The 57671-nt window shown below is 39.8% G+C and carries 32 protein-coding genes, 6 tRNA genes, 3 rRNA genes and 11 pseudogenes (2 of these 52 running past the window's edge); 38 read left to right on the top strand and 14 right to left on the bottom strand.

The window, feature by feature from the left end; translation table 11 throughout:
* The 3 genes from rplS to tyrA all read left to right on the top strand — a co-directional run.
* Nucleotides 1-255: the 3' portion of a 50S ribosomal protein L19 gene (gene rplS, locus AC01GB_RS08235; RefSeq protein ID WP_032115480.1), read on the top strand. Its footprint begins 99 nt before the window's first position; 255 of the gene's 354 nt are visible here — the last part of the coding sequence; its start codon lies beyond the left edge, outside the window; it ends in the stop codon at nt 253-255.
* Nucleotides 256-667: 412 nt separating this feature from the next.
* Nucleotides 668-1762, top strand: a complete 1095-nt coding sequence (locus AC01GB_RS08240) for a 3-deoxy-7-phosphoheptulonate synthase (RefSeq protein WP_474451423.1) — start codon at nt 668-670, stop codon at nt 1760-1762.
* Nucleotides 1763-1776: 14 nt separating this feature from the next.
* Nucleotides 1777-2895, top strand: coding sequence for a bifunctional chorismate mutase/prephenate dehydrogenase (tyrA, locus tag AC01GB_RS08245; RefSeq protein ID WP_474451424.1), 1119 nt, complete (start codon nt 1777-1779; stop codon nt 2893-2895).
* Nucleotides 2896-2943: 48 nt separating this feature from the next.
* Here tyrA and AC01GB_RS08250 read toward each other — a convergent pair.
* The 3 genes and pseudogenes from AC01GB_RS08250 to bamD all read right to left on the bottom strand — a co-directional run bounded on the left by AC01GB_RS08250 (nt 2944) and on the right by bamD (nt 5222).
* A pseudogene (locus AC01GB_RS08250) lies at nt 2944-3607 on the bottom strand (chorismate mutase).
* Nucleotides 3608-3853: 246 nt separating this feature from the next.
* On the bottom strand, nt 3854-4183 hold the full coding sequence (hpf, locus tag AC01GB_RS08255) for a ribosome hibernation-promoting factor, HPF/YfiA family (RefSeq protein WP_474451425.1): 330 nt from the start codon (nt 4181-4183) through the stop codon (nt 3854-3856).
* 307 nt (nt 4184-4490) lie between these two features.
* Entirely contained in the window at nt 4491-5222 is a 732-nt protein-coding gene (bamD, locus tag AC01GB_RS08260) for an outer membrane protein assembly factor BamD (protein WP_474452357.1), read from the bottom strand.
* Between the two features lie 133 nt (nt 5223-5355).
* On the opposite strand from bamD, the gene rluD reads away from it, so the two are divergent.
* The 8 genes from rluD (at nt 5356) to AC01GB_RS08300 (ending at nt 15650) form a co-directional block, all read left to right on the top strand.
* Nucleotides 5356-6333, top strand: coding sequence for a 23S rRNA pseudouridine(1911/1915/1917) synthase RluD (gene rluD, locus AC01GB_RS08265; protein ID WP_474451427.1), 978 nt, complete (start codon nt 5356-5358; stop codon nt 6331-6333).
* On the top strand, nt 6334-7068 hold the full coding sequence (gene yfiH / locus AC01GB_RS08270; protein WP_474451428.1) for a purine nucleoside phosphorylase YfiH: 735 nt from the start codon (nt 6334-6336) through the stop codon (nt 7066-7068).
* Between the two features lie 127 nt (nt 7069-7195).
* A complete protein-coding gene (gene clpB, locus AC01GB_RS08275; RefSeq protein WP_474451429.1) occupies nt 7196-9769 on the top strand; it encodes an ATP-dependent chaperone ClpB in 2574 nt (857 codons plus the stop codon).
* A gap of 521 nt (nt 9770-10290) precedes the next feature.
* Nucleotides 10291-11834, top strand: a 16S ribosomal RNA gene (locus AC01GB_RS08280).
* A gap of 479 nt (nt 11835-12313) precedes the next feature.
* Nucleotides 12314-15217: ribosomal RNA gene (locus AC01GB_RS08285) — 23S ribosomal RNA — on the top strand.
* Nucleotides 15218-15327: 110 nt separating this feature from the next.
* Nucleotides 15328-15443, top strand: a 5S ribosomal RNA gene (gene rrf, locus AC01GB_RS08290).
* Together the 16S, 23S and 5S rRNA genes with 2 tRNA genes alongside form the textbook arrangement of a ribosomal RNA operon.
* 48 nt (nt 15444-15491) lie before the next feature.
* Nucleotides 15492-15568: transfer RNA gene (locus AC01GB_RS08295), tRNA-Asp, on the top strand.
* A gap of 6 nt (nt 15569-15574) precedes the next feature.
* Nucleotides 15575-15650 (top strand) — tRNA-Trp (locus AC01GB_RS08300).
* A gap of 251 nt (nt 15651-15901) precedes the next feature.
* Here AC01GB_RS08300 and hdfR read toward each other — a convergent pair.
* Nucleotides 15902-16720, bottom strand: a complete 819-nt coding sequence (gene hdfR / locus AC01GB_RS08305) for an HTH-type transcriptional regulator HdfR (RefSeq protein WP_474451430.1) — start codon at nt 16718-16720, stop codon at nt 15902-15904.
* 118 nt (nt 16721-16838) lie between these two features.
* On the opposite strand from hdfR, the gene AC01GB_RS08310 reads away from it, so the two are divergent.
* Nucleotides 16839-17177, top strand: a complete 339-nt coding sequence (locus AC01GB_RS08310) for a MaoP family protein (RefSeq protein WP_032114311.1) — start codon at nt 16839-16841, stop codon at nt 17175-17177.
* Between the two features lie 41 nt (nt 17178-17218).
* Here the strand turns inward: AC01GB_RS08310 and AC01GB_RS08315 are convergent.
* Nucleotides 17219-18183, bottom strand: a pseudogene (locus AC01GB_RS08315) (YifB family Mg chelatase-like AAA ATPase); the annotation flags it as partial.
* Here AC01GB_RS08315 and AC01GB_RS08320 point away from each other — a divergent pair.
* Nucleotides 18133-19014 (top strand): annotated as a pseudogene (locus AC01GB_RS08320) (thiamine pyrophosphate-dependent enzyme); the annotation flags it as partial. The pseudogenes AC01GB_RS08315 and AC01GB_RS08320 sit on opposite strands and share 51 nt — an antisense overlap.
* Nucleotides 19015-19101: 87 nt before the next feature.
* Here AC01GB_RS08320 and AC01GB_RS08325 read toward each other — a convergent pair.
* Together AC01GB_RS08325 and AC01GB_RS08330 are read right to left on the bottom strand one after the other, a co-directional pair.
* A pseudogene (locus AC01GB_RS08325) lies at nt 19102-19227 on the bottom strand (branched chain amino acid aminotransferase); the annotation flags it as partial.
* Between the two features lie 9 nt (nt 19228-19236).
* Nucleotides 19237-19392 (bottom strand): ACT domain-containing protein, encoded by a 156-nt coding sequence (locus AC01GB_RS08330; RefSeq protein WP_474451431.1) that lies wholly within the window; start codon nt 19390-19392, stop codon nt 19237-19239.
* Nucleotides 19393-19434: 42 nt separating this feature from the next.
* Between AC01GB_RS08330 and ilvE the strand changes: the two are divergent.
* The 5 genes and pseudogenes from ilvE to rep all read left to right on the top strand — a co-directional run.
* A pseudogene (gene ilvE, locus AC01GB_RS08335) lies at nt 19435-20229 on the top strand (branched-chain-amino-acid transaminase); the annotation flags it as partial.
* Nucleotides 20230-20292: 63 nt separating this feature from the next.
* Nucleotides 20293-22055 (top strand): annotated as a pseudogene (ilvD, locus tag AC01GB_RS08340) (dihydroxy-acid dehydratase); the annotation flags it as partial.
* Nucleotides 22049-23089 (top strand): annotated as a pseudogene (ilvC, locus tag AC01GB_RS08345) (ketol-acid reductoisomerase); the annotation flags it as partial. The pseudogenes ilvD and ilvC, both read left to right, overlap by 7 nt.
* A 224-nt stretch (nt 23090-23313) precedes the next feature.
* A pseudogene (locus AC01GB_RS08350) lies at nt 23314-25246 on the top strand (RHS repeat-associated core domain-containing protein); the annotation flags it as partial.
* 1310 nt (nt 25247-26556) lie between these two features.
* A complete protein-coding gene (gene rep / locus AC01GB_RS08355; RefSeq protein WP_474451433.1) occupies nt 26557-28575 on the top strand; it encodes a DNA helicase Rep in 2019 nt (672 codons plus the stop codon).
* A 26-nt stretch (nt 28576-28601) separates the two neighbouring features.
* Here rep and gppA read toward each other — a convergent pair whose 3' ends face one another.
* Both gppA and rhlB read right to left on the bottom strand, forming a co-directional pair.
* The gene (gppA, locus tag AC01GB_RS08360; protein ID WP_474451434.1) at nt 28602-30107 is read right to left on the bottom strand and encodes a guanosine-5'-triphosphate,3'-diphosphate diphosphatase; all 1506 of its coding nucleotides are present in this window, start codon (nt 30105-30107) and stop codon (nt 28602-28604) included.
* A gap of 8 nt (nt 30108-30115) precedes the next feature.
* A complete protein-coding gene (rhlB, locus tag AC01GB_RS08365; RefSeq protein WP_474451435.1) occupies nt 30116-31402 on the bottom strand; it encodes an ATP-dependent RNA helicase RhlB in 1287 nt (428 codons plus the stop codon).
* Between the two features lie 121 nt (nt 31403-31523).
* Between rhlB and trxA the strand changes: the two genes are divergently transcribed.
* The 19 genes and pseudogenes from trxA to AC01GB_RS08460 all read left to right on the top strand — a co-directional run bounded on the left by trxA (nt 31524) and on the right by AC01GB_RS08460 (nt 49089).
* Nucleotides 31524-31850, top strand: a complete 327-nt coding sequence (gene trxA / locus AC01GB_RS08370; protein ID WP_474451437.1) for a thioredoxin TrxA — start codon at nt 31524-31526, stop codon at nt 31848-31850.
* A gap of 579 nt (nt 31851-32429) precedes the next feature.
* Nucleotides 32430-33689, top strand: coding sequence for a transcription termination factor Rho (gene rho / locus AC01GB_RS08375; protein ID WP_026822640.1), 1260 nt, complete (start codon nt 32430-32432; stop codon nt 33687-33689).
* A gap of 241 nt (nt 33690-33930) precedes the next feature.
* Complete coding sequence (wecA, locus tag AC01GB_RS08380) at nt 33931-35013, top strand: UDP-N-acetylglucosamine--undecaprenyl-phosphate N-acetylglucosaminephosphotransferase (RefSeq protein WP_474451439.1); 1083 nt, start codon at nt 33931-33933, stop codon at nt 35011-35013.
* Nucleotides 35014-35044: 31 nt separating this feature from the next.
* Entirely contained in the window at nt 35045-36103 is a 1059-nt protein-coding gene (wzzE, locus tag AC01GB_RS08385; RefSeq protein ID WP_474451440.1) for an ECA polysaccharide chain length modulation protein, read from the top strand.
* Nucleotides 36104-36222: 119 nt separating this feature from the next.
* Nucleotides 36223-37354, top strand: a pseudogene (gene wecB, locus AC01GB_RS08390) (non-hydrolyzing UDP-N-acetylglucosamine 2-epimerase).
* Nucleotides 37351-38612, top strand: a pseudogene (gene wecC, locus AC01GB_RS08395) (UDP-N-acetyl-D-mannosamine dehydrogenase). The pseudogenes wecB and wecC overlap by 4 nt, the downstream one beginning before the upstream one ends.
* Entirely contained in the window at nt 38609-39679 is a 1071-nt protein-coding gene (rfbB, locus tag AC01GB_RS08400; RefSeq protein WP_474451442.1) for a dTDP-glucose 4,6-dehydratase, read from the top strand. Before wecC ends, rfbB begins: the two are co-directional and overlap by 4 nt.
* Before the next feature lie 16 nt (nt 39680-39695).
* Nucleotides 39696-40571, top strand: coding sequence for a glucose-1-phosphate thymidylyltransferase RfbA (gene rfbA, locus AC01GB_RS08405; protein ID WP_474451443.1), 876 nt, complete (start codon nt 39696-39698; stop codon nt 40569-40571).
* On the top strand, nt 40555-41277 hold the full coding sequence (rffC, locus tag AC01GB_RS08410; RefSeq protein WP_474451444.1) for a dTDP-4-amino-4,6-dideoxy-D-galactose acyltransferase: 723 nt from the start codon (nt 40555-40557) through the stop codon (nt 41275-41277). The genes rfbA and rffC overlap by 17 nt, the downstream gene beginning before the upstream one ends.
* Nucleotides 41264-42394: a dTDP-4-amino-4,6-dideoxygalactose transaminase gene (gene rffA, locus AC01GB_RS08415; RefSeq protein WP_474452358.1), complete on the top strand. Its 1131-nt coding sequence runs from the start codon at nt 41264-41266 to the stop codon at nt 42392-42394. The genes rffC and rffA overlap by 14 nt, the downstream gene beginning before the upstream one ends.
* A gap of 1 nt (nt 42395) precedes the next feature.
* Entirely contained in the window at nt 42396-43646 is a 1251-nt protein-coding gene (gene wzxE / locus AC01GB_RS08420) for a lipid III flippase WzxE (protein ID WP_474451445.1), read from the top strand.
* Nucleotides 43643-44725 (top strand): TDP-N-acetylfucosamine:lipid II N-acetylfucosaminyltransferase, encoded by a 1083-nt coding sequence (locus tag AC01GB_RS08425; protein WP_474451447.1) that lies wholly within the window; start codon nt 43643-43645, stop codon nt 44723-44725. Before wzxE ends, AC01GB_RS08425 begins: the two co-directional genes overlap by 4 nt.
* Nucleotides 44725-46062, top strand: a complete 1338-nt coding sequence (wzyE, locus tag AC01GB_RS08430) for an ECA oligosaccharide polymerase (RefSeq protein WP_474451448.1) — start codon at nt 44725-44727, stop codon at nt 46060-46062. The genes AC01GB_RS08425 and wzyE overlap by 1 nt, the downstream gene beginning before the upstream one ends.
* Nucleotides 46063-46090: 28 nt before the next feature.
* Nucleotides 46091-46828, top strand: a complete 738-nt coding sequence (wecG, locus tag AC01GB_RS08435; protein ID WP_474451449.1) for a lipopolysaccharide N-acetylmannosaminouronosyltransferase — start codon at nt 46091-46093, stop codon at nt 46826-46828.
* Nucleotides 46829-47094: 266 nt separating this feature from the next.
* Nucleotides 47095-48471: a bifunctional threonine/serine APC transporter ThrP gene (gene thrP, locus AC01GB_RS08440; RefSeq protein WP_474451451.1), complete on the top strand. Its 1377-nt coding sequence runs from the start codon at nt 47095-47097 to the stop codon at nt 48469-48471.
* A 153-nt stretch (nt 48472-48624) separates the two neighbouring features.
* Nucleotides 48625-48701 (top strand) — tRNA-Arg (locus AC01GB_RS08445).
* A gap of 73 nt (nt 48702-48774) precedes the next feature.
* A tRNA-His gene (locus tag AC01GB_RS08450) sits at nt 48775-48850 on the top strand.
* A gap of 19 nt (nt 48851-48869) precedes the next feature.
* A tRNA-Leu gene (locus AC01GB_RS08455) sits at nt 48870-48955 on the top strand.
* A gap of 57 nt (nt 48956-49012) precedes the next feature.
* Nucleotides 49013-49089: transfer RNA gene (locus tag AC01GB_RS08460), tRNA-Pro, on the top strand.
* 1187 nt (nt 49090-50276) lie between these two features.
* Here AC01GB_RS08460 and hemY read toward each other — a convergent pair.
* The 4 genes from hemY to hemC are packed head-to-tail and all read right to left on the bottom strand — an operon-like array spanning nt 50277 to nt 54408.
* Nucleotides 50277-51470, bottom strand: coding sequence for a protoheme IX biogenesis protein HemY (gene hemY / locus AC01GB_RS08465; RefSeq protein WP_474451452.1), 1194 nt, complete (start codon nt 51468-51470; stop codon nt 50277-50279).
* Nucleotides 51467-52711: a uroporphyrinogen-III C-methyltransferase gene (gene hemX / locus AC01GB_RS08470; RefSeq protein ID WP_474451453.1), complete on the bottom strand. Its 1245-nt coding sequence runs from the start codon at nt 52709-52711 to the stop codon at nt 51467-51469. Before hemX ends, hemY begins: the two co-directional genes overlap by 4 nt.
* A gap of 21 nt (nt 52712-52732) precedes the next feature.
* A complete protein-coding gene (hemD, locus tag AC01GB_RS08475) occupies nt 52733-53470 on the bottom strand; it encodes a uroporphyrinogen-III synthase (protein ID WP_474451455.1) in 738 nt (245 codons plus the stop codon).
* Nucleotides 53467-54408 carry a hydroxymethylbilane synthase gene (gene hemC, locus AC01GB_RS08480; RefSeq protein WP_474451457.1) on the bottom strand — a complete coding sequence of 314 codons (942 nt, stop codon included), beginning with the start codon at nt 54406-54408 and terminating at the stop codon, nt 53467-53469. Before hemC ends, hemD begins: the two co-directional genes overlap by 4 nt.
* A gap of 555 nt (nt 54409-54963) precedes the next feature.
* Between hemC and AC01GB_RS08485 the strand changes: the two are divergent.
* A pseudogene (locus tag AC01GB_RS08485) lies at nt 54964-57532 on the top strand (class I adenylate cyclase).
* Nucleotides 57533-57562: 30 nt separating this feature from the next.
* On the opposite strand, the gene cyaY reads toward AC01GB_RS08485, so the two are convergent.
* Nucleotides 57563-57671 carry the 3' portion of an iron donor protein CyaY gene (gene cyaY, locus AC01GB_RS08490; protein ID WP_474451459.1) on the bottom strand. 215 nt of this gene lie beyond the right edge of the window, so 109 of the gene's 324 nt are visible here — the last part of the coding sequence; its start codon lies off the right edge, out of view; it ends in the stop codon at nt 57563-57565.

A 57671-nucleotide genomic window follows, 5' to 3' on the forward strand; every position in this document is an offset into this window, starting at 1 on the left:
GAAGGTTCTAAAAGACGTTTGCAGGCATTCGAGGGCGTGGTTATCGCTATTCGTAACCGCGGTTTGCATTCAGCATTTACTGTTCGTAAAATTTCTAATGGTGAGGGTGTTGAGCGTGTATTCCAGACACATTCACCAGTTATCGACAGTATCACAGTTAAACGTTGTGGTGCTGTTCGCAGAGCTAAATTGTACTACCTGCGAGAGCGTTCTGGTAAAGCAGCTCGTATTAAAGAGCGCTTGAACACTAAATAATTCGCTTTTCGCTTCATCCTAAAAATCTAAAAATCTAAAAATCTAAAAATCTAAAAATCTAAAAATCTAAAAATCTAAAAATCTAAAAATCTAAAAATCTAAAAAGCTCGCAATTTTTGCGAGTTTTTTTATTAGCTATTTTCAGCTTATTGCATTATTCGTTTTTATTTTTATTAGATCTTTTGTGTAATTTTTTATAAACGAAAAAATATTTTTCTTTATTTGAGGTGTAAATTTTTTTGTTTATTTTCATTCGATTATGTGTTTTTTTTCTGTTTTATTTTGTTAGTAAAGTAAATGTTACTATGTGTCGGCGCCATTGGATTGTATTATTTACAGTTCGTGTTATGGTATAGCCGAATTTCAAATCGGTGTAATGCAATGTAGGAAAAAAGTTAAACAGGTAAAAATAATGATCATGCAAAAAGATGAGCTTAATAATGTTAATATTTCTGATGAACAAATTTTAATTACACCGAAAGAGCTTAAAAAATATTATCCATTGGATCATAATAACCAGCAAATAATTAGTCAATCTCGCCGAATTATTGCTGATATTATTCAGCATCGTGATCCACGGTTGTTAGTCATTTGTGGCCCCTGTTCTATCCATGATGTGGATGTAGCGCTGGAATATGCTCATCGCTTAAAGCAGTTAGCAATCGAACTGAGTGATAGTTTATATATTGTCATGCGGGTTTATTTTGAAAAACCACGCACCACTACGGGCTGGAAAGGTCTGATTAGCGATCCGATGATGGATGGTTCTTTTGATATGGAAAAAGGACTACATATCGCACGTAAACTACTATTATCGCTTGTCGATATGGAATTGCCATTAGCGACAGAAGCACTTGATCCAAATAGCCCACAATATTTAGGTGATTTATTTAGTTGGTCCGCTGTAGGTGCTAGAACAACTGAATCGCAAACACATCGTGAAATGGCTTCAGGACTCTCCATGCCGGTTGGTTTTAAAAATGGTACTGATGGTAATTTAGTTACAGCAATTAATGCAATGAAAGCTGCTGCAATGCCACATCGGTTTGTGGGTATCAATCAATCAGGTCAGGTTTGTTTATTACAAACGCAAGGTAACCCTGATGGTCATATCATTTTAAGAGGAGGAGAAAAGCCAAATTACAGTGTGCAAGATATTGCAAATTGTGAAATACAGATGCGCAATGCTAATTTATCACCCTCTTTAATGATTGATTGTAGCCATGGTAATTCCCAAAAAGATTTTCGCCGTCAACCGCAGGTTGTTGAATCTATTATTGAACAAATTACAAATGGTAATCGGTCAATTACCGGTATGATGCTGGAAAGCCATATTAATGAAGGAGGTCAATCTTCAGAGCAATTACGTTCTAAAATGAAATATGGTGTTTCTGTCACTGATGCTTGTATTAGTTGGGAAACAACAGAGGCAGTATTAAGAAAATTACATACTAAAATTCGTTTACTACTTAAAGAGCGTATTAAGGCCCTAGAAAGAGCAAGTTAATTCAAGGTAAATTGATGTCAGCAGAATTATTACAATTACGTCAACAAATTGATGAAATCGATAAATCATTACTAGCTTTATTAGCAAAAAGAATGCAATTAGTGACGGCAGTTGGTGAAGTAAAAAGCCAACAAGGGTTACCTATCTATGTGTCAGAGCGTGAGGCTTCAATGTTGGAGGCGCGTCGCAAAGAAGCGGAAAAAATAGGTATTGCTCCTGATCTGATTGAAGATATCTTACGCCGCATTATGAGAGAATCTTACCTACATGAAAATAATCAAGGATTTAAAAAATTAAATGCTGATCTAGGGCCGATTATCATTGTAGGCGGCCAAGGTCGGATGGGAAAATTATTTAGTCGCTTATTTAGACTCTCGGGCTATGAAGTTTATAGTTTGAGCGAACAAGATTGGGATAGAGCTGATGAATTATTGGCTAATGCGGCGGTAGTAATGATTAGTGTTCCCATTCACTCAACGCTAGAAGTTATCCATAAATTGCCAAAATTGTCTGAAGATACATTATTGATGGATATCTCTTCTATTAAGCAGCAACCGCTTGAAGCTATGTTATCAGTGCATAATGGGTCTGTTGTTGGCTTACATCCCATGTTTGGCTCAGATGTAAATAGTATTGCTAAACAGGTTATTATTTATTGTGAAGGGAGAAATCCACAAGCATACCAATGGTTATTAGAACAATTGACTGTTTGGGGAGCCAGATTACATAAAATTAATGCTGTAGAACATGATAAATGTATGGGATTTCTCCAGGCACTTCGTCATTTTACTACTTTTGCTTATGGACGATATTTATCAGAACAAAAAGTCGATCTGCAACAATTGTTAACCCTTTCATCGCCTATTTATCGATTAGAGTTAGCAATGGTTGGACGTCTGTTTGCTCAGGATCCACAGCTTTATGCAGATATTATGGCATCCGATCAAAACATTGATTTAATTGCTAAATATTACCAAAGTTTTGGTCATTCTGTTGGATTGCTTAAAGAGAAAGATAAGGAAGAGTTTATTTCTCAATTTGAGAGAATTAGCCAATGGTTTGGTCAAGATGCTAAACGGTTCATGCAAGAAAGTAATACATTATTACAACAAGCTAATGATATTAGCCGTTAATTTACTGTTATTAATACTTTTAAAAAAACCGGGTATACAACCGGTTTTTTAGTTAGCAACACCGGTAGATGCTAAATTATCAGCTGGATAGCAGCCTAAAATTTTTATTGAGCGTGTCATTGCAGTTAACTTTTCTAAAGCATGTTGCATATCTGATGAGCGTAAGTTTGCTTGTACATCAATGTAAAACATTTCTTCCCATGGCTTGTTATCGATAGGGCGAGATTCTAATTTACTCATAACAATATTATGTTCTTTCAATACTAATTATGCATCGACTAAAGCAAAGATATCTTCGAATTTATCACAACTACATTCAATTGATTGGCTAAAATGGTGGGCTGAATATTGACGTGCTGCAAGATGAGAATAGGATCCATTAGGGCCTAAAAAAGCAATTCGGCCAGAATTATTTGGTAGCGGATTTAAGTGTTGCTGAAAACAGCCTGCTGCGTTAACACGAAATCTTGATTGATTGTTTGAAAAAGCCGCGTGATATAAAAGCTATCTAGACCTTGTTTTTCCCTTCAGCGATTAATCTATTTAGTAATTGCTGTTCATCGTTTGCCTCATTAATAGGCTGATTTATTTTTAATTTAGCGTCAGCGATATTAGTTGCTAAATGATGTCTTTCCGCCAGTAAATTTAATAACAAACTATCAAGTTCATTTATTTTTTTCTGCGTATTTAATAGATTAGATTTATTATCCATAATGATTTTCTCTGGTTGTATTTTTTTATTTTTGGGCGATTAATGATAATAAAAAAACGCCTTTCTGATAATTATCAAGAAGCCAACAAAAATTCAGTGAGTATAACGATTAAGCTTAATTATTAATCCTGTTTTCAATCAGTATTAATTATGAAGCTTATTTTTATGTTAGGCAAAACAAATAACATAATAAAAAACGCACTATTAAAAGTGCTCTTGGAGAAAGATTAAATGGCGAAAAGGTTATTACAAGGCGGCAAGATCTATCTCTTTTGCGGCTGGATAAGCACGCCTGGCCTCATTTTTATGTTGACGCTTATTAAGTTGTTTCTCAAGTTTAGTTATTAATTCATTGGTTGCAATATAAAAATTACTATGTTTTGCGCTTGCAAATAATTTTCCATTAGGTGTGTGAATATTGGCGTCGACAATAAACTCTTGAGGCTTTTTTGACAGCACAATGTGAGGATTAATTAAAGAAACTTGCCATTTGCTAAGTTTATTCAAACGTTCTTCAATGTGGTGACGTATAGCAGGTGTAATTTCTATGCATTTGCTTGTTATACTAACTATCATATCGCTACCTCACTTGTCATTGAGTTATGGATATTTTCAGAATAGCGATAATTAATAGAAAAAAAGTGATATTGATCGGTTTTATTTGGTCTCTAGTTAAAGTAATCGTGAGATTGTGATGCATTATCAAAAAAAGATGCTTGCTACTTGCATAAGATACTGGTTTTTTTGAATTATTACTTGATTGTGCTATTTTTATCGGTTTAAAAATTTAACATCTGGCTAAAACTCTTTTTACTATTAAAGTTAAAAACAGCAAAATAGCTTTGCTGTTTTTAATCAATAGCTTCTAACGATTATTTCGCCTCTAGGCAGGGTTAGCTGCGATTAATTCTGCAACCTTATTTTTTTCCTGTGTTAAACCCAACTTATTATAGGCTATTTCCATGTATTTTAATGCATTGCGTGTTGACTGGGTATCGGGATAATTTTTTAGCATCTGTTCAGTGCGATTAATAACAGCAACATAAGCACCACGTTTATTATAATATTTAATAATAGCCAGCTCATATTTTGCTAAACGCTCTTTTAGGAAGGCTAAACGTTTGCTAGCATCTGTTGCATACAGACTATTTGGATAAAAACGAACCAACTGGCTAAAGTCTCTAAAGGCTACAATTGCATGTTGAGGATCGCGATCTGAGCGATCAATACCAAAAAAATCTTGTAGAGCACTATCGTCTAACGCTTGTGCTGTAAGACCGCGCATATACAAAACATAGTCAATATTGGGATGTGTTGGATTCAAGCGAATAAATCGGTCAATGGTTGCTATCGCTAATGGCGGCTCCGCTGATTTATAGTAGGCATAAATCATATCCAATTGAGCCTGTTGGGCATAAGGCCCAAATGGATAACGATTATCAAGGGTTTCCAATAATTTAATTGCCCCTTTATAATTACCGTTTTGTAGTTTCTCTTGACTGCTGGTATAGATATCAGTGGGAGAGCTTTCTGGTAAAGTATCCTTATTGCTGGAGCATCCGGTAACAAGTAAACTTAATGTGGCTGCTGCCAGCAGATATTTTATACTTCTAATCACGTGGTTATTTCCTCTGAATGTTTTTGGGGCGATCTCCATAAAGCCCCTAACGGAATATGAGTTACAATAGCACATATTTTAATTAAAATGGCACTGTCGTCAAAATGTAAACTTCACTGTAGATAATTTTATGGCTCAACAATTACAACTCCAGGCACAAATTCTGGAATCACAACTTGGCCAACGTTTAGACCAGGCATTAGCTGAATTATTTCCTGATTATTCTCGCTCACGAATAAAAGAGTGGATTTTAGATAATAGAGTGCAGGTAAATGGCAAAATTATAAATAGGCCGAAAGAAAAAGTATTTGGTAGCGAACAAATTGCCATTGATGTACTTATTGAAGAAGATATGCGCTGGCAGCCACAAAATATTCCATTAAATATTGTTTATGAAGATGACGAAATAATTGTCATTAATAAACCTCGTGATTTAGTGGTTCATCCTGGTGCAGGGAATCCTGACGGAACGGTACTAAATGCGCTTTTATATCGCTATCCTGAGATTATTAATGTTCCACGAGCGGGGATCGTTCATCGGCTTGATAAAGATACTACCGGGTTAATGATTATTGCAAAAACGATTCCTGCCCAGACTCATCTGGTTGAAGCTTTACAGCTAAGAGAGATTACACGTGAATATGAAGCGGTAGTAAATGGTCGTATGACTGCTGGTGGAACGGTAGATGAACCTATTGCTCGTCACCCAACTAAGCGTACACATATGGCCATTCACCCGCTGGGCAAACCCGCTATTACCCATTATCGAGTAATGGAGCATTTTCGCGCTCATACCAGGCTTAGATTACGGTTAGAATCAGGTAGAACGCATCAAATTCGTGTTCACATGGCGCATATTAATCATCCTTTAGTTGGCGATCCGGTATATGGTGGCCGTCCACGCCCATTAAAAGGTGTTTCGGAAGAATTTCGTCAAGTTATGAACAATTTTGATCGTCAGGCTCTCCATGCCACGATGTTACGTTTATCTCACCCTCGTACAGGTATTGAAATGGAGTGGCACGCAGATATTCCTGCAGATATGGTTATACTAATTAATATACTCAGAGCAGATGCCATGATGCACAAAGATGAGATGGATTGGTAAATGGATAGCTTAATATATCCGGACTGGCCGCAACCTAAAACAGTCATGGCTTGTAGTACAACCCGTATTGGTGGCGATAGTTTGCCACCTTATGACAGTTTCAATCTAGGGTTACATGTCGGGGATCAAACGAGATTAGTGGAACAGAATCGGAGTAGCTTAATGAAAATTGCCCAACTACCAACACAGCCTTACTGGCTTAATCAGGTACATGGCACGCATATTATCGATTTGGCTAACGAAAAAAATGGTAATCGGCAAGCGGATGCTGCATATAGTAGCGAGCGAGGACAGGTATGTGTAGTGATGACAGCGGACTGTTTGCCTGTTTTACTCTGTAACCAACAAGGCACGGAAATTGCTGGCGTACATGCTGGCTGGCGCGGTTTGTGTGATGGGATCCTGGAAAAGGCAATAAAACAATTTAAATCACCGGGTTCCTCTATTATGGCCTGGTTGGGACCGGCAATTAGTGCGGAAAAATTTGAAGTAGGTAGTGAAGTCAGGGATGCTTTTATTCAACATGATGCAGAATTAGTGCAAGTTTTTAAAGCTTATGATAATGGTAAATATCTCGCTGATCTCTACTTGCTAGCGCGTTTGAAATTAAATGCAGTGGGTGTCAAAAATATTTATGGTGGAACCTATTGTACGGTTAGTGAGCCAACGCGTTTTTTTTCCTATCGACGTGATGGCGTAACAGGACGAATGGCATCATTGATCTGGTTAAAATAAATCTTTAATCAGATTAATTATTATTTTTTATATCAATAGCTGATTTTTATCGAAAGTAACTTGAATAATATGAAATAAAACCTCATTTAATCTGCATAAATGATTGCAATTGTATTTTGGAGGTATTATGCGTTTGGATCGTCTTACCAACAAATTTCAACAAGCACTAGCTGATGCTCAATCTTTAGCAATTGGACAAGATAATCAATTTATTGAACCAGTACATTTACTGGTTGCCTTGTTAGATCAAGAAGGCGGTACATTACGTCCTTTATTGACATCGAGAGGGGTTAATATTAGTCAGCTTAGTAACAAATTAAACGATATTCTCAATACCTTACCGCAAGTGCATGGCACTGCTGGTGATATCCAGCCATCAAACGATCTTATTCGGCACTTAAATTTGTGTGATAAGTTGGCGCAACAGCGAGGTGATACGTTTATATCCTCAGAGCTATTTCTTCTGGCAATTTTTGATGCCAAAACCTCCCTGGCAAATACGCTTAAAACGATGGGAGCGAATAAAGCAAATATAGAAAAGGCGATAGAACAAATGCGTGGTGGTGATAATGTTAATGACCAAGGTGCTGAAGAGCAGCGTCAAGCACTTAAAAAATACACAATTGATTTAACTGAAAGAGCTGAACAAGGCAAACTCGATCCTGTTATTGGACGTGATGAAGAGATCCGTCGAACGATACAAGTTCTCCAGCGCCGAACAAAAAACAATCCGGTTTTAATTGGTGAACCAGGGGTAGGTAAAACCGCGATTGTTGAAGGTCTTGCTCAAAGAATTGTTAATGGTGAAGTACCCGAAGGGCTGAAAAATAAACGCGTTCTCTCTTTAGGTATGGGTGCTTTGCTGGCTGGCGCTAAATATCGGGGCGAATTTGAAGAACGCTTAAAGGCTGTCTTAAATGATCTGGCCAAACAAGAAGGAAGTGTGATTCTGTTTATCGATGAATTACACACTATGGTTGGTGCAGGTAAAGCTGAAGGAGCGATGGATGCTGGTAATATGTTAAAACCAGCACTAGCGCGAGGAGAATTGCATTGTGTCGGTGCGACTACACTTGATGAATATCGTCAGTATATTGAAAAGGATGCGGCATTAGAGCGTCGTTTCCAGAAAGTTTATGTTGCTGAACCTACCGTTGAGGACACCATTGCAATATTAAGGGGACTGAAAGAACGTTATGAGCTGCATCATCATGTACAAATAACTGACCCTGCCATTGTTGCTGCTGCCAGTTTATCAAATCGTTATATTTCTGATCGTATGCTTCCTGATAAAGCAATAGATTTAATTGATGAAGCTGGCGCTAGCTTACGGATGCAGATGGATTCTAAACCGGAAGCGCTTGATCGTTTAGAACGTCGAGTTATTCAATTAAAACTTGAACAACAAGCGCTAAAAAAGGAATCTGATGACGCCAGTAAAAAGCGGCTTAAAATGTTAGAGGACGAACTAACGGAAAAAGAACGGGAATATTCAGAGCTAGAAGAAGAGTGGAAAGCTGAAAAAGCAGAGCTTACCGGTACACAGCATATAAAAGCGGAATTGGAAAACGCACGTATAAGTATGGATCAGGCTCGGCGTAGCGGTGATTTAGCTAAAATGTCAGAATTGCAATATGGTAAAATTCCTGAGTTAGAAAAACAACTTGAAGCTGCCACTAAAGCGGAAAGTCACACCATGAAGTTATTGCGCAATAAAGTAACTGATGCAGAGATTGCAGAAATATTAGCGCGCTGGACAGGCATTCCCGTTTCAAGAATGTTAGAAAGTGAGCGTGAAAAGTTACTTCATATGGAACAGGATCTGCATAAGCGTGTAATTGGTCAGAATGAAGCTGTTGATGCGGTATCTAATGCTATTCGGCGCAGTCGTGCTGGTTTATCAGATCCAAATCGGCCTATTTGCTCATTCTTATTTTTAGGTCCTACGGGTGTTGGTAAAACTGAGCTATGTAAGGCACTGGCAAATTTTTTATTTGATAGTGACGATGCAATGGTACGTATTGATATGTCCGAATTTATGGAGAAACATACAGTCTCCAGGCTAGTTGGTGCACCTCCAGGTTATGTAGGATATGAAGAAGGCGGTTATTTAACCGAAGCAATCCGACGTCGCCCTTATTCTGTTATTTTGCTGGATGAAATTGAAAAAGCGCATCCCGATGTTTTCAATATTTTATTACAAGTTCTGGATGATGGACGTTTGACCGATGGGCAAGGAAGAACGGTCGATTTTCGTAATACGGTTGTCATTATGACATCAAACTTAGGTTCGGATTTAATCCAAGAGCGTTTTGGTAGTTTGGGTTATGACGAAATGAAAGAACTCGTCATGGAAGTTGTCAGCCGTAGTTTCCGACCCGAATTTATTAACCGTATTGATGAAGTAGTAGTATTCCATCCACTCGATAAAGAGCAAATTACAGAAATTGCGCAGATCCAACTATCGCGTTTATATAAGCGAATGGAAGAGCAAGGCTATAAAGTAAAAATCACGCCAGCGGCGTTAGAAAAATTAGGCGAAGCGGGATTTGATCCGGTATTTGGTGCACGCCCTTTGAAACGAGCGATCCAACAAGAGATAGAAAATCCATTGGCTGAACAGATGTTATCAGGCAAATTAGTGCCAGGCAAACAAGTCACTTTAGATATTAAAAAAGGTGTTATTGTTGCTAAGCAATAAATAAAATTAAATTATTAATCTTATTTGAAGAGGTAATATTTGCCTTTTCAATAGTATTATAAGAACTCAATCGCCTTGATTAAAGATCATTATTAGCAACTAGCATAGATACTATCAATTCAAGGTTAGAGCAATAAATGAGCACTTAAACAGAAAAAATGTAAATAATAGTTGTTAGTTTCAGAAAAGCCCCTATAATTCTGACCCGTTATCGCGACTTAATTCATCAATAAAAGAATAAACGCGTATTAAGGTGAAAAGCGTAATATACGCCACCTCGCGGCCCAGGTCGCACGCTCTTTAACAATTAATCAGACAATCTGTGTGGGCACTTGCAAGACATCATCAAAAAATATTTGGTTTTAAAGTCTTGAAGAGTGACAAAACAGTTAATTCATATATGAACTAATATGCAGTAACGTTATTTTGGTCGGCAGCGGCGAAGGTGGTCAAATATCGGCAAAGCGAGTTGAACAAAAGCGCGTTACGGTCAGTAAAACATTCTTTGAGCATCAAGCTTTTAATTGAAGAGTTTGATCATGGCTCAGATTGAACGCTGGCGGCAGGCCTAACACATGCAAGTCGAGCGGCAGCGGGAGGAAGCTTGCTTCCTTGCCGGCGAGCGGCGGACGGGTGAGTAAGGTATGGGGATCTGGCCAAAGGGGGGGGATAACCACTGGAAACGGTGGCTAATACCGCATAATCTCTAAGGAGCAAAGTGGGGGACCGTTCTGGCCTCACACCTTCGGATGAACCCATATGAGATTAGCTAGTAGGTGGGGTAAGGGCTCACCTAGGCGACGATCTCTAGCTGGTCTGAGAGGATGATCAGCCACACTGGGACTGAGACACGGCCCAGACTCCTACGGGAGGCAGCAGTGGGGAATATTGCACAATGGGCGCAAGCCTGATGCAGCCATGCCGCGTGTATGAAGAAGGCCTTCGGGTTGTAAAGTACTTTCAGTCGTGAGGAAGGTGTTAAGGTTAATAACCTTAGCAATTGACGTTAGCGACAGAAGAAGCACCGGCTAACTCCGTGCCAGCAGCCGCGGTAATACGGAGGGTGCGAGCGTTAATCGGAATTACTGGGCGTAAAGGGCACGCAGGCGGTTAATTAAGTTGGATGTGAAATCCCCGGGCTTAACCTGGGAATGGCATTCAAGACTGGTTAGCTAGAGTCTTGTAGAGGGGGGCAGAATTCCATGTGTAGCGGTGAAATGCGTAGAGATGTGGAGGAATACCGGTGGCGAAGGCGGCCCCCTGGACAAAGACTGACGCTCATGTGCGAAAGCGTGGGGAGCAAACAGGATTAGATACCCTGGTAGTCCACGCTGTAAACGATGTCGATTTGGAGGTTGTGGTCATGAACTGTGGCCTCCGGAGCTAACGCGTTAAATCGACCGCCTGGGGAGTACGGCCGCAAGGTTAAAACTCAAATGAATTGACGGGGGCCCGCACAAGCGGTGGAGCATGTGGTTTAATTCGATGCAACGCGAAGAACCTTACCTACTCTTGACATCCAGCGAATCCTTTAGAGATAGAGGAGTGCCTTCGGGAGCGCTGAGACAGGTGCTGCATGGCTGTCGTCAGCTCGTGTTGTGAAATGTTGGGTTAAGTCCCGCAACGAGCGCAACCCTTATCCTTTGTTGCCAGCGAGTAGAGTCGGGAACTCAAAGGAGACTGCCGGTGATAAACCGGAGGAAGGTGGGGATGACGTCAAGTCATCATGGCCCTTACGAGTAGGGCTACACACGTGCTACAATGGCGTATACAGAGAGAGGCGAGCCAGCGATGGGGAGCGGAACTCAGAAAGTACGTCGAAGTCCGGATTGGAGTCTGCAACTCGACTCCATGAAGTCGGAATCGCTAGTAATCGCGGATCAGCATGTCGCGGTGAATACGTTCCCGGGCCTTGTACACACCGCCCGTCACACCATGGGAGTGGGTTGCAAAAGAAGTAGGTAGCTTAACCTTTTGGATGGCGCTTACCACTTTGTGATTCATGACTGGGGTGAAGTCGTAACAAGGTAACCGTAGGGGAACCTGCGGTTGGATCACCTCCTTACCTAGATAGATGGAATGTGAGTGTTCACACAGATTGTCTGATGAAGATTGAGCAGAAAGTATCATTAGGCCTGTAGCTCAGCTGGGAGAGCGCCTGCTTTGCACGCAGGAGGTCAGCGGTTCGATCCCGCTTAGCTCCACCATATTGCAAGATAAAAATAGAAAAAAAGTTATTCAGAGCAGGCTGGCAACAGTATGCTACGAATAATAATGCTCTTTAACAATCTGGAACAAGCTGAAAATTGAAACACACATTATTGAAAAAATAGTGTGGGGAACTCTCAAACTCCAATTTGAAGTGTTATTCAAATAGGCAGACGAATGGCATGAGCGAGCAGGGTGAAATTTGCGGCGTAGGTGCGCAGTCAGCGCAGTGTACATAAGTACGTGAGCATGACGAGTACCGCACAACAAAAAATTTCGCACGGCGCAGCCATGGCGCTTCCGTATTATTTGATAAGAGACACCTTCGGGTTGTGAGGTTAAGCGAATGAAGCGTACACGGTGGATGCCTAGGCAGTCAGAGGCGATGAAGGACGTGCTAATCTGCGAAAAGCGTCGGTAAGCTGATATGAAGCGTACTAGCCGGCGATGTCCGAATGGGGAAACCCAGTGCATTAATGCACTATCATTTGATGAATTTATAGTCAAACGAGGCGAACCGGGGGAACTGAAACATCTCAGTACCCCGAGGAAAAGAAATCAACCGAGATTCCCCCAGTAGCGGCGAGCGAACGGGGAGCAGCCCAGAGTCAACATCAATATTTACTGCAGGAGAAGGGTCTGGAAAGGCCGGCAATAAAGGGTGATAGCCCCGTATCTGAAACGGTAAGTGTTGTGAGCTCGAAGAGTAGGGCGGGACACGTGTTATCCTGTCTGAATATGGGGGGACCATCCTCCAAGGCTAAATACTCCTGACTGACCGATAGTGAACTAGTACCGTGAGGGAAAGGCGAAAAGAACCCCGGCGAGGGGAGTGAAATAGAACCTGAAACCGTGTACGTACAAGCAGTGGGAGCACCCGAAAGGGTGTGACTGCGTACCTTTTGTATAATGGGTCAGCGACTTATATTCTGTAGCAAGGTTAACCGCATAGGGGAGCCGTAGGGAAACCGAGTCTTAACTGGGCGTTAAGTTGCAGGGTATAGACCCGAAACCCGGTGATCTAGCCATGGGCAGGTTGAAGGTTGGGTAACACTAACTGGAGGACCGAACCGACTAATGTTGAAAAATTAGCGGATGACTTGTGGCTGGGGGTGAAAGGCCAATCAAACCGGGAGATAGCTGGTTCTCCCCGAAAGCTATTTAGGTAGCGCCTCGTGAATTCATCTTCGGGGGTAGAGCACTGTTTCGGCTAGGGGGTCATCCCGACTTACCAACCCGACGCAAACTACGAATACCGAAGAATGTTATCACGGGAGACACACGGCGGGTGCTAACGTCCGTCGTGAAGAGGGAAACAACCCAGACCGCCAGCTAAGGTCCCCAAGTCATGGTTAAGTGGGAAACGAAGTGGGAAGGCTTAGACAGCCAGGATGTTGGCTTAGAAGCAGCCATCATTTAAAGAAAGCGTAATAGCTCACTGGTCGAGTCGGCCTGCGCGGAAGATGTAACGGGGCTAAACCATGCACCGAAGCTGCGGCAGCGACATTTAGGTGTTGTTGGGTAGGGGAGCGTTCTGTAAGCCGTAGAAGGTGGACTGAGAGGTCTGTTGGAGGTATCAGAAGTGCGAATGCTGACATAAGTAACGATAAAGCGGGTGAGAAACCCGCTCGCCGAAAGACCAAGGTTTCCTGTCCAACGTTAATCGGGGCAGGGTAAGTCGACCCCTAAGGCGAGGCTGAAAAGCGTAGTCGATGGGAAACGGGTTAATATTCCCGTACTAAGGGTTACTGCGAAGGGGGGACGGAGAAGGCTAGGCTATCCGGGCGACGGTTGTCCCGGTTTAAGCGAGTAGGAGGGTAGTGCAGGCAAATCCGCACTGCTATAACACTGAGACGTGATGACGAGCCACTAAGGTGGTGAAGTAGTTGATGCCCAGCTTCCAGGAAAAGCCTCTAAGCGATAGGTAATCATTAATCGTACCCCAAACCGACACAGGTGGTTAGGTAGAGAATACTCAGGCGCTTGAGAGAACTCGGGTGAAGGAACTAGGCAAAATAGTGCCGTAACTTCGGGAGAAGGCACGCTGGCATTAGGTGAAGGGTCTTGCATCCGGAGCTGAAGCCAGTCGAAGATACTAGCTGGCTGCAACTGTTTATTAAAAACACAGCACTGTGCAAACACGAAAGTGGACGTATACGGTGTGACGCCTGCCCGGTGCTGGAAGGTTAATTGATGGGGTAAGCCGTAAGGCGAAGCTCTTGATCGAAGCCCCAGTAAACGGCGGCCGTAACTATAACGGTCCTAAGGTAGCGAAATTCCTTGTCGGGTAAGTTCCGACCTGCACGAATGGCGTAATGATGGCCAGGCTGTCTCCACCCGAGACTCAGTGAAATTGAACTCGCTGTGAAGATGCAGTGTACCCGCGGCAAGACGGAAAGACCCCGTGAACCTTTACTATAGCTTGACACTGAACATTGAGCCTTGATGTGTAGGATAGGTGGGAGGCTTTGAAGTGTGGACGCCAGTCTGCATGGAGCCAACGTTGAAATACCACCCTTTAATGTTTGATGTTCTAACTTGGGCCCGTAATCCGGGCTGAGGACAGTGTCTGGTGGGTAGTTTGACTGGGGCGGTCTCCTCCCAAAGCGTAACGGAGGAGCACGAAGGTTGGCTAATCACGGTCGGACATCGTGAGGTTAGTGCAAAGGCATAAGCCAGCTTGACTGCGAGCGTGACGGTGCGAGCAGGTACGAAAGTAGGTCTTAGTGATCCGGTGGTTCTGAATGGAAGGGCCATCGCTCAACGGATAAAAGGTACTCCGGGGATAACAGGCTGATACCGCCCAAGAGTTCATATCGACGGCGGTGTTTGGCACCTCGATGTCGGCTCATCACATCCTGGGGCTGAAGTAGGTCCCAAGGGTATGGCTGTTCGCCATTTAAAGTGGTACGCGAGCTGGGTTTAGAACGTCGTGAGACAGTTCGGTCCCTATCTGTCGTGGGCGAAGGAAGGTTGAGGGGGGCTGCTCCTAGTACGAGAGGACCGGAGTGGACGCACCACTGGTGTACAGGTTGTCATGCCAATGGCATCGCCTGGTAGCTAAGTGCGGAAGAGATAACCGCTGAAAGCATCTAAGCGGGAAACTTGCCTCAAGATGAGTCTTCCCTGACAGTAATGTCCTATAAGGGGTGTTCGAGACGAGGACGTAGATAGGCTGGGTGTGTAAGCGTAGCGATACGTTGAGCTAATCAGTACTAATGACCCGGGAGGCTTAACCTGACAACACCGAAGGTGTTTTGAGAGAGAGAATTTTAGCTTGTTTTGAGATTGAATCTGGTCGGATTTTGCTGAAGGCGCGAAATAAGATGGGATAAATAAAAAAGAATTTGTCTGGCGGCAATAGCGCGGTGGTCCCACCTGACCCCATGCCGAACTCAGAAGTGAAATGCCGTAGCGCCGATGGTAGTGTGGGGTCTCCCCATGTGAGAGTAGGGAGCTGCCAGACTTTGATTTAAGGCTAATGGAAAAGACCGTTAGTGAAATTGATAGGGTTGGTGCGGTAGTTCAGTTGGCTAGAATACCGGCCTGTCACGCCGGGGGTCGCGGGTTCGAGCCCCGTCCGCACCGCCACCTATTAGGGGCGTAGTTCAATTGGTAGAGCACCGGTCTCCAAAACCGGGTGTTGGGAGTTCGACTCTCTCCGCCCCTGCCATTTACGGCTTTATAGATAATATTATTAAATATTAAAAACCCAGTTTAACAGACTGGGTTTTTTTATGAGCCGCCCAAAGCCATTTTAATTTCTAGTTATTAAAATTGATGTATTTCTATCCTATCATATTATTTTTAGTAAATATTAGATACAAAAAGACCAAGATCGTTTTTTGTACTTTTAGCCATAATAGATATTTTTTGTTAATGATAGGTCATGTAACTAAAAGTTTATATTTTACTTATTCATAATTAGTTATTCTTAATAGGTATTTTTGCTAATTTATCAATAAACGTCTCTTGTCTATTATTTTGTAACGAAATAGCATAAATTGGTTTGCTATAGACAACTTTCGATAGTGTTTTTAATTCATGATATTGATTAAGCCAATGAATTGGTAAAACAGAGGCAGATTTTGTGGGATATAATAGCTCTCGCGCAAGATTAGCCGATGTTGTAAGTAGTGTCGGCGAATTTTCAACTAAAGATGATTTTTCAGTGGTATTGAAATCAGGACTCCATTCAAGTTTGATGTAATTGAATCTCGACAGAGTTAAATTTTTTTTATTTGTCATTAATTGTAATTTTATTTCACCAATGATGGCGCTTTCAAATTCATCCATTTTTGGCGGTTCGATTGCAATAAGTAAATCAAGTTCGCGTGAATGAAGCTGTTTTACTAAAGATTGTCGCTTGGATATTCTGCATTCAAGATGAAGCTCTTTGTGTTTTTGATAGATGAGTTGTATCCAATTTGTTAAGCATCCTTCCCATAGTGATATTGTTGAGCCTATTGAAAATTCTGTGTGTAATGATTGATGAGAAATTTCTTTTTTAGCTTGTAGCCAGGTATTTATTAACGATTCAGCGTAGGGAATCAAACGTTCGCCTGCGGCAGTTAAACGAATATTATTGCGATGACGGGCAAATAAAATAGTACCTAATTGCGTTTCTAATTGACGTATTCGAAAACTTACCGCTGATTGTGTTAGGTATAATGATTCGGCTGCTCGACCAAAATGTCGGGTTTTACTAACTTCTAAAAAAGTTTTTAATAATTCAGTATCCACAGCAAACTCCAAAATTTTTAATCTTAACGATTTAAATGTTTTGTTTTACAGAATGCAATTGCTAACTAATACTCCGCGCCATAATGAGTGTGACATTAGAGAGGTAGGAGTGTGTTAGATGGCAGAAAGCTTTATCACGACTAATCGTTTTTTTGATAATAAAAATTATCCTCGAGGTTTTTCTCGTCATGGTGATTTCACCATTAAAGAAGCTCAGTTGTTAGAATGTTGCGGTCAAGCTTTCAATGAACTTGATTTAGGTAAGCGTCAACCTCAGACAGAAGAAGAAAAACTTTTTGTTGCTATGTGTCGCGGTGAACGCGAACCTGTGACACCAGAAGAAAAAGTATGGTCTAAGTATATGACTCGTATTAGCCGACCTAAGCGTTTTCATACCTTATCTGGAGGTAAACCACAACTGGATCCCTCAGAAGACTATACCGATACTGATGATTAATATCATCATAGTTCTAAAAAAAGGGTTTTAATACCCCTTAATTATTCAATTTGTTTTTGTAATTGAATAAGTAGCTTATCCATACTGCGATAGCTAATTGCTTCAATAATATCAATTTTTTTAATTTTTTGTTGCTGTTTTAAATCGGCAATGGTCCGTGAAACTTTCAGTATACGATGCCAAGCTCTGATTGAGAGGCCAAGTTTATTTAATGTTGTTTCTAAAAAAAGGGCGTCATTTAGTTTTAGTTTACAAAAAATTGCAGCTTCTTTGCTATTTAGTTTTGCATTAATTTTACCTGAACGTTCAATTTGTTGCTTTCTTGCCTGTATTACACGTTTTTTTATATCTAAACTGGTTTCATTTGTAGGTGTAGAGTGGCTTAAAGTACCTAGCGGTAACAGAGGTACCTCTATAGAGAGATCAAAACGATCTAAGAATGGTCCAGATATCTTTGCTAAATAACGGAGGATCTGTTTTGGGCTGGTTCGGTTATATATGCCTTTATAGTGGCCCATAGAGCTGGGATTTAAAGCGGCAATAAGTTGAATATTGGCTGGGAAATTAACTTTAGCTTTTGCACGTGAAATTATTATTTCTCCAGACTCTAGCGGTTCCCTAAGTGCGTCGAGCACTTTTCGCTCAAATTCGGCGAGTTCATCAAGAAATAAAATGCCATTATGGGCTAAGGATATTTCTCCCGGTTTGGGTAAGCTTCCTCTACCAATTAATGCTGCCATAGAAGCACTGTGATGAGATGCTCTAAATGGCCGTGTAAGCCATTTTTCGTTATCAAATGAGTATCACATAAACTTTTTATTGACGCTACCTCTAGCGCTTCTTGATTGGTTAGATCAGGCAGGATAGTAATAAGTCGGTTGGCAAGCATTGTTTTACCTGTGCCTGGTGGGCCAAATAGCAAAAGGTTACGTCCTCCTGCGGCGGTTATCTCTAATGCGCGCTTGGCATGTTGTTGGCCAATAATATCATTGATATCTGTTATGTTAGAGTACTTATGGTTGGCGCCAGGTTTGATGATCGTGTGACTGGTAAACTGAATACATTTGCCCCTAATGCCAAAGTCATCCATTTAGATATAGATCATGCTGAATTGAATAAATTGCGTCAGGCGCATGTTTGTTTGCTCGGTGATGCAAAACTATGATTACCGCGATTAGCTAGACGATTAAATATTGCTTCATGGCAAGCCAAAGTCAGCGCGTTGAAAAAAGAGTATGAATGGAATTATAACCATACAGGGGATGCTATCGATGCCCCTGCTATGTTAAAACAAATCTCAGAACGTATGCATGTTGAAACCATTGTTACAACAGATGTTGGGCAACATCAGATGTGGACGGCACAGCATATGGCATTTCGAGCTCCAGAGAATTTTATTACCTCAAGTGGATTAGGCTCAATGGGATTTGGTATTCCAGCTGCAATCGGCGCTCAGTTAGCCCGCCCTAATGCAGCGGTTATTTGTATTTCAGGTGATGGTTCTTTTATGATGAATATTCAGGGATTAGCCACCATAAAACGCAAACAATTACCGATCAAAATTGTGCTTATCGATAACCAACGTTTGGGCATGGTACGTCAGTGGCAAGAGTTATTTTTTCAACAACGCTACAGTGAAACTCAGTTAACGGATAATCCAGATTTTATCGCATTAGCCGCATCATTCGATATTGCCGGTCAGCGTATTACGCATACTTCAGAAATTAATGACGCACTGGATAGATTATTCAGTCATGCAGGCCCCTATTTGCTACAGGTATCTGTTGATGAATTAGAAAATGTTTGGCCATTGGTTCCTCCTGGTGCCAGCAATGAAAAAGATGGAGAAACCCTGATGAGAGAATATCAATTAAATATTGAAGCGCGCTTTCGGCCAGAGGTCTTAGAGCGCATTTTGCGGGTGATAACAGCGAATACCTTCAAAAACCGAAGTACCATAATGTAAAGAGTGAGACATAACATGTATCTTTGCCTCCGCCCAGGGCACCATTTCTCCGTTAAACCAAATATAATCTGCTTTTTTTGTCATTTTTTTACCTTACATTACGATTGATTGTTTGGCAGCTTGTTGCTTGATTTCAATATCAAAAACATCTGCCAATTTAATTAACTGGGAACAAAGTAGGTTTAGTGGACGCTGACTATTAACCGTTATTTCAATGCTAACGTTATTTCCACCTAATACCTGACTCATGCTTATTGCATTAACCTGAAAACCGCGATGACGGGTCACCCTCATCAAGGGCCAGTAATTTTTCGCCATCGTGAGCATATGCAGCGTTTACATGATTCAGCCAAAATTTATCGCATGCCTTTAAGCCTAAGTGTTGATGAGTTGATGGCGGCTTGTCGCGAAACGATTGGTAAAAATAAGTTGGTTAGTGCCTATATTAGACCACTTGTTTTTATTGGTGATGTTGGTATGGGAGTTAATCCGCCACCAGGTTACAAAACGGATGTCATTATTGCGGCTTTTCCTTGGGGAACGTATCTCGGTGAAAAAGCACTCGAACAAGGTATTGATGCGATGGTTTCGTCGTGGCATCGCGCCGCACCCAATACCATCCCGACTGCGGCTAAAGCCGGTGGTAATTATCTATCATCTTTACTGGTAGGTAGTGAAGCTCGACGCCATGGCTATCAGGAAGGAATAGCGTTAGATGTTAGTGGTTATATTTCCGAAGGGGCGGGTGAGAACCTATTTGAAGTTAAAGATAACGTACTTTTTACACCGCCATTTACCTCATCGGCACTACCCGGCATCACACGTGGTGCGATTATTAAGTTGGCCACTGAATTGGGATTTGAAGTCCGTGAACAGATGTTATCACGTGAATCGTTGTATCTGGCTGATGAAATTTTTATGACCGGCACAGCGGCTGAGATTACGCCAGTTCGTAGCGTTGATGGAATACAATTGGGAGCCGGTCATTGTGGCCGAGTAACCAAGCGTATCCAGCAGGCTTTTTTCGGTTTATTTGATGGTTCGACAAAAGATAAATGGGATTGGTTAGATCCTGTCAATAGTTAGTTCAAATTAATAGATGTTTATTGGCGACTAGTTATCGTCAATTTTTATACCAAAGGAGCAAAAATGCCAGAATATCGTTCTGCTACAACGGTCAATGGCCGTAATATGGCTGGTGCAAGGGCACCTTGGCGGGCAACAGGAATGACTGACGCTGATTTTGGTAAGCCAATTATTGCTGTTGTAATTCATTTACTCAATTTGTTCCTGGTCATGTGCATCTGCGTGATCTTGGTCAGTTAGTGGCTAAACAAATAGAAGCCGTTGGTGGTGTGGTAAAAGAGTTTAATACCATTGCTGTTGATGATGGTATTGCTATGGGCCATGGTGGTATGTTGTATTCGTTGCCCTCCCGCGAGCTTATTGCTGATTCCGTTGAATATATGGTTAATGCTCATTGTGTCGATGCGATGGTTTGTATTTCTAATTGTGACAAAATCACACCAGGAATGCTGATGGCCGCGTTGCGTTTAAATATTCCGGTTGTTTTTGTATCGGGTGGTCCGATGGAGGCAGGCAAAACCAAACTTTCTGATCAAATTATTAAACTAGATTTGGTCGATTCTATGATCAAAAGTGCAGATCCGGCTGTCAGTGATAAAGAAAGCGAACAAATTGAACGTTCAGCCTGCCCGACTTGCGGTTCATGTTCAGGCATGTTTACCGCTAATTCAATGAACTGTTTGACGGAGGTATTAGGATTATCTTTGCCTGGCAATGGTTCTTTACTGGCAACGCATCGCGATCGTAAACAGTTATTCTTGGCTGCGGGTAAACGTATTGTTGAGATCACGAAAAAATATTATGAGCAGGATGATGACAGTGTTTTACCACGCAATATTGCCAGCAAAGCTGCATTTGAAAATGCGATGACCCTCGATATTGCCATGGGCGGATCGACTAATACGGTATTACATCTATTAGCAGCAGCGCAGGAAGCCGAGGTTGATTTTACTATGGCAGACATTGATCGGTTATCACGTAAAGTACCGCATTTGTGTAAAGTAGCACCGAGCATTGCCAAATATCATATGGAAGATGTTCATCGAGCCGTTGGGGTGATCGCTATTTTAGGTGAATTAGATCGCGCGCAATTACTTAATCGTCAGGTAAAAAATATTCTTGGTTTGAACGTCACTCAAATGTTAGCGCAGTATGATGTCATATTGACGCAAGATGATGCGGTGAAACAGATGTATGCCGCAGGGCCGGCTGGTATTCGCACTACTCAAGCATTTTCACAAATATGTCGTTGGCCATCTTTAGATCTCGATCGTCAAACAGGCTGCATTCGCAATTTAGCCCATGCATATAGTCAGGATGGAGGGCTGGCGGTTTTATTTGGCAACCTGGCTGAAGATAGTTGTATTGTCAAAACCGCAGGTGTTGATGAAAATTGTCTGACATTTCGTGGTTTGGCCAAGGTATTTGATAGTCAAGAAGAGGCGGTAGCAGCAATATTGAGTGGTAAGATCGTGGCTGGTGACATAGTGGTAATTCGTTATGAAGGACCAAGAGGAGGGCCAGGCATGCAGGAAATGCTTTATCCAACTTCTTATCTTAAATCAATGGGATTAGCGAGTAGCTGTGCATTAATTACTGATGGTCGCTTTTCTGGGGGTAGCTCTGGATTATCAGTTGGCCATATTTCGCCAGAAGCGGCAAGTGGAGGTTTGATTGCCTTGATTGAAGATGGCGATCTTATTGATATTCCTGCTCGCAAGATTGCCTTAAATATCGATAGGGAAATATTGCATCAACGTCAGCAATCTGAATTACAGCGTGGTGAAAAAGTATCGACGCCACGCAAGCGTGAACGTAAGGTTACTCACATGGTTTCAATATCGTTGAGGTAGGTGAACAGATCCGTCAGGATATTACCGTTATTATGGTGGCGCCAAAATGCCCGGGAACCGAAGTACGTGAAGAGTATCTGCGTGGTTTTGGCGTACCAACGTTGATTGTCGTTCATCCGGAAAATGATCCGCAAAGGTGAAGGAATAGCCATTGCGAAAGCATGGGCTGCTGCGACAGGAGGCCATCGCGCGGGTGTGCTTGAATCCTCTTTGTTGCCGAAGTAAAATCAGATCTGATGGGTGAACAAACCACCTTGTGTGGCATGCTTCAAGCTGGCTCCTTGGTTTGTTATGACAAAATGGTTGCAGACGGTATTGAGCCGGGTTATGCAGGAAAATTATTACAATATGGTTGGGAAACGATCACCGAAGCTTTTATCTAATTCAGCTAAATTGCGGGCATTTGCATTATCTGAACAGCTAAAAGAAATCATGGCGCCATTATTTCAACTACATATGGACGACATTATGTCTGGCAAATTTTCATCTACGATGATGGCAGATTGGAATAATAATGATAAAAATTTACTGTCTTGGCGGGCAGAAACGAGGCAAACAGCATTTGAAAATTATCCAGAATATAATGGGAAAATTTTAGAGCAGGATTATTTTGACCATGGTCTTTTGTTAGTTGCGATGACCAAAGCTGGGGTTGAATTAGCCTATGAAACTATGTTGCAAGCCGGTATTATTGCGGAGTCTGCTTATTATGAATCATTACATGAATTACCATTGTGCGGAAACGTTTATATGAGATGAATGTAGTTATTTCCGATACTGCAGAATATAGTAATTATCAATTCTCTTCTGCTGCAATACCATTACTCAAGGATTTTATGGCAACTTTACAGCCAGGTGACATAGCGAAAAATATGGCCGTTAGCCACATTGATAATAGGCAATTGCGGGATATCAATGCAGCGATCCGTAATCATACCATTGAGGTCATAGGTAATAAACTGCGTAATTATATGACTGATATGAGAGGTATTGCTTCTGTTGCATAATGTATACGGTAGATTTTATCTACCGTTTTATTAATGAAGTAGTTATGGATCATCTAGTTAGTCTATTTTAATTAGCTAAAAAATTACCATTCATTCAGATTTTATTTATCATCATTCAGTGTGACAAAACCATTAAAATAGCTACTCAGGAAGTGGTATATTGCTTGTCTTTGCGAACTTCACGTAACGAAAATTGGTTGCATAACCATTTATAGGAGATACTTATGAGTACTCCGCTATTCAGTAAAACTCCGAAGATCATGGTGGTTGATAACCGTGGTCTAACGATACGCGATATTGCGTATTACCGTCATCCTGATGCATTAACGGTAACCACTGAGCGTATCACCCGCCATCAGTACAATGCTGTTGGTTTTCTATCACAGAGTGTCGACCCGCGTTTGTATGATACTGGTCAGGTAAATTTCACCTATCTGACGATCCTGTCTGGCAATGTGCTGCGTGCGCAGAGTGTTGGATGCGGGTACCAAACTTGCGCTAAACGACACTGCAGGCCGACCGTTTATAGCAATCTGTCTGGGCTGGTAACACGGAAGATGAAAAGCAATATAATTTGGTTGGTCAGTGCGTTAGCCACTACGATACAGCCGGTTTGGTGCAGACAAACAGTATCGCTTTAAGCGGTGTCCCGCTATCAATAATCCGACGGTTGCTAAAGTAAGCCCATAGGGAAGGCACAGTAGCTGATTGGCAAGGAGACGATGCCGCAGCCTGGAATCAATACTTAAATGATGAGCCCTACACCACTCGGGTTACAGCAGACGCAACAGGTCAGCTATTAACCACCACTGATGCTGCCGGTAATCTACAACGCATGGCATACGATGTAGCTGGTTTGCTGATGAGCAGTTGGCTGTCAGTGAAAAATAGTCAGGAACAGGTTATCGTACAATCCTTGACTTATTCTGCCGCCGGGCAGAAGCTGCGCGAAGAGCAGGGTAACGGAGTGGTGACCAGCTACACGTCCGAACCTGAGACTCAGCGTCTGATTGGGATTAAAACAGAGCGTCCGGCTGGACACGTTTCAGGCGCGAAAGTGCTGCAGGATATATGCTATGAGTATGATCCAGTGGGTAATGTGCTCAGCGTACACAACGATGCGAAGAGACTCGTTTTTGGCGCAATCAAAAAATAGTACCAGAAAATACCTACACCTATGACAGCCTCTATCAGCTGGTCAATGCAACCGGTCGTGAAATGGCCGATATTGCACAGCAGAGCAGTAACCTCCCCGCCGCCATCATCCCCCTTCCATCAGATAACACCACGTATACAAACTACTTCCGTACCTATAGCTACGATACCGCGGGTAACCTGACACAGATAAGGCACAGCGCACTGGCCGCCAATAACAACTACACAATAAACATCACCATCAGCGACCGCAGTAATCGAGGGGTATTAAGTACGCTGACAGAGGACCCAGCAGAAGTGGATGCGTTGTTCACGGCGGGTGGTCAGCAAAACATGTTGTTGCAGGGGCAACTACTCACCTGGACACCGCGCGAGGAGCTACAAAAAGTGAGTCCGGTGACGCGAGAAGGGAGAGTGGATGACAACGAACATTACCGTTATGCTGCAGATAGCCAGCGTATCCTGAAGGTAACTCAGCAGATGATGAGTGGCAGTGTGCGAACTCAACTAGTGCAGTATCTACCGGGATTAGAGTTACGCAAAACGGCAAATAATGATGTAATCACTGAGATTTTGCAGGTCATCACGATGGGAGAGGTTGGGCGTGCGCAGGTGCGGTTATTACACTGGGAAATGGGAGAGCCGCCGACTCTCCATGGAAATAATCAGTTTCGCTACAGCTATGATAATCTTATCGGCAGTAGTTGCCTGGAGGTAGATGGAGATGGCAGTATTATCAGCTTGGAAGAGTACTATTCGTATGGTGGCACGGCAGTATGGACGGCACGCAGTCAGATTGAGGCGGACTATAAAACCATCCGCTATTCGGGCAAAGAGCGAGATGGGACCGGGCTGTATTATTATGGATATCGATACTAACAGCCATGGGTGGGGCGCTGGCTTTCAGCAGATCCTGAGGGTACGGTGGATGGACTGAATTTATTTAGAATGGTCAAAAATAATCCCATTACATTGAAAGATGAGCGAGGTTTAAATGACGATGAATACGAGATAAGAGAACTGACAAATGAAAGTTATAAGCAAATGTCGACAGGTTCGTACTGGAAGATTATGCGTGACGGTATTTCATCGTTTAATGATAAACCAGAATTTGATTATATATCTTCCTATTACTCTGCAGTGCTTGAGGATGAAACCAGGACCGTTACCAATACGCCGAAAGGTTCCAGATTTGTAGAAGGATTTAAAAAACTGGATATTAATTTGGTTCATTTTACTGATGCAAATTTGGATAGTAATGGTAAGGCAACATTCTTTTCAAGAGATGAATTGTTAAGTCGAAGAATTGTTTTTGATCAAAGCCACACTACAAAATCAGATATTAAAGACCTCCAGACCAATGATTTTGCTTTTTTCTCACTCGACATCGGTGAGAATGGAAAATCGAACAGTAGGTTTGGAAAAAATAAATATGAAATTCCGATGAAAAAGATTGCGGATAATGGCTATCTAAGAGAAAGTTTTTTTGCCATGAATGATACTCTTTACTGGAATAAGATAATCCCGCAACAATGGCCGCTTGCTGCACAAGAAAGTTTAATGAAACGAATGGGTACTATTTTTAATACTCATGATGTCGATAATTTAATGCGACTGGAACTAGGCAATTTTCCGGAAGAAACAGTATTTTCCTATGGGGAACATCTAAATCAACTAGCCATCAGAATGTTATGGCCTACAGTTGCATATAATTCAAATATGTTAACCAAGGATAGGAACACGATATTGAATACTACAACACCGGATGAATATGGTTCATTGCTTTCTATTCTATACCGGGTACAGGTTTTGGTTCCTGTAAAATTGGAAACTGAGCATTTTTCTAAAAAATGAAAGTTTTGTTGATGGCTACTGGGGGAGAAATAATAAATTTTTTGTTTGGACTCATCTGGGGTCATTTTTGGTGAGATTGATTGCTCCTTGTTGGCTTGGTTTTTCAGGCTATTTTTGTCACAACCAGTTAGTCATAACCATTGTGAGATACAACTAGGAAATAGCGTTAAAATAAAATCTATTTTATAAATCAATTTGTTATGTGCTTTTTGTTTGTTGGGGGTTATTTTAAAAGTATAAGAATACTCGATTTGCAAAGCTAGCGCTAACTGATCCTATCACCATTAATATGACAAAAAACATATATTGTAAGGATTAATTTACTTTTTATGTGAATTTTTACCCATTATATTTCAATCACTCAATAGCGGGTTTTTTTTATGACATTTTTTACTGATTTTCTTTCTGATACAATTTTAACTTATGATGAATAATGACAAATACTCAGTTAATACGCTATGCGATTAAATTACAATCAACAACAAGCGGTTGAATATGTTGACGGCCCCTGTTTAGTGCTGGCTGGGGCGGGCTCAGGAAAAACTCGCGTTATTACCAATAAAATAGCCTACTTAATTCGTCATCGTGGATATTTACCACGTCAGGTGGTGGCAGTCACTTTTACCAATAAAGCCGCCAGAGAGATGAAAGAACGGGTAGGGCAAACTCTAGGAAAAAAAGAAACTAGAGGATTAATTGTTTCAACTTTTCATACCCTAGGATTGGAAATTATTAAACGGGAACATAGTGCATTAGGCATACAAGCCAATTTTTCATTGTTTGATGAACACGATCAAATGGCTTTGCTAAAAGAGCTAACCTTTGATTTATTGGCAGATGATAAAGATCTGTTACGCCAATTAGCGTCAACAATTTCTAACTGGAAAAGTGATTTATTAACTGCCAGACAAGTTATGGCGCCGGTAAAATCGGAGAAAGATCAGCTGTTTGCTGAATGTTATCGGCGCTATGAATTACATTTATCGAGCTGCAATGTGCTGGATTTTGATGATTTAATTACTAAACCAACTCGCTTGCTAGATGAGAATGAAGAGGTGCGTTCGCGTTGGCAGCAAAAGATCCGTTATCTGCTGGTGGATGAATATCAAGATACGAATACTAGCCAATATCAACTGGTTAAATTGTTAGTGGGTAAACGTGGACGTTTTACCGTTGTTGGTGATGATGATCAATCTATTTATTCCTGGCGTGGTGCTCAACCACAAAATTTAGCGTTACTAAAAAACGACTTCCCTCAGCTTAATGTGATCAAATTGGAGCAAAATTATCGCTCTTCTGGCCGGATTTTGAAAGCTGCTAATATATTGATTGCTAATAATCCACATGTTTTTGATAAAAAGTTATTTTCTGAATTGGGTTATGGTGAAGCGCTAAAAGTTATCACGGCTAACAATGAAGATCATGAAGCAGAACGTGTGATCGGCGAATTGGTTGCCCACCATTTTATCAATAAAACCCAATATAAAGATTATGCTATTTTATATCGTGGTAACCACCAATCACGACTATTTGAAAAATTATTGTTACAAAATCGTATTCCTTACCGTATTTCGGGTGGTACTTCATTTTTTTCACGGGCAGAAATTAAAGATATATTGGCTTATTTGCGGATCCTCACTAATCCAGATGATGATAGTGCATTTTTCCGTATTGTTAATACACCGAAACGTGAAATTGGGCCAAAAACCATACAAAAATTAGGTGAATGGGCGATTTTGCGCCAAAAAAGCCTGTTTAATGCTAGCTTTGATGTCGGCCTTGAACAAACTTTAACCGGCCGTGGTTTGACAGCATTGCAACATTTCACCCATTGGTTAGCCAATATTGCCAAACGTGCTGAACGCGAGCCACTACTTGCCGTCAGAGATCTACTGCATGACATTGATTATGAAAGCTGGTTATACGAGACATCAACTAGTAGCAAAGCGGCTGAGATGCGGATGAAAAATGTTAATCAACTGTTTGGTTGGATGGATGAAATGGTTAATGGCAACGATATCGATGAGGGGATGACCTTATCGCAGGTTGTCTCGCGCTTTACATTGCGGGATATGATGGAGCGTGGAGAAACGACAGAAGATTTAGATCAGGTACAATTAATGACTCTGCATGCCTCAAAAGGACTAGAGTTTCCTTACGTTTTTTTAGTTGGTATGGAAGAGGGGTTGTTACCCCATCAAACCAGTATTGATGAAGATAATATCGATGAAGAACGCCGTCTTGCTTATGTAGGGATAACCCGTGCTCAACGAGCGTTATTTTTTACTCATTGTCGGGAGCGACGTCAATATGGTGAACTTATTCGACCAGAAATTAGTCGTTTTTTACATGAATTACCACAAGATGATTTGCTCTGGGAACAAAATAAAAAGATAGTTACTGCAGAACAGCGAATGGAAAAAGGACAGTCTGCGATTGCTGATATCAGAGCGAGATTCGGGTTAAATAAAAAATAAATTTTGCTAACTAAAAAAGATTGAGTTTACTGAGTTAATTTAGTTTGTCCTTCTAGTATCAAAGGCCAATTGATATTACTTTGCCATTGAATTTCTTGCTGTAAATTTTCATAACAAAGTGGATGTTCTAATAACCATTGATGAGGTAATGTTAGGATCAAGGTTTCTTTATTTGCTCTAAGCCGTAATAACGGTATGGTATTGTCACGACGAGGGAGAGTAAAAATAATCGCCAGTCTTAAAAGGCGACAAAGAAGAATAGCATGTTGGAGGGGGATCGCGTTTTGTTGAGTCAATTCCGCTAACTCAATTGGGCCAGTTTGATTTTTTAGTAAAGCCGCTAACAAGCGTTTTTGCGTAAGAGTATAACCTGGCATATCAAGATGGCTGATCAGATAATGGGCATGGTTAGTAGCATGACGAGCGTCAATACTTAAGCCAATTTCATGTAGAGCGCTGGCACCTTTTAATAGCTCATCAACTTGGTGATTATCATGATAAAAGCTTTTCTTTAATTGTGAATAAAAATATTCGGTTAGCCTTTTTACCCGATTAGCCTGCTCAATATCAACTTGAAAACGATGTTGAATATTAGCGAGTGTAACTGCGCGTATATTCTGTTTTGCAGGCAGATCAAGTATGTTATAGATTAATCCTTCACGTAATGCTCCACCTGCTAATATCATATGATCGATTTTTAATTCTACAAATATGGCAATTAGAATAGCTAAACCACTGGGAAAAACTAGCGCACTTTCTAGTGTTAACCCCTTGATTTCCAACTCTTCTAATTTTCCTGAGGTGATCGCCACTTTTTTTAATAATTGTAATTTATCTAGCGTAATACGTTCATCCATGCCAGCGGCCAGCATAATTTCTTGAATCGCTTGTATTGTACCTGAAGCGCCGACACAAATTTGCCAACTTTGCTCAATAAGTTGGTTCTCGATAGGTTTAATGATCTTATGCGCGGCAGTTTCAGCTTGCGCAAAATTTTCTTCGGTTAGATTACGATCTTTAAAATAGTGTTCAAGCCAGGTAACGCAACCCATATTAAGGCTAACAAGTTGATTATGTTTAACATTGGTACCGGTAATGATTTCAGTACTACCACCCCCAATATCTATCACTAGTCGTTTATCTGAACCGCCAGTGGTATATGCTACTCCCTGATAAATGAGTTGAGCTTCTTCTTCTCCAGTAATGATTCTGATGGGATGCCCTAGAATATTTTCTCCTTGCTTAATAAAGAGGTCGGCATTCTTAGCGAGACGAAGCGTTGCTGTAGCAACAATTTGTACTTGTTCAGTAGGTATATCCTGTAAATACTCGGAAAAAAGATGCAGACATTGCCAGCCACGATCCATGGCTTGTTGAGATAAATAGTTATTTTCATCGAGACCCGCGGCCAGTCTGACTTTACGCTTGATGCGAGCAAGGGGCTGTACATAACCAGAAATTTCTCGTACTACTAACATATGAAAGCTGTTAGAACCAAGATCTATTGCTGCATAAAGCGATGATTTTAACATAATATTTATTAGCTCGGACGTTTACGATTGTTGCGTGAATTGTTCTGTCGGCTTTGGCTATTATTGTTACGACGTGTTCCATTAGTACGTGAACGACGACGTGGTTTTGGTGTAGGTAAATCTTGTAATAATGCTTCACTGTTGTATTTGCTGACAGGGATTTGATGCTGAATATACTCCTCAATAGCAGGTAGATTTAAAGAATACTCTTCACAAGCCAGACTAATTGAATGACCACTCTCACCGGCGCGGCCGGTACGACCAATACGATGAACATACTCTTCACAATCATCAGGTAGATCATAATTAAATACATGAGTGACAGATGGGATATGTAAACCTCTGGCGGCAACATCTGTTGCAACTAAGATATCTGAATGGCCTTGAGTAAACTGTTCAAGAATACGTAGCCGTTTTTTTTGTGCTACATCGCCAGTTAATAAGCCAACGCGGTGACCATCAGCAGCAAGATGAGCCCAGATATCTTCACAGCGATGTTTGGTATTAGCAAAAATAATACATCTTTCGGGCCACTCTTCCTCGATTAACGTTTGTAACAGACGCATTTTTTCTTCGTTAGAAGGATAGAAAAGTTCTTCTTTAATGCGATGACCTGTTTTTTGTTGAGGTTCTACCTCAATATATTCGGGTTGATTCATTTGTTCAAATGCCAGTTCTTGAACACGATAAGAAAGTGTTGCGGAAAAGAGTAAATTCAAGCGTTGAGTGGCGGGCGGCATTCGACGAAATAGCCAGCGAATATCTTTAATAAAACCAGAATCATACATACGGTCAGCTTCATCAAGTACAACCACTTGAATGAGACCTAAATGAATGTGGCCTTGTTTGGTATAATCGATTAAACGCCCGGTCGTACCTATAAGAATATCTACACCCGACTGGAGCACATGCAGTTGTTCGTCGTAGCCATCACCACCATAAGCTAAACCCATTTTTAAGCCCGTTATAGCGGCTAATTCTTTTGCATCAGTATATATCTGAACCGCTAATTCTCGTGTAGGAGCCATAATTAGCCCTCTGGGTTGGTTAACTTGTCGTTCTGAATTTGTTGGATGTGTTAGTAAATAATGAAATATTGAGGTAAGAAAAGCCAATGTCTTACCCGTTCCTGTTTGTGCCTGCCCTGCAACATCAAGGCCTTCGACAGTAAAAGGCAATGTTGACGCTTGTATCGGCGTACAGTTATGAAAGCTATTTTTATTAAGGGCTTCAATAACTTTAGGGTGTAAGGCGAAGTCTATAAACTTCTTGTCTGTCAAATGTGTTTTACTCATAGTGTGTTAGAATATCAGTTAACGGTTGCTTTATGAAAGAAGATTGTTTGAAATAAAGCAAACATGGTTAAATTAATGTTAGACTGAAACAGCATGAAAATTTTATCCTTGGAGTATCGCAATGAGCGACAAAGTTATTCATCTATCTGATGGAGATTTTAATACAAAAGCCCTAGGGGCAGCAAAGCCAGTATTAGTTGATTTTTGGGCAGAATGGTGTGGCCCTTGTAAAATGATTGCTCCCATTTTAGACGAAATTGCTGATGAATATGCAGCTAAATTGATTATTGGAAAATTGAATGTTGACGATAATCCTGAAACAGCGACTAAATATGGTATTCGTAGCATTCCTACTTTAGCATTTTTTAAAGACGGTGAGCTGATTAATAAGCAAGTTGGTCTTTTGTCTAAAACTCAATTAAAAGAATTTTTAGACAAAAACATCTAATTTCCCGTAAAATATTAACAACAGACGTTTAGTAGGCTAATATTTTTCTCAATTTGCTATTAGACGTCTGCTTTTTATGCAATTCATAGCTAGACGTCTGCTTTGAAGCATGGTAATTTAGCGTCACTACTTAATATGATACGCGTTTTTATCTTAATGTGTACATATTGAATATGTTATTGTATAGACATATTTGTTATCTCTGGATAATCTATATCCTACAATGGTTTGAATTCCATTGACTCTCATAGAAATAATTCTTTTAGACAGACATGTTCCATTTGTTATTTGCTTGGTGCTGTTGTGTAGGGTCTAAGAAGTAAAAAGCGAGATTTTCTCATCAACTTTGAGATCAATTCTTATAGTCTTATTCTGTCTTTGTTGTATAAAGAGTGTTATCTAAGGTAGTAAATTAACAAATTACTGCGACTACATGAATTTATATCCTAACGAAATTGATATATTCATCAAGAATCGTTAAGGTTTTTGTATTTTTATTTAAATAGGCACTTAGATATTGCTATATTATTTATTGTTCATAGTTCAAAAAATATACCCCGAGTTTAAGAACCCACCATTATGAATCTTACCGAATTAAAAAATACGCCGGTATCTGAATTGATTACTCTTGGCGAAAGTATGGGGCTAGAGAACCTAGCCCGCATGAGAAAACAGGATATTATTTTCTCGATTTTGAAGCAGCACGCGAAAAGTGGAGAGGATATTTTTGGTGATGGCGTGCTAGAAATTTTGCAGGATGGATTTGGATTCCTTCGTTCTGCTGACAGCTCTTATCTAGCAGGTCCTGATGATATTTATGTTTCTCCTAGTCAGATTCGTCGCTTTAATCTACGAACAGGAGATACCATATCAGGAAAAATTCGTCCTCCTAAGGAAGGCGAACGCTATTTTGCGCTACTAAAAGTTAATGAAGTCAATTTTGATAAACCTGAAAACGCCCGTAGTAAAATCCTGTTTGAAAACCTGACACCGCTGCATGCTAATAACCGTCTACGTATGGAGCGTGGCAATGGTTCAACAGAAGATTTGACTGCTCGTGTTCTGGATTTGGCCGCACCGATTGGGCGTGGGCAGCGTGGTTTAATTGTTGCTCCACCAAAAGCAGGTAAAACCATGTTATTGCAGAATATTGCAGCTAATATTGCCAATAACTATCCAGACTGTGTTTTGATGGTGTTGCTAATTGATGAGCGACCAGAAGAAGTGACCGAAATGCAACGCCTGGTTAAAGGTGAAGTCATTGCATCAACCTTTGATGAACCTGCATCTCGTCATGTTCAGGTTGCTGAAATGGTAATAGAAAAAGCTAAGCGCTTAGTTGAACACAAAAAAGATGTCATCATTCTTTTAGATTCGATTACGCGTCTTGCTCGTGCTTACAACACAGTGGTTCCTTCCTCTGGAAAAGTATTGACTGGTGGGGTGGATGCAAATGCTTTGCACCGGCCGAAACGTTTTTTTGGTGCTGCACGTAATGTAGAAGAAGGTGGAAGCCTAACGATAATTGCTACAGCATTAGTTGATACCGGTTCCAAAATGGATGAAGTAATCTACGAGGAATTTAAAGGCACCGGCAATATGGAACTACATTTGTCGCGGAAAATAGCGGAAAAACGTGTTTTCCCAGCGATTGATTATAATCGTTCTGGTACTCGTAAGGAAGAATTATTGACTTTACCGGATGAGTTACAGAAGATGTGGATATTGCGTAAAATTATTCATCCTATGGGTGAAATTGATGCAATGGAATTTTTAATTAATAAACTGGCAATGACGAAAACGAACGATGAATTTTTCGATTTTATGAAGCGTTCTTAAATTGCTGTTTGTTTAATGAGTTATTGAAAAGCGCCACTTTTATGTGGCGTTTTATTTTGTTCGTTTTTGTTATCCAATAGCATCTGTTTTGGTATATATTTTGCTTACTAATAAGCAGTGCAAGATGATAGAAATGTTTCGTTATTGTTACATATACGCTAACTTAAAGTACACTTATAGTCTATACATGGAAATGGGTGCAGTGGATGATTTCTAAAAAAATTATAAGAGAGTAAATATTGTGCACACATTAAATTTACTAATCGACGTTTTTTGGGTTTTCTTGTTTTCTCTGATTTTCATATTTATTGCGAGAAAAGTGGCAAAAAGATTTGGTCTAGTAGATGAACCTAATCATCGAAAAAAACACCAAGGAGAAATTCCTTTGGTTGGTGGTATTGCGGTTTTTTTTGGTATCGGTTTGGCATTCATGATTACGCCCGAATATATTCCTCATAAATGGTTGTATTTGATTTGTGCTGGGGTTTTGGTATTTGTTGGAGTATTGGATGATCGCTTTGATATTAGTGTTAAAATTCGAGCAACTATTCAAGCTATTGTTGCGTTGGTCATGATTTATTTTGCTGGTCTAACATTAGATAACTTAGGTTATGTTTTTGGGCCATGGCATGTAACGTTGGGGCCTTTAAGCTATTTAATGACATTATTTGCTGTTTGGGGGGCAGTCAATGCTTTTAACATGGTTGATGGTATTGATGGTCTGCTTGGTGGGCTTTCTTGTGTCTCTTTTGCTGCATTAGGCATTTTGCTTTATCAAAATGGCAATATGGCATTAGCTTTTTGGTGTTTTGCTGTTATTGCTGCCATTCTCCCTTATATATTCCTGAATTTAGGTTTATTAGGAAAGCGTTATAAAGTGTTTATGGGGGATGCGGGTAGTACATTAATTGGTTTTACTATTCTTTGGTTGCTGTTGATGTCGACACAAGGTGAGCAACCTTCGATTAAACCAGTGACTGCCCTCTGGATTATTGCTATTCCTCTGATGGATATGATTGCCATTATGTATCGGCGTCTGCGTAAAGGAATGAGTCCTTTTTCACCAGATAGACAACATATTCATCATTTAATTATGCGTTCAGGTTTTACCTCAAGTCAGGCTTTTATCTTGATTACAGTGTCGGCAGCTATTTTAGCAGCGGTAGGTATGATCGGTGAACGTTCAAATTTTATTCCTGAATGGGTGATGTTGGCATTATTTTTGCTCATATTTGCTATCTATGGCTACTGTATTAAACGTGCTTGGAAAGTGGCGCGTTTTGTGAAACGTGTTAAACGTCGGATGCAACGTATAGCAAAATAAATAAACAAATGTTTAAAGGAGTTTCATACCAGTGACAAAATCAGAAACACAACCCAAACCTAATTCTCACTCACAGTCTCTTGAATATGAGTTAGATATTAGAAGTTTATTTTGTGCGCTATGGCAGGGGAAAATATGGATTATCTCTTTAGCATTTATTTTTGCAGCTGTTGCATTAATCGTTTCTTACATGATGCAACAAAAATGGAGTGCTAATGCTGTCACTGATTTACCTACAGTTAATAATTTAGGTGCATATTATTCCCAGCAGCAATTTTTGCGAAATTTGGATTCGCATATTAATGAAACACAGGATAATCAGTTGCCAACAATTTCGAATCAGGTTTATCAAGAATTTACTACTCAAGTAGGTTCTTATGATACCCGGCGAGAGTTTTGGTTAAATAGTGATTACTATAAAACCCGCATGGAAGGAAATGCTAAGGCTGATGCTGGATTACTTGATGAATTAATTGATGATATTCAATCTACCCCCCAAGATGATAATAAGATACTTCATGATAATGTAAAATTAGTTGCTGAAACGACTACTGATGCAAACCGATTACTACGTGAATATATTTCTTTTGCCAACAAACGAGCTAGTTTTAATCTTAATGAACAGATTAAAGGCGCGTGGGCAGCAAAAGCACAGTCTTTAAAAGCATTAATTAAACGCCAGGAAATGGTCGCAAAGGCAAATTATGAACGGCGTTTAAATAACCTACAGCAATCGTTCAAAGTTGCGCAAAAGCAAGGTATTTCACGTAACAAAGTTGATGTCCCCATCGATCAGCTGCCTGATTCAGAAATGTTTCTATTAGGTACTTCATTATTACAAGCACAAATTGAGACATTACAGGCAACAGGGCCTAATTATGATGAAAGCTATGATCAAAATATAGCGATGTTAACGACATTAAATGTAGAACCCGCTCTCGAGAATAATTTTCAAACTTATCGCTATTTAAGAACACCAGAAGATCCCGTTAAACGTGATAGCCCTCGTCGAGCATTAATGATGGTCATTTGGGGAATGATTGGTGCCTTAAGTGGAATAGGTATGGTGTTGTTAAGGCGTAATACCTAATTATTTGCTAAACATATAGCAATAGAGGACTTCAACAAACTATTAATATGTTGAAGGTAAAATCATTATTGATGATACATCTCATTAGTAGATGAGGTTAAAATAAAAAGAGAGTCACTGTGAAAGTGTTGACTGTGTTTGGTACTCGTCCTGAAGCCATAAAAATGGCTCCACTACTGGTACATGTTTTGGCAAACGATAAGGCTTTTGAGTCGAAAGTTTGCGTAACTGCTCAACATAGAGAAATGTTGGATCAGGTATTGCGTCCTTTTGAGATAACACCTGATTATGATTTAGATATTATGACACCGGGGCAAGATTTAACTGATATTACCTGTCGTATTCTTGAACGAATGAAACCCGTATTGTTATCTTTTAAACCCGATGTGGTATTGGTTCATGGTGATACTGCTACCACGATGGCAACCAGCCTGGCTGCTTTTTATCAGCGTATTCTGGTTGGTCATGTTGAAGCAGGATTGCGTACTGGTAACTTATATTCTCCCTGGCCGGAAGAAGCCAATCGTAAAATTGCCAGCCATCTGGCAACGTATCACTTTGCGCCTACCGAGTATTCACGAAAAAATTTACAGCATGAATCGATCCCTGCTAATCGTATTTTTGTTACTGCTAACACTGTAATTGATGCGTTGTTTTGGGTGCGTGATAAAGTTATCAATGATGCCACAATACGAGCAAGCCTTGCCGCGCAATACCCTTTTCTTGACCAAAATAAAAAGATGCTACTGGTTACAGGGCATAGGCGGGAAAGTTTTGGTAGCGGATTTGAACGTATTTGTCATGCATTAGCTGAAATTGCCAAAAATCATGCTGATGTTCAAGTTGTCTACCCGGTTCATCTTAATCCTAATGTCAGCGAACCAGTACAACGCATTTTGCAGGGTATTAATAATATAAACCTGATTGATCCACAGGATTATTTACCTTTTATTTATTTAATGAATAACGCTTATTTGATCCTGACAGATTCAGGGGGTATTCAAGGAGAAGGGCCAGCTTTAGGTAAGCCAGTATTAGTGATGCGTGATACTACTGCGACCTGAAGCGGTTGAAGCTGGTACGCTACGTTTAGTGGGTATGCAAACAGAAAATATTGTTCAAGCGGTAACACAATTACTTACGGATGACCATGCTTATCAGAAAATGAGCCGGGCGCATAATCCTTATGGTGATGGTAAAGCATGCCAGCGAATTCTTGAAGCGTTGAAGACAAATCAGGTGATATTATGAGTTTTGAAACTATTTCTGTTATTGGTTTAGGTTATATCGGTTTACCGACTGCTGCCGTTTTCGCTGCTCGGCAGAAAAAAGTAATTGGGGTTGATGTTAATCAACATGCGGTCGATACGATTAATCAAGGTAAAATTCATATTGTTGAACCCGATTTAGATAAAACGGTAAAAACAGCCGTAGAAGCTGGCTATTTAAAAGCGTTTACTACACCGCAAAGGGCAGATGCGTTTTTAATTGCGGTTCCTACACCGTTTAAAGATGATCATCAGCCTGATCTCTCTTATGTCATGGCAGCGGCAGAATCAATAGCGCCATTATTGAAAAAAGGCGATTTGATTATTCTAGAGTCTACCTCGCCAACTGGAGCGACTGAGCAAATGGCACAGCGGCTAGCAGCTATGCGATCTGATCTGACATTTCCACAGCAACAGGGTGAAAACTCAGATATTGATATTGCTTATTGCCCCGAGCGGGTTTTACCGGGCAAAGTGATGGTGGAGCTTATCAAAAATGATCGGGTAATTGGTGGTATGACGATGAAAGCATCCCAGCGAGCCAGTGAGTTATATCGTATTTTCCTTACCGGTGAATGTGTGATCACCAATGCCAAAACGGCAGAAATGTGTAAATTGACAGAAAATAGTTTTCGCGATGTAAATATTGCTTTTGCCAATGAACTCTCTTTTATTTGTGCAGAACAAGGGATTAATGTTTGGGAATTGATTAATTTGGCCAATCGTCACCCGCGGGTCAATATTTTACAGCCGGGTCCAGGTGTTGGAGGCCATTGTATTGCAGTCGATCCTTGGTTCATTGTTGCTCAGAATCCAAAGCAATCTCGTTTGATCCAGACAGCTCGTTTGGTTAATGACAGCAAGCCAATTTGTGTGGTCGATCAGGTCAAGACAGTATTAGCCGATTGTTTAACCGAAACAGGCAAACGGGCAAATGAAATTAAAATTGCCTGTTTCGGTTTAGCCTTTAAACCGGATATTGATGATTTACGAGAAAGCCCCGCTATGCAAATCACTAAAATGATTGCAGATTGGCATACTGGTACCACTTATGTAGTAGAACCTAATATTAATGAATTGCCAAATGCACTGAAAGGTCCTGTCAATTGGTCTCTACTGAAGTTGCCGTTGCTAATGCAGATATTATTTTGTTACTGGTTGACCATAAACAATTTAAGTTGATTAAGGGTGAACAAATCCGACAAAAATGGGTAGTTGATACCAAAGGAGTTTGGCGTTGAAACGTATTTTAATTACTGGTGGGGCTGGATTTATTGGTTCGGCAGTTGTTCGTTATATCATTGAGCATACTAACGATAGTGTGTTAGTGGTTGATAATTTGACTTATGCTGGTAATCTGGAATCGTTAGCGTCAGTGAGAGAAAGTCCTCGCTATGCTTTTGCCCAAATAAATATTTGTGATCGGCCGGCAATTGATGAAATTTTTCAGCGATATCAACCTGATGCCATTATGCATTTAGCGGCAGAAAGTCATGTTGATCGCTCGATCGATGGGCCAGCTGCCTTTATCGAAACCAATATTGTCGGTACTTATCTTTTATTGGAGGCGGCTCGTAATTATTGGAATCATTTGAACCCGCAGAAAAAACAGTCATTTCGTTTCCATCATATTTCTACCGATGAAGTTTATGGCGATCTGCATACCACTGAGGGGCTATTTACCGAAACAACCCCCTATGCACCGAGTAGCCCTTACTCAGCTTCGAAGGCTTCCAGTGACCATTTAGTTAGAGCCTGGCAGCGTACTTATGGCTTACCGACCTTGGTGACCAATTGCTCAAATAATTATGGCCCTTATCACTTTCCTGAAAAATTAATTCCTTTGATGATCTTGAACGCCATAGCTGGTAAATCATTGCCTGTTTATGGTCAAGGTGAACAGATACGTGATTGGCTGTATGTTGAAGATCATGCCCGTGCATTACACTTAGTCATCAGTCAAGCCGATGCGGGTAAAACTTATAATATTGGTGGCCATAATGAACGCAAAAATATTGATGTAGTAAAGACAATTTGCTGCTTGCTGGAAGAGTTACGTCCGGTTAAGCCTGAAGGCGTGGCTCACTATTGTGATTTAATTACCTATGTCTCGGATCGTCCAGGACATGATGTCCGTTATGCCATTGATGCTATCAAGATAGAACAAGAGTTAGGATGGAAGCCACAAGAGACCTTTGAATCGGGTATTCGTAAAACCGTTGAATGGTATTTGAACAATGAAACCTGGTGGCGCCATGTGCAAGACGGTTCATATGCAGGTGAATGTCTAGGCATCGCGACAAAATAGGAAACGAGGAGAGGTGATGAAAGGCATTGTTTTGGCTGGTGGATCTGGAACCCGTTTGTACCCTATTACACGAGGAGTTTCTAAACAACTGTTACCTATTTATGATAAGCCAATGATTTACTATCCGCTTTCGGTACTGATGTTGGCAGGTATCCGAGAAATATTGATTATTTCCACGCCTGAAGATTTACCTAATTATCAACGGTTACTTGGCGATGGTGATGCTTTCGGTGTTCATTTCAGTTATGCCGTACAACCTTCGCCGGACGGATTAGCGCAGGCGTTTTTGATCGGTGAAAGTTTTATAGGTGATGATGCTTGCTGTTTGATATTAGGCGACAATATTTATTTTGGGCAGGCTTTTAGCGATAAATTGAAATCTGTGGTGGCTCGTCAGTCGGGAGCAACAATTTTTGCGTATCAGGTGATGGATCCTGAACGTTTTGGCGTAGTTGAATTTGATGAAAAGTTCAAAGTGTTGTCTATTGAAGAAAAACCTCAGCAACCTAAATCTAACTGGGCGGTTACTGGCCTCTATTTTTATGATAATCAAGTAATTGACTTTGCTAAACAAATTAAACCTTCGCTACGTGGAGAACTTGAGATCACCTGTCTGAATCAAATGTATCTTGAGCGTGGAGAGCTAAATGTTGAGCTGTTAGGCCGCGGATTTGCCTGGTTAGATACCGGCACCCATGACAGTTTGATTGAAGCGAGTATGTTTGTGCAAACCGTTGAAAAAAGGCAGGGATTTAAAATTGCTTGTCTGGAAGAAATAGCATGGCGTAACGGTTGGTCGACGGATGAACAGGTTCGAAAATCAGCGGAAAAACTGGCGAAAACCGGTTATGGTCAATATTTACAGGATTTGCTGCATGTCCATCCACGCTAATATTGAAATACTCAGTTGGGAAAGTGATTTCTTTAAGCGTAAAACGGCCAAGTTACATTTTGCACCCGATGCGCCAATTGTCTCATTAGATCAACTAGCTGACTACGATATTGTGCAAGCTAAAATTGCTACCGCTGATACTAAACTGATTGATGCAATATTGGCGATGGGTTTTTGGCTGGTAGAAAGTGAAATCGATTTTTGTCTAAATATTGCCAGTAGGGCAAAAAATCACAGCTTAGATCTAGCTGTGGCGATGGAACAGGATATTGAAATATTGAAAAGTATTGCGGCTAAGGCTTTTTCATATAGTCGTTTTCGCCCGCCCTGGTATCGATTAACAGATAATGCCCGTTTTTATTCTGTTTGGCTTGAAAAAGCAGTTAAGGCTACTTTTGATGATCTTTGTTTATTAGTTAACGATAAGCAAGGAAATATTCAAGGCTTTGTCACCATAAGGAAACTGTCAACTGAAAAAGAGGCGCGTATTGGTTTATTAGCCACCGCTCCAGCCCATCAGGGCAAAGGGGTTGGTAAACAATTACTAGCAGCCGCCTGTCAATGGTGTGAGCAGCAAGGGGTAGAGCGATTAAAGATAGCGACTCAAATCAGCAATATTTTCGCTATGCGTCTCTATTTACAAATGGGTGCACAAATTGAAAGCACAGCTTATTGGTTATATCGAGGACGACATGATCCCATTTAATAAACCACCGGTTATTGGTACTGAATTAAGTTACATGCAAGAAGCCATGCAGAGTGGCAAATTATGTGGTGATGGGCACTTTACTCAGCGTTGTGAAGAGTGGATGGAAAAGCATTTCCACTGCCCGAAAGTACTGTTGACACCTTCTTGTACCGCCTCTTTGGAAATGGCAGCTATTTTGCTTGATATTAAACCTGGCGATGAAGTCATTATGCCAAGTTTTACCTTTGTTTCTACTGCTAATGCTTTTGTGCTAAGGGGCGCAACGATTGTCTTTATCGATATATGTCCTGATACCATGAATATGGGTGAGACTAAAATTGAAGCGGCGATCACGGCCAAAACTCGCGCTATTGTCCCTGTTCACTATGCTGGTGTGGCTTGTGAGATGGATACCATTATGGGATTGGCAGAAAAACACCATTTTTATGTTGTTGAAGACGCGGCTCAAGGTGTTATGTCCACTTATAAGGGGAAAGCGCTTGGAACGATAGGGCATATTGGTTGTTATAGTTTTCATGAAACAAAAAATTACTCTTCCGGTGGTGAGGGGGGAGCGATACTGATTAATGAACCGTCACTTATCGAGCGAGCAGAAATTGTGCGGGAAAAAGGCACGGATCGCAGCCAATTTTTCCGTGGCCAAGTTGATAAATATACTTGGCGAGACATTGGTTCTAGTTACTTAATGTCAGATCTACAAGCGGCTTATTTATGGGCGCAATTGGAGCAAGCGCAAAAAATTAATCAGCGTAGGCTAGCGTTATGGAAAAACTATTATCAAGCGCTTAAACCTTTATCTGAAGTTGGTAAATTAGATTTGGCGGTTATACCGGCAAATCTAGAACATAATGCCCATATGTTCTATATCAAATTAAAAGATATTGAGCAAAGAACCGCGTTTAATAAGCATATGCAAGCAGCAAATATTTTGTCAGTATTTCATTATGTTGCTTTACACTCTAGTCCAGCAGGTCATAAATTTGGCCGTTTTCATGGTGATGATTGTTATACGACGAAGGAAAGTGATCGTTTAGTTCGTTTACCGATGTTTTATAATCTTACCGATGAAGAGCAGCAACAAGTGATCAATCAAATCCAATGTTTTTTTGCTTAATATGTCATTAGCTAAAGCGTCTGTTTGGACAGCTATTTCAACCTTAATAAAAATTGGGGTAGGGTTAGTTGTTATCAAATTATTGGCAGTCTCTTTTGGTCCGAGCGGTGTTGGTCAGGCGGGAAATTTCCGTCAACTAATTACTGTACTTGGTGTTTTATCTGGTGCAGGGATCTTCAATGGCGTGACTAAATATGTCGCTGAATATCATCAGACACCAACAAAATTAGGCACTGTATTAGGTACCTCATCATTAATTATTTTGGGTTTTTCAACCCTATTAGCGCTTATTTTTTTATTATTTAGCTCATTTATCAGTCTGGCGCTATTTGGTCATACCCATTATCAAATGGTTATTTGTGCCTTAGGATTGATACAAATGGGCATCGCTTATGCGAATTACTTTTTGGCGATACTAAAAGGTTACCGTGATGCGAAAGGTAATGCGCTATCGATTATCGTTGGTAGCTTAGCAGGCGTGATTGCTTACTATTTTTGTTTTAGATTAAGTGGTTATCAAGGAGCGCTAATAGGATTGGCTTTAGTTCCTGCACTAATTGTTGTACCAGCCGTGATCATGATTTTGCGTCATAAACAGCTGAATTGGTCATATTTTAAACCAAGGTGGAATAGTACCATTGGTCATCACTTAGCTAAATTCACCTTAATGGCGTTAATAACCTCAGTCACGTTGCCGGTTGCTTATATTATGATGAGAAATTTATTGGCTGAGCGTTATAGTTGGGATGAAGTGGGTATTTGGCAGGCAGTGAGTAGTATTTCATATGCTTATTTACAGTTTATTACCGCATCTTTTACCGTTTATTTATTGCCAACTTTAGCTAAATTGCAGCATAGAGATGAGATTAGTGCAGAAATTTTTAAAGCTTTGAAGTTTGTTTTACCGGCGGTTGCGTTAGCCAGTTTTACCGTATGGCTATTACGAGATCTGGCAATTTGGCTGCTTTTTTCCGATAAGTTTATTGCAATGCGCGATCTCTTTGCTTGGCAGTTGATTGGTGATGTATTGAAAGTAGGCGCTTATGTATTTGGTTATTTAGTTATTGCTAAGGCCGCATTACGGTTTTACATTTTAACGGAGGTGACTCAATTTGCGCTGTTAACAGGGTTTGCTTATTGGTTAATACCCGCTTATGGCGCGTTAGGTGCTGCCCAGGCTTATATGGCAACTTATATTGTTTATTTTATGCTTTGTAGTGGCATATTCTATCTTTACCGCAGGCGCACATGAAAACCTTAATCCATGTATTAGGCTCTGACATCCCACATCATAACCAGACAGTGTTAGCATTTTTTAATGATGTTTTATTTTCGTCAATACCATCACCAGAAAAAAGACAGTTTATGGTTGTTAGCCGTGACCTCACTCTAGCATCACGCTATCCACGACTACACATTAACCAATTTGATAATAAAAAAGCGATTGCTAAAGTTATCGCTATGCAAGCAAAAGCAGATAGAAATTGCCAATTTTTTTTTCATGGTCAATGTAATGTATCAATTTGGTTGGCATTATTATTTGGCAAGATCCGTCGACAACAATTTTTATGGCATATTTGGGGAGCTGATCTCTATGAAGACTCAGCTGCATTGAAATTTAAATTATTTTATTATTTTCGGCGTTTGGCATTTAAACGGGTAGGGCATGTTTTTGCTACCCGAGGGGATTTAAATTATTTTTCTCAGTTAAATCCAACTATACCAACATCACTACTCTATTTTCCAACCAAAATGGATCCAGCCTTAACCGTCTATGAAAAATCGATTAATCAAACGGATAAAGTGACAATTTTGGTTGGTAACTCAGGTGATAAATCCAATCGACATATTGAAGCGTTGCAGGCTATCAAAAAGCAGTTTGCTTCACAGCTGGTCGAAATTTTTGTTCCTATGGGATATCCCGCTAATAATCAAGTATATATTGCCGAAGTTGCCCAAGCGGCCGAAAATTATTTTCCTAATGGAGAAGTGACAATTATTAAGGAAAAAATGGCTTTTTGTGATTATCTCACTTTACTGCGTTGTTGTGATTTAGGTTACTTTATTTTCAAACGACAGCAAGGTATAGGCACATTGTGTTTATTAATTCAGTTTGGCATTCCTTTTATTATTAGCCGGCAAAATTACTTTTGGCAGGATCTTATTGAGCAGTCTGTACCTTTTTTATTTTATGATGATCAATTAGATGAACGGCAACTGGATACCCTGCGACAGAAAATGATGTTAACGGATAGAAGCCAAATAGCTTTTTTCAACCCTAATTTTATTAAAGGATGGCAAGCTGCATTAACATCGATAGGAGAGCAGTAATGACTATGATGGAATTTGGTGGCCTATCGATTGTCTATTTTATCTCTCTGATATTAATTTTGGCACTAACATATCGTGAATTTCGACGAGTACGCTTCAATTTTAATATCTTTTTCTCTCTACTTTATTTATTAACGTTCTACTTTGGTTTTCCATTAACGGGATTACTTGTTTTTCAATTTGATGTTAATGTGGTATCAACCAATGCATTATTGAATGCGCTGCTATCATCCATCAGTTTTTATATTGTTTATTATATCGCTTACAAAACCCGCTTGCGAACGGGTGTCCAACAATCTGAACAGTCGTTATTCACTATGAATGGGGTAGAAACGCGGCTAACTTGTCTCTTGTTGATGCTCATTGCTATAGTGACAGTAGCAATATTTTTCTTACAAAATGGCTTTTTACTGTTTCGTTTACAGTCTTATAGTCAGATTTTTTCTAGTGAAGTTTCAAGTGTAGCATTAAAACGTTTTTTTTATTTTTTCATTCCGGCAATGTTAATTGTCTATTTTTTAAAGCCGACCCAGTATCGCTGGTTATTTTTTCTCTTTAGCACAGTTGCTTTTGGGGTACTCACTTATCTAGTTGTCGGTGGAACACGGGCTAATATTATTATTGCCTTTGCGCTTTTCCTATTTATCGGTATCGTCCGTGGCTGGATTAATTTATGGATGCTAATTATCGCTGGTGTTATTAGCATTATTGGTATGTTTTGGTTAGCGTTAAAGCGTTATGGATTAGATGTTAGTGGTGCGGAAGCTTTTTATACTTTTCTCTATTTAACGCGTGATACCTTTTCGCCATGGGAAAATTTGGCTCTGTTACTTGATAACTATGATAAAATCGAATTCCAGGGATTAGCTCCTATTGTACGTGATTTTTATGTTTTTATTCCCACTTGGCTATGGCCTGAACGACCTGATATGGTATTGAATTCAGCCAATTATTTTACCTGGCAAGTGCTTGATAATCACTCTGGTTTAGCTATATCGCCCACATTAATTGGTTCTTTAGTGGTTATGGGTGGGGTTATTTTTATTCCTATCGGTGCAATTGGCGTTGGCTTGATTATTAAATGGTTTGATTGGCTTTATGAAAAAAGTAAGATTGAAGTTAATCATTATAAAGCCGTTATTCTGCAAGTTTTCTGTTTTGGCGCTATTTTTAATATTATTGTCCTGGTTCGTGAAGGGGTAGACTCTTTCGTATCGCGGGTGGTGTTTTTTGGCTTGGTATTTGTGCTTTGTTTGTTTGTTGCCAAACTGGTTTATTGGTTATTTGCCAAAGCCGGTTTAATTCGCATATATACCACGAATGATTGTAAAAAATAAGCTAAATAATAGCTTACTGGAGTAATGTATGAAGCAACAAGTGATCCCGAAATATGATATTCGAGGTCATCTTATTTGGGGTTTTCATGATATAACCCATTTCCTCAATTATCTAATTTCAGATCAAGAAGTTAAGCATGGAACATTGGTGGCTATCAATGCGGAAAAAGTCTTAACTGCAGAGCAAGACCGTGATTTAAATGCGTTGCTAGCTAAAGTAGAATATCTCTATGCTGATGGAATCAGTATTGTCAGAGCGATTCGTCGTAAATACCCACAAGCAAAGGTTTCACGTATTGCGGGTGCTGATTTGTGGGAAGCATTGATGGCAATTGCAGGTCAAAAAGCTGTACCCGTGTTTCTGCTTGGTGGAAAAGCGGAAATTCTTAAACAGACTGAAAATAAGCTTCGTACTCAGTGGCAAGTGAATATTGTTGGTAGCCAGGACGGTTATTTTAAGTGGGAACAACGTGAAATATTATTTGAGCGCATCAAGGCTAGTGGAGCAAAAATTGTTACGGTAGCAATGGGTTCACCAAGGCAAGAAATTTTTATCCGGGATTGCTGGCAAGTATATCCAGATGCACTTTATATGGGAATAGGTGGTACTTACGATGTTTTTACCGGACATGTAAAACGAGCACCTAAATTATGGCAACAATTAGGATTGGAATGGTTATATAGATTGCTTTCTCAACCGAGTCGTATCAAACGACAGGTAAAATTATTACGCTTTCTGGGTTACTATTATAGTGGCAAACTGTAGTTTTTTATTTGTGTATTATTTCTATCGTAAAGGTTCGTTTTAACAGTAGTAAATTTCAATTCCATCTGCTATGTCTTCTTTTAAATAGGGTTTTTGGCTGACAACTGTTTTTTCATTGTTGAGCAATTAACACTATTTTAATTACATTTATAAATTTTTATTTGATTATTATTAAAAACATGTTTTCATTACGGCACTATTATCTGCCATTATGACCATGAAGATCATATGGTATTAAGTGATTATTGAAAGGGCAGGAAATTGCTATGGGGAAACCGGAACAAGGTCTCAGTCGTGGCCTTGAAGCGAGGCATATTGAACTTATTGCATTAGGTGGAACAATTGGTGTTGGTTTATTTATGGGTTCTGGCAGTACGTTAAAGTGGGCAGGACCTTCTGTATTACTGGCTTATATTGTTGCTGGATTATTTGTTTTTTTTATTATGCGTTCAATGGGAGAAATGCTGTTTCTTGAACCTGTTACTGGCGCCTTTGCCTCGTTTGGTTATAAATATTTGAGCCCTTATTGGGGATGTTTAACGGCATGGGGGTATTGGTTCATGTGGGTCGCTGTTGGTATATCAGAGATCACAGCGATTGGTGTCTACGCGGAATTCTGGTTTCCTGAGGTTCCACAATGGATTTTTGCGTTGATTGCAGTTGTACTTGTTGCATTAGCTAATCTGGCCGCAGTACGTTTGTACGGTGAATTGGAATTCTGGTTTGCTATGATTAAGGTTACCATGATTATTGTGATGATCTTGATTGGATTAGGGGTGATTTTTGTTGGTATTGGCAATAACTTTGAACCGATTGGTTTAGCCAATTTGACTGAGCATGGTGGGTTTTTTGCGGGTGGCTGGCAAGGCTTTTTATTTGCGCTTTGTATTGTAGTTGCCTCTTATCAAGGCGCTGAATTAGTTGGTATTACTGCGGGAGAAGCAAAAAATCCGCAGGTCACATTAAAGAAAGCTATTAATAATATTTTATGGCGAATTTTGATTTTTTATGTCGGTGCTATTTTTATTGTTGTAACGTTGTTTCCTTGGACAGATATTGGTCAAAATGGTAGTCCATTTGTGCTAATGTTTGCCAAAGTAGGCATTGTATCGGCAGCTGAGGTAATTAATTTTGTGGTACTTACAGCGGCATTATCAGCCTGTAATAGTGGCATGTATAGTGGCGGACGTATGATTTATGCTTTAACACAGAATGGTCAACTGCCAAAATCTTTATTGAAAGTGACCGCAAATGGTGTGCCTGCACGATGTATTATGCTAACAATTTTGTGCCTTATTGTTGGCTCAGGTCTTAACTATATTATCCCTGATCCACAAGCGGTTTTTGTATATGTTTATAGTGCAAGTGTATTACCTGGAATGATACCTTGGTTTGTTATTTTATTGAGTCAATTGCGTTTTCGGCAAGTGCATCAACAGCAATTAGCCCAACATACTTTCAAATCAGTATTATTTCCTTACGTGAATTATTTGACCCTGCTTTTTTTGGCATGTGTACTTGTTGGCATGGCAATTAATCCAGATACGCGTTTATCATTAATTGTTGGCGGCGTGTTTTTATTGATTGTTTCTGTGATCTATTTTTTGAATCGTCTTTTCCGTCATAAAACAATGAAAAAATGATTAGCAATAACCTGTTTTACTGATTGAAAAATGATGGTAAGGTTAATTTTATGATTGAAATGGATAAAGCATAAGCAAATAATCTTTTTATTTAAAAAATCACTGGACAGCATGCTATTAAATCCGTACCATCCTCACCCGCAACGGCGTTAAGCGCCCGTAGCTCAGCTGGATAGAGCGCTGCCCTCCGGAGGCAGAGGTCTCAGGTTCGAATCCTGTCGGGCGCGCCATTTGATGCGTGCTCTGCTACGGTGTAGTAGATTAATGTTGTATACAATTAATTGAATTTTTAAAGATTTTATGGTGGCTATAGCTCAGTTGGTAGAGCCCCGGATTGTGATTCCGGTTGTCGTGGGTTCGAATCCCATTAGTCACCCCATATTTGTTTTATGCAGTTTGTGAGGGTGGCGGAATTGGTAGACGCGCTAGCTTCAGGTGTCAGTATCCTTACGGATGAGGGGGTTCAAGTCCCCCCTTTCCACCATAATATAAAGAAGTTTTAAAAATTACATAAAAAACATCGTTAAATAGAGATTTTTTTCGGTGAGTAGCGCAGACTGGTAGCGCAACTGGTTTGGGACCAGTGGGTCGGAGGTTCGAATCCTCTCTCGCCGACCAAATTTTAAAGAAACCCTGCAATTTATTGCAGGGTTTCTTCTTTTGTGTGCCCAGTATGGGCGCATTCTTGCGAGTGAAAGTTTTGTCATAAGCGTATCATAGCAAATTAAGTGAAGCGCAATTGCATGCCAGCGACCAAATATGAGAGTAAGCGAGCAGCGTAAGTCATGAGCTCATGCATGGAAGGCGCAGCCAAGCAAGCGGAATGGATTAAAAACTATAAGGCTTTCATTATTAAGGAAAAATAGCGTAAATGCGGTGATTGTGTGATGAAGAATAATGTGTTTTTACTTGGTGGAGATCTCACCTAACGCCTCAAAGGGTGGCGGTAAAAGCCGGAGTGAGAAGCCAGCAGAGGCCGTAATAAGCGGCTAATGAAGAGCTATGCTAATTATACCATTATATTTAGTTAAACAAATAAGTGTGAATAAGTTAGTTTATACTCGTTATCTGTCAACATCGATTCCCCCATTTTTATAGCGAAAAAATAGCATAATTGTATTTAAAATGTTGTTTTTTTTATCTATTTTAAAAGTTTGTCGTGTTTTAACAACAAAGCTAGTAATTAATGTCTCAATATAGAGACATTTTATTTCATGAAAAAGAAAGAAAAAATATAAATATTGCTATAACGTCTCTAATAAGAGACAGTTTGATAATGTGTATCGTGAATTGTGGCAATTAAAGTAAGTAAAATTATTTTGTTAAAAGGCAAACAATAGTTAATTGGTGAATATTTATTCAAAAGTGGGCGCAAAAAGATTATCTTTGAGTAAAAAAGTAATATTTGGCATGAATTATGCCCTAAGATAGAGTGTAGATGCTCATCCTGCTTCTTGTGATAGCTTTCAGCTTCACAAACTATTTGATGACGCAGAGCCAATTTGATGTGCCTATTGTCCACGTTATCGATGCATAATATCCATCACCAACCGGACGCAACGTTGAGTGAGGCACAATCTGTCTGTAGACCTGATTGTATTTTGACACCTATCTTTTGATAGGTGTTTTTTTATTTTGTTAATTATTTAGCAAAGCTAAAATTTTATTCAACAGGTAATGATTAAATAGTATTATTGATGATATTTGATCCAAATGTTTTACGTTAAAAATGTCAAATCAATCGATAAAGGTAAAAAAGCCTCCATAAGTTAGAGGCGAGATCAAAACAATAGAGAAGAGAGTCATCAATTTTCATGCTTTAATGAAAAAAGTAAGCCATGTTGGCGAATTTGTGCTGCTTCTTCCACTTTATGTTGTTTATCTAAAGCATCAGCAAGCCATGCAAAGTCGTGAGCATCAGGACGTTGTGCTAAAGCAGACTTAAAATATTTTTCCGCTTCTTGCCATTCGCCATGCTGTAATGCAAGTTGACCTAATGTACTATTTAGTAAGGGAGTGGCGCCACCTGACTGTTTTATTAGATTGGTCAGGATTTTATTCATTGCTTTGCTGTCGCTAATTTGTAAACGAGGAACTAGCAATAAAAGATGTTCATCATATTGCTGTTTTAAACCTGTAATAATAATTTTTTCTGCTGCTTCGCTATCGTCGCATTCAATAAGGCGAGCTGCAACGATCGATTGTAGTACCGGATCATGACGTATTTTACGTCCTTGAGACTGCCACCAATCTTTTAAATTTTCGCTTCCACCTTCAGCCATATACTGATTAATCAAACCTTTATAGGTGTCTTTACGTAATTTATCGATCTCTTCTGCACTATATAACTTTTCTTTTTGCATAATAGGCAAAAGTTCAATAAGCGCTTGATAAGCTCCTGAACGTTGATAGGCTTGTTCTGCCATTCTTAAGACTTCAGGGTGCCGCGGTGCCTGATCCAGTAATTTATCAACACCGTGGCGTGCTGCATGAATTTTACCTTCAGCAAGTTGTATACGTACGCGTGTAATATCAACAGAAAGTTGATGGTTACCCGCGACTTCTGCTGCGCGATCAAGATATTGATTGGTACGATACTCATCACCGCGTTGTTGAGCGGCTTCTGCTGCCAGCAGATAGTTAACAACCGGTTGTTCTGCATAGTCAGCATGACCTGTCAGTAGTTTTTCCACTTGTGAAAAATCACCTTCCGCTAATTTTAGTAATGCTTTTTGTGTTTGACTGTGCGCTTTATGATATTTACGGCCTTTTAGCCAATTATGGGTAAATGATGAGGTACCGCGAATACGACGATAGCACCAGCCAAGCAAACAGAAAATAAATTGTAAAATAATAAAACAGATGATTAAACCGGTTACACTGGTTTCAATATCGTAGTTGTTGGTTTGGATCAGTACATAACCTTGGTGCCCGGCGACAATGGGACCAATAATGATGCCAGCAATCAGTACAATAAAAAGGATCAGTACTTTTATCATGCAGTTCCCTCCTGGGCGGTTTTATTGCTAGGTTTTACCGTTTCTTCTGTTGGAGCAGGGGGAACTCTTTTTATGTCATGATTTGTTCTCTTTTCGTTGGTTGGTTGCGTTTTTTGTGGTTTCGGTGTTGGAAAAGAAAGGATTTGCCCTTGAATACGCTTTTGCAACGCTTTATTGAGTAGTAATAAACTTTTTAACTCGCTGGAAATATCCATTGTAATCGGTTGTTCAATCAGTTTATCGACTTCGGTAAGGAAGGCTTTTGTTGCCGCGTCGTTGGTATTGAAGTAAATTCGAATCCAGGTTGAAACTTGCTCTAAAGATTGTTTATAAATTTGCTCTTGATGACGAGGTACGGCTTGGGCGGCAATAAGTAGTTGTGCTCGAATATTGGCGCGTAGGTAAATGTCCTGATTTGGTGCAAGTAAAGGCGTTTCATGAGAATCTCTACGACGAATGGCAATAAAATTTTTACTAAAATTTTTCCAACTTTGGCTAAGATTTTGTTTCCAATCATCAATATTATTGGAAAGTTCCGTGCTATCCTCATCCATGGGGTTACCATCTGGAGCACTATCATTTATGCGTAAATTATCGATATCACTGCTCAGTTGATTAAGCTTTAAAATAGTTCCGTCATAATCAATTTGGGTAATGGCTGATAGCCCACTGATATCATTATTAAGCGTTTTTCGGATCTCAATTAAATTAGGATCATTCATTTCTGCTAGACTTGCATCAGCACTTTTTAATAAGGCAATCGCAGTAACGGGATCATAGTCATTCCAAAGTTTTCGGCCAGCCATTTTGGCTAAGAAATCAGCTTGGGCAAGTAACCAGCTTTTTACATCTGTACTTGAAAGTGTTGTGATTTGTGCTTGTAATTCTTCGACGCGTTGTTCAAGTTGTTGCTCATATTCTTTCTTATCTAACTGGCTAATACGCTGGGATTCAACCAATTGGTTAATTTGCTGTTTTTCTGTTTCTTGTTGACGTAGTAATTCATTTATTTGTTGTTGTAATTCACTGCTTTCATTGACTATTTGTTGATGTTTTAGATGAAGATAATAATAGAAGCCACCACCGAGTATGATAATAAGAACGATAGTAATTATACTACCAAACAGACCAGAACGCTTTTGCCTATGGGGGTTACCATTTTTGGCTGTAGATTGCGTTGTTGTTTTTGAGGCATTTGATGGGCTTTCACTTGCCTCATTAGGTTTATTCTGTTCCGTCATAATTAATATCTCAATATAGGTTTACATTAATGCCTGAATTAAAGCATCATTATTAGCACTTTTGGCTACTTTGACTGATTGCCACCCTAATTGGTAAGCAGTACTGGCCAAACGTTCACTGACAATAATCAAGTGGCGAGAAAGCAACCAAGGTTTAACATCATCTGTAATTAAGTTAAATAATAAATGTAACATTTCGCCACTGGTAACAATAATTGTTTTAATATTTGCCTGCCGCCATTGCAACTGGAAAGTTTGTCGATCATATTTTATTGGTTGACGTTGATAACACTCACAATAATCAATATGACTTCCGCGCGATTTTAACGTCGCGGCGAGTAGTTCACGTCCACCGTTACCCCGCAATAACAAAGATTTTTTGCCTAATATTGATTGTAAATCAGGTAATTCAATTAATGTCTCACTAGTTTCACCAGCTTGAGATAGTTGAATAGGCAAATTAGTTAATCGGTGAAAAGTCGATGCTGTTGAATGCCCTATACCATAATAGGATAGCGCATCAGGCCATTTTCGTCCTGCTAAATAAAGTGCTGAATTAGCATGCCATACCGCATTTGGCGATAAGAAAAAAACCTGATCACCATTAGTTAGCCTGGCTAATTTAGTCGGCAGAAGGACTAGTTCATTACCTGGCATAATTTCAATCAGTGGAGCATGAAATGCCATTTTTCCTAATGACCTAATACGTTGAACAAGTTTTTCACCGCTGGGGTTTGGTCTGGTGACCAATATACTCATCGAGAAAATGCTCCTGGCGAAATTTTGTTAAGAATTTGTTTAGCACCGTTATTGAGTAACTCCTCCGCAAGTTCAATACTCGCTTGTTGAGCGTCTTCAGGGGTAAAATATCTTTCTGCACGAATAATTTGACTACCATCGGGTGCACCAACTAGCGCTCTAAGCCAAATTTGTTTATTTTGCCAAATAGCATAACTACCTATTGAGGCCTGGCAGTCACCTTCCAATCGATTGTTGACGGCTCGTTCTGCTTGAATACAGATAGCAGTATCATGATGATGTAATGACGCTAGAAAATGTTGTGTGTGATAGTCATCTAGACGGCATTCAATACCAATTGCGCCTTGCCCAACTGCTGGTAATGACTGCTCTGGTGGCAGTGGCATACGTATGCGTGTTTCTAAACTTAGACGTTTTAAGCCAGCTGCAGCAAGAATAATACCATCGTATTGACCATTATCTAATTTACTCAACCGTGTTCCGACATTACCACGCAGATCTCGCATAACCAAGAGGGGATAAGTATGACGTAGTTGGCATTGGCGGCGTAGGCTTGATGTTCCTATAATACTCCCTGCTGGAAGCGCATCAAGGGAATCGTACTGATTGGATACAAAAGCATCACGAGGATCTCCTCTCTGGCAAATAGCGATTAATCCTAAGTTATTAGGAAAAGTTGCGGGAATATCTTTTATAGAATGAACAGCAATATCAGCTCGGTTTTCTAGTAGTGCATTTTCTAATTCTTTAACAAAAAGTCCTTTGCCACCAATTTTAGCCAAGGAAGTATCAAGTAGGATATCACCTTGAGTACTCATGGGAATAAGTTCAATCGTTAGTGTTGGATGATGCTTTTCTAATTGTGTTTTTATGAAAATCGCTTGCCACATTGCTAATGGACTTTTCCTTGTTGCGATACGCAGTGTTTGTGTTGACATATTTTTATTTTTCTTAGGTAATTAGATTATGAGTGAATTATAAAAGAAAGGTAGACAGTTTTAACATTTTGGTAAGTTTTTTTCCAGTTGTAGCTGAACAATTAATAAATATAACTAATGAATAGTTCAATTTGTAAACAGAAAAAAGTGGTTTACAACAGTTGCAACGTGATTTTTTGTTATTGGATTAAAGCAAATAAATACACATTAAATTAATTTTTTTATATTTATCTGAATATTTATTAATGGAGGTAATTATAAAATTTTGATAAGAAAATTTAACCAATAGTATCCTTTTTTTATACAGATCATCTATTTGAAATTCTTAGAAGCGAAAAAGATTTTTTAGGTAAAAGAATGGAAAGCATTTAGTGTGAAAAATAAACAGTTAATGTAGGTGTAATGTACTTTACCCTTTTGGTACAAAATGTTAAATTGATCACGTTTCTAGCAACCTATTCAAAAAGCTTATCGCTGTTATCGTTCCCCAATACCCAAGGAACCAATGGCTGAGTTAAGGTTATTTATTTTTTAAAGTTAATTCAGGCAAAACTTTTGTATCTTTATATTGAGACACTAAAGCAAAGATTGGATGCGATCAATCAATTACGACTGGAACGAGCATCATCTTCTATGAATGAAGCGTTCAAGCATGTATATGGATTGCTGCCAGTTTTATTAAATTATCATCATCCCATGTTACCTGGTTATATAGAAGGTAATGTACCTGCTGGTGTCTGTTTTTTTGCGCCTGATGCTCAGCAAATTAATTGGTTAAAGCAGTTTGAGGCATATCTTTTTTGTGAACTATCTTCACAACAAACCAATGGTGAATTACCTATTACAGGTATTTATTCCATGGGAAGTTCATCATCAATCGGGCAAAGTGATGTTTCTGATTTAGATATTTGGGTATGTCATCAATCATGGTTAGATCAAGAAGAAAGACAACTGCTACAAAAAAAATGTACATTAATTGAGCAATGGGCGTCCTCGCTTGGTATAGATGTTACTTTCTTTTTAATTGATGAAAATCGTTTTCGCCATCATACGAGTGGTAGTTTGAGCGATGAAGATTGCGGAACAACACAACATATATTGCTATTGGATGAATTTTATCGTACAGCGGTTCGTATGGCTGGGAAACGTTTGCTATGGATGATGGTACCCGCAGAAGAAGAAGCCAATTATGATGAATATGTTTTATTTTTGTACGCGCGGGGAGTATTAACGCCAAATGAGTGGTTGGATTTAGGCGGCTTAGGTGAATTATCGGCTGAAGAGTATTTTGGTGCTAGCTTGTGGCAATTGTATAAAAGTGTTGATTCTCCTTATAAAGCGGTGCTGAAAAGTATTTTACTGGAAGCTTATTCCTGGAATTATCCGCATGGTATGTTGCTGGCAATGGAATTTAAGAAACGTTTGCATGCTGGGGAAATTGTTTCCTATGGTCTGGATGCCTATTGTTTAATGTTAGAACGCGTTACCCGTTATTTAATGGAAATCGGTGATTTTAAACGCCTTGATTTGATTCGTCGCTGTTTTTACCTCAAAGTTTGTGAAAACTTGTCTGATGAAAATAGTACCTCGGTGAGTGGTAGTTGGCGCAGGCAGGTGTTATCACAGCTTGTTACTTCATGGGAGTGGAATACAGAGCGATTAAGCGTCCTCGACAAACGAAATTATTGGAAAATAGCGCAGGTTCGAGATGCACATAATGAATTACTTGACACCATGATGCAAAGTTATCGTAATCTTATTCGTTTTGCCCGTCGTAATAATTTACGGATTAGTGCAAGCCCACAAGATATTGGTGTGTTGACGCGGAAATTGTATGCCGCCTTTGAAGTATTACCTGGCAAAGTCACTTTAGTTAATCCGCAAATTTCACCAGATCTGATCTGAAAGTCATCTCACTTTTATTTATGTTCCTGCTGGGCGCGCCAATCGCAGTGGTTGGTACTTATATAATAAGGCGCCAACTATTGATTCTATCATTGGACACCAACCTTTAGAATATAACCGTTATCTTAGTAAATTAGTGGCATGGACTTACTTCAATGGTTTATTGACAGAACAATCCCATATTTATATTCATAATGGTGGTTCACAATGTGATGAGAATAAATTACATCAATTTATTAATGATATAACCACAAATTTTCCTATTCGATTACTAGCACCCACACCAAAAGCTTTATATAGTCCCTGTGAAATTCGCCATTTAGCCATTATTGTTAATTTAGAGAAAGATCCGACAGCGGTGTTTTCTGATCAAATTATTCATTTTGATTTACGTAAATTAGACATATTGAGTTTTGGTGATCCACCGCAATGCTTAGTGAGCAGTATTGATCTACTGTATCGTAACTCTTGGAATGAGGTGAGAACACTGCATTTTTCCGGTGAGCAATCTATGTTGGAAGCATTAAAAACGATCCTGGGCAAAATGCATCAAGATGCTGAACTGCCAGATGTGGTTGAAGTTTTCTGCTATAGCCAACATATGAGAGGGTTGATCGGTACACGTGTTCAACAGTTGGTTTCAGAATGTATTGAATTACGTCTATCAAGCAGTTGTAATGACTCAGGGCGTTTTAAGGCACTACGTATTGCAGGTCAGACTTGGGGATTATTTTTTGAGCGTTTGAATGTTTCAGTGCAGAAATTGGAAAATGCAGTCGAATTTTATGGTGCAATTTCTAATAATAAATTACATGGCTTGACGATAAAATTGGATATCAAAGAAACTTATCATTTACCTTTAGTTGTTGATGGTTATGCCAGTGAAGGGATTGTACAATTCTTCTTTGAGGATACAGAAGAAAATCATGGTTTTAATATCTATATTTTAGATGAAAAAAACCGGGTGGAAATTTATTCACACTGTGAAGGAAACAAAGAAGAACTTGTTAGGGATGTTAGCCGTTTTTACTCATCCTCACATTATCGTTCTACCTACCGTGCAAGTTTAGTCAATTTCAATTTACCGCAATTTTATCAGATAATAAAAGTAGAAGATAAAAATCAAGTCATTCCTTATTTGTCTGGATCATTTTCAAACTCACCGTTCAATGAGAATGTCTGTCGAGAAGAATCAGGTATTAGTTTTTATATACATTAATAATAAAGAATGGTATTTGTTTTTTCGCAGTTAGAGATCAAATGAAAGTGGTTCACCACTTTGTTCACTAATAGCATAGGCTAATATTTGGATAAAATTTTTATTACTGCGAGTACAATACCAATTGTCTATTTTATAG

It is taken from the genome of Candidatus Arsenophonus phytopathogenicus (genome assembly GCF_056113345.1).

What these genes read in the sequence shown, in the direction of transcription:
- AC01GB_RS08240 (WP_474451423.1), top strand. Translation starts at nt 668, where the DNA reads ATGATCATGCAAAAAGATGAGCTTAATAATGTTAATATTTCTGATGAA.
- tyrA (WP_474451424.1), top strand. Translation starts at nt 1,777, where the DNA reads ATGTCAGCAGAATTATTACAATTACGTCAACAAATTGATGAAATCGAT.
- hpf (WP_474451425.1), bottom strand. Translation starts at nt 4,183, where the DNA reads ATGATAGTTAGTATAACAAGCAAATGCATAGAAATTACACCTGCTATA.
- rluD (WP_474451427.1), top strand. Translation starts at nt 5,356, where the DNA reads ATGGCTCAACAATTACAACTCCAGGCACAAATTCTGGAATCACAACTT.
- yfiH (WP_474451428.1), top strand. Translation starts at nt 6,334, where the DNA reads ATGGATAGCTTAATATATCCGGACTGGCCGCAACCTAAAACAGTCATG.
- clpB (WP_474451429.1), top strand. Translation starts at nt 7,196, where the DNA reads ATGCGTTTGGATCGTCTTACCAACAAATTTCAACAAGCACTAGCTGAT.
- AC01GB_RS08310 (WP_032114311.1), top strand. Translation starts at nt 16,839, where the DNA reads ATGGCAGAAAGCTTTATCACGACTAATCGTTTTTTTGATAATAAAAAT.
- AC01GB_RS08330 (WP_474451431.1), bottom strand. Translation starts at nt 19,392, where the DNA reads ATGAGTCAGGTATTAGGTGGAAATAACGTTAGCATTGAAATAACGGTT.
- rep (WP_474451433.1), top strand. Translation starts at nt 26,557, where the DNA reads ATGCGATTAAATTACAATCAACAACAAGCGGTTGAATATGTTGACGGC.
- gppA (WP_474451434.1), bottom strand. Translation starts at nt 30,107, where the DNA reads ATGTTAAAATCATCGCTTTATGCAGCAATAGATCTTGGTTCTAACAGC.
- rhlB (WP_474451435.1), bottom strand. Translation starts at nt 31,402, where the DNA reads ATGAGTAAAACACATTTGACAGACAAGAAGTTTATAGACTTCGCCTTA.
- trxA (WP_474451437.1), top strand. Translation starts at nt 31,524, where the DNA reads ATGAGCGACAAAGTTATTCATCTATCTGATGGAGATTTTAATACAAAA.
- rho (WP_026822640.1), top strand. Translation starts at nt 32,430, where the DNA reads ATGAATCTTACCGAATTAAAAAATACGCCGGTATCTGAATTGATTACT.
- rfbA (WP_474451443.1), top strand. Translation starts at nt 39,696, where the DNA reads ATGAAAGGCATTGTTTTGGCTGGTGGATCTGGAACCCGTTTGTACCCT.
- rffC (WP_474451444.1), top strand. Translation starts at nt 40,555, where the DNA reads ATGTCCATCCACGCTAATATTGAAATACTCAGTTGGGAAAGTGATTTC.
- rffA (WP_474452358.1), top strand. Translation starts at nt 41,264, where the DNA reads ATGATCCCATTTAATAAACCACCGGTTATTGGTACTGAATTAAGTTAC.
- wzxE (WP_474451445.1), top strand. Translation starts at nt 42,396, where the DNA reads ATGTCATTAGCTAAAGCGTCTGTTTGGACAGCTATTTCAACCTTAATA.
- AC01GB_RS08425 (WP_474451447.1), top strand. Translation starts at nt 43,643, where the DNA reads ATGAAAACCTTAATCCATGTATTAGGCTCTGACATCCCACATCATAAC.
- wzyE (WP_474451448.1), top strand. Translation starts at nt 44,725, where the DNA reads ATGACTATGATGGAATTTGGTGGCCTATCGATTGTCTATTTTATCTCT.
- wecG (WP_474451449.1), top strand. Translation starts at nt 46,091, where the DNA reads ATGAAGCAACAAGTGATCCCGAAATATGATATTCGAGGTCATCTTATT.
- thrP (WP_474451451.1), top strand. Translation starts at nt 47,095, where the DNA reads ATGGGGAAACCGGAACAAGGTCTCAGTCGTGGCCTTGAAGCGAGGCAT.
- hemY (WP_474451452.1), bottom strand. Translation starts at nt 51,470, where the DNA reads ATGATAAAAGTACTGATCCTTTTTATTGTACTGATTGCTGGCATCATT.
- hemX (WP_474451453.1), bottom strand. Translation starts at nt 52,711, where the DNA reads ATGACGGAACAGAATAAACCTAATGAGGCAAGTGAAAGCCCATCAAAT.
- hemD (WP_474451455.1), bottom strand. Translation starts at nt 53,470, where the DNA reads ATGAGTATATTGGTCACCAGACCAAACCCCAGCGGTGAAAAACTTGTT.
- hemC (WP_474451457.1), bottom strand. Translation starts at nt 54,408, where the DNA reads ATGTCAACACAAACACTGCGTATCGCAACAAGGAAAAGTCCATTAGCA.